At 63.4% G+C, this 57,130-nt stretch carries 52 protein-coding genes, 1 tRNA gene and 1 pseudogene (1 of these 54 running past the window's edge); 36 read left to right on the top strand and 18 right to left on the bottom strand.

The genetic code is table 11. The features are described from left to right. Positions 1 to 1,939 (bottom strand): TOMM precursor leader peptide-binding protein (locus AS156_RS20820; protein ID WP_245312992.1); only part of this gene is annotated, 1,939 nt, incomplete at its 3' end. An 858-nt stretch (positions 1,940 to 2,797) separates the two neighbouring features. On the opposite strand from AS156_RS20820, the gene AS156_RS20825 reads away from it, so the two are divergent. Further along, a complete protein-coding gene (locus AS156_RS20825; protein WP_066508135.1) occupies positions 2,798 to 3,688 on the top strand; it encodes a VOC family protein in 891 nt (296 codons plus the stop codon). Between the two features lie 61 nt (positions 3,689 to 3,749). Here the strand turns inward: AS156_RS20825 and AS156_RS20830 are convergent. Beyond that, a pseudogene (locus tag AS156_RS20830) lies at positions 3,750 to 4,870 on the bottom strand (OpgC domain-containing protein); the annotation flags it as partial. 226 nt (positions 4,871 to 5,096) lie between these two features. On the opposite strand from AS156_RS20830, the gene AS156_RS20835 reads away from it, so the two are divergent. Beyond that, complete coding sequence (locus tag AS156_RS20835; protein ID WP_066508137.1) at positions 5,097 to 5,402, top strand: ETC complex I subunit; 306 nt, start codon at positions 5,097 to 5,099, stop codon at positions 5,400 to 5,402. Positions 5,403 to 5,431: 29 nt separating this feature from the next. On the opposite strand, the gene AS156_RS20840 is transcribed toward AS156_RS20835, so the two are convergent. Both AS156_RS20840 and AS156_RS20845 read right to left on the bottom strand, forming a co-directional pair. Next, complete coding sequence (locus tag AS156_RS20840; RefSeq protein WP_066508139.1) at positions 5,432 to 5,929, bottom strand: Lrp/AsnC family transcriptional regulator; 498 nt, start codon at positions 5,927 to 5,929, stop codon at positions 5,432 to 5,434. Next, entirely contained in the window at positions 5,926 to 6,588 is a 663-nt protein-coding gene (locus tag AS156_RS20845; RefSeq protein ID WP_066508141.1) for a TetR/AcrR family transcriptional regulator, read from the bottom strand. The genes AS156_RS20840 and AS156_RS20845 overlap by 4 nt, the downstream gene beginning before the upstream one ends. A gap of 194 nt (positions 6,589 to 6,782) precedes the next feature. On the opposite strand from AS156_RS20845, the gene AS156_RS20850 reads away from it, so the two are divergent. From AS156_RS20850 to AS156_RS20865, 4 genes are all read left to right on the top strand, one after another. After that, on the top strand, positions 6,783 to 7,955 hold the full coding sequence (locus tag AS156_RS20850) for an isovaleryl-CoA dehydrogenase (protein WP_066508142.1): 1,173 nt from the start codon (positions 6,783 to 6,785) through the stop codon (positions 7,953 to 7,955). Positions 7,956 to 8,039: 84 nt separating this feature from the next. Beyond that, on the top strand, positions 8,040 to 9,644 hold the full coding sequence (locus AS156_RS20855) for a carboxyl transferase domain-containing protein (RefSeq protein WP_066508143.1): 1,605 nt from the start codon (positions 8,040 to 8,042) through the stop codon (positions 9,642 to 9,644). A gap of 2 nt (positions 9,645 to 9,646) precedes the next feature. Beyond that, positions 9,647 to 11,653 (top strand): acetyl/propionyl/methylcrotonyl-CoA carboxylase subunit alpha, encoded by a 2,007-nt coding sequence (locus tag AS156_RS20860; protein WP_066508146.1) that lies wholly within the window; start codon positions 9,647 to 9,649, stop codon positions 11,651 to 11,653. Beyond that, positions 11,650 to 12,555 (top strand): hydroxymethylglutaryl-CoA lyase, encoded by a 906-nt coding sequence (locus AS156_RS20865; protein WP_066508147.1) that lies wholly within the window; start codon positions 11,650 to 11,652, stop codon positions 12,553 to 12,555. Before AS156_RS20860 ends, AS156_RS20865 begins: the two co-directional genes overlap by 4 nt. Before the next feature lie 70 nt (positions 12,556 to 12,625). On the opposite strand, the gene AS156_RS20870 is transcribed toward AS156_RS20865, so the two are convergent. From AS156_RS20870 to AS156_RS20880, 3 genes are read right to left on the bottom strand one after another with little or no spacing between them, the layout of a single operon-like run. Next, positions 12,626 to 13,984 (bottom strand): TRAP transporter large permease, encoded by a 1,359-nt coding sequence (locus tag AS156_RS20870; RefSeq protein ID WP_066508149.1) that lies wholly within the window; start codon positions 13,982 to 13,984, stop codon positions 12,626 to 12,628. Continuing rightward, entirely contained in the window at positions 13,981 to 14,535 is a 555-nt protein-coding gene (locus AS156_RS20875) for a TRAP transporter small permease (protein WP_136626343.1), read from the bottom strand. Before AS156_RS20875 ends, AS156_RS20870 begins: the two co-directional genes overlap by 4 nt. Then, positions 14,532 to 15,554: a TRAP transporter substrate-binding protein gene (locus AS156_RS20880; protein WP_066508151.1), complete on the bottom strand. Its 1,023-nt coding sequence runs from the start codon at positions 15,552 to 15,554 to the stop codon at positions 14,532 to 14,534. Before AS156_RS20880 ends, AS156_RS20875 begins: the two co-directional genes overlap by 4 nt. A gap of 320 nt (positions 15,555 to 15,874) precedes the next feature. On the opposite strand from AS156_RS20880, the gene AS156_RS20885 reads away from it, so the two are divergent. Further along, a complete protein-coding gene (locus tag AS156_RS20885) occupies positions 15,875 to 16,114 on the top strand; it encodes a pentapeptide MXKDX repeat protein (protein ID WP_066508153.1) in 240 nt (79 codons plus the stop codon). Positions 16,115 to 16,212: 98 nt separating this feature from the next. Here the strand turns inward: AS156_RS20885 and AS156_RS20890 are convergent, their stop codons facing one another. Beyond that, positions 16,213 to 16,569, bottom strand: coding sequence for a DUF6481 family protein (locus AS156_RS20890; RefSeq protein WP_066508155.1), 357 nt, complete (start codon positions 16,567 to 16,569; stop codon positions 16,213 to 16,215). 314 nt (positions 16,570 to 16,883) lie between these two features. Then, positions 16,884 to 17,108: a hypothetical protein gene (locus tag AS156_RS20895; protein ID WP_066508160.1), complete on the bottom strand. Its 225-nt coding sequence runs from the start codon at positions 17,106 to 17,108 to the stop codon at positions 16,884 to 16,886. A 187-nt stretch (positions 17,109 to 17,295) separates the two neighbouring features. Between AS156_RS20895 and AS156_RS43410 the strand changes: the two genes are divergently transcribed. Beyond that, positions 17,296 to 17,472: a hypothetical protein gene (locus AS156_RS43410; RefSeq protein WP_201456081.1), complete on the top strand. Its 177-nt coding sequence runs from the start codon at positions 17,296 to 17,298 to the stop codon at positions 17,470 to 17,472. Positions 17,473 to 17,588: 116 nt separating this feature from the next. After that, a complete protein-coding gene (locus tag AS156_RS41025; protein WP_245312993.1) occupies positions 17,589 to 17,858 on the top strand; it encodes a hypothetical protein in 270 nt (89 codons plus the stop codon). 30 nt (positions 17,859 to 17,888) lie between these two features. Here AS156_RS41025 and AS156_RS43415 read toward each other — a convergent pair whose 3' ends face one another. Next, positions 17,889 to 18,062: a hypothetical protein gene (locus AS156_RS43415; protein ID WP_201456082.1), complete on the bottom strand. Its 174-nt coding sequence runs from the start codon at positions 18,060 to 18,062 to the stop codon at positions 17,889 to 17,891. A gap of 195 nt (positions 18,063 to 18,257) precedes the next feature. Between AS156_RS43415 and AS156_RS20905 the strand changes: the two genes are divergently transcribed. The 3 genes from AS156_RS20905 (at position 18,258) to AS156_RS20915 (ending at position 20,452) form a co-directional block, all read left to right on the top strand. After that, positions 18,258 to 18,473 carry a hypothetical protein gene (locus AS156_RS20905; protein ID WP_066508164.1) on the top strand — a complete coding sequence of 72 codons (216 nt, stop codon included), beginning with the start codon at positions 18,258 to 18,260 and terminating at the stop codon, positions 18,471 to 18,473. A 414-nt stretch (positions 18,474 to 18,887) separates the two neighbouring features. Next, positions 18,888 to 19,802: a 2-dehydro-3-deoxygalactonokinase gene (locus tag AS156_RS20910; RefSeq protein WP_066508166.1), complete on the top strand. Its 915-nt coding sequence runs from the start codon at positions 18,888 to 18,890 to the stop codon at positions 19,800 to 19,802. A gap of 11 nt (positions 19,803 to 19,813) precedes the next feature. After that, entirely contained in the window at positions 19,814 to 20,452 is a 639-nt protein-coding gene (locus AS156_RS20915) for a 2-dehydro-3-deoxy-6-phosphogalactonate aldolase (RefSeq protein WP_066508167.1), read from the top strand. Positions 20,453 to 20,497: 45 nt separating this feature from the next. On the opposite strand, the gene plsY is transcribed toward AS156_RS20915, so the two are convergent. Further along, positions 20,498 to 21,184 carry a glycerol-3-phosphate 1-O-acyltransferase PlsY gene (gene plsY, locus AS156_RS20920; RefSeq protein ID WP_066508168.1) on the bottom strand — a complete coding sequence of 229 codons (687 nt, stop codon included), beginning with the start codon at positions 21,182 to 21,184 and terminating at the stop codon, positions 20,498 to 20,500. Positions 21,185 to 21,202: 18 nt separating this feature from the next. Continuing rightward, positions 21,203 to 21,508, bottom strand: coding sequence for a hypothetical protein (locus AS156_RS20925; RefSeq protein ID WP_066508169.1), 306 nt, complete (start codon positions 21,506 to 21,508; stop codon positions 21,203 to 21,205). A gap of 284 nt (positions 21,509 to 21,792) precedes the next feature. Between AS156_RS20925 and AS156_RS20930 the strand changes: the two genes are divergently transcribed. Further along, entirely contained in the window at positions 21,793 to 22,209 is a 417-nt protein-coding gene (locus tag AS156_RS20930; RefSeq protein WP_066508354.1) for an SRPBCC family protein, read from the top strand. Between the two features lie 476 nt (positions 22,210 to 22,685). Next, the gene (locus tag AS156_RS44685) at positions 22,686 to 22,913 is read left to right on the top strand and encodes a hypothetical protein (RefSeq protein ID WP_066508171.1); all 228 of its coding nucleotides are present in this window, start codon (positions 22,686 to 22,688) and stop codon (positions 22,911 to 22,913) included. Between the two features lie 53 nt (positions 22,914 to 22,966). Here the strand turns inward: AS156_RS44685 and AS156_RS20940 are convergent, their stop codons facing one another. Continuing rightward, complete coding sequence (locus AS156_RS20940; RefSeq protein WP_245312994.1) at positions 22,967 to 23,350, bottom strand: DUF992 domain-containing protein; 384 nt, start codon at positions 23,348 to 23,350, stop codon at positions 22,967 to 22,969. A 1,428-nt stretch (positions 23,351 to 24,778) separates the two neighbouring features. Here AS156_RS20940 and AS156_RS43420 point away from each other — a divergent pair. Next, positions 24,779 to 24,919 carry a hypothetical protein gene (locus tag AS156_RS43420; RefSeq protein WP_201456083.1) on the top strand — a complete coding sequence of 47 codons (141 nt, stop codon included), beginning with the start codon at positions 24,779 to 24,781 and terminating at the stop codon, positions 24,917 to 24,919. Between the two features lie 623 nt (positions 24,920 to 25,542). On the opposite strand, the gene AS156_RS20950 is transcribed toward AS156_RS43420, so the two are convergent. Together AS156_RS20950 and AS156_RS20955 are read right to left on the bottom strand one after the other, a co-directional pair. Beyond that, the gene (locus AS156_RS20950) at positions 25,543 to 26,712 is read right to left on the bottom strand and encodes a tyrosine-type recombinase/integrase (RefSeq protein ID WP_066508178.1); all 1,170 of its coding nucleotides are present in this window, start codon (positions 26,710 to 26,712) and stop codon (positions 25,543 to 25,545) included. 9 nt (positions 26,713 to 26,721) lie between these two features. Then, a complete protein-coding gene (locus AS156_RS20955) occupies positions 26,722 to 27,366 on the bottom strand; it encodes a hypothetical protein (protein ID WP_136626344.1) in 645 nt (214 codons plus the stop codon). 112 nt (positions 27,367 to 27,478) lie between these two features. Between AS156_RS20955 and AS156_RS20960 the strand changes: the two genes are divergently transcribed. From AS156_RS20960 to AS156_RS21040, 13 genes are all read left to right on the top strand, one after another. Beyond that, a complete protein-coding gene (locus AS156_RS20960; RefSeq protein WP_066508184.1) occupies positions 27,479 to 27,673 on the top strand; it encodes a hypothetical protein in 195 nt (64 codons plus the stop codon). A 484-nt stretch (positions 27,674 to 28,157) separates the two neighbouring features. Beyond that, positions 28,158 to 31,232, top strand: coding sequence for a DUF5906 domain-containing protein (locus AS156_RS20965; protein WP_066508185.1), 3,075 nt, complete (start codon positions 28,158 to 28,160; stop codon positions 31,230 to 31,232). Positions 31,233 to 31,705: 473 nt separating this feature from the next. Next, on the top strand, positions 31,706 to 32,035 hold the full coding sequence (locus tag AS156_RS20970; RefSeq protein ID WP_136626345.1) for a hypothetical protein: 330 nt from the start codon (positions 31,706 to 31,708) through the stop codon (positions 32,033 to 32,035). 8 nt (positions 32,036 to 32,043) lie between these two features. Next, complete coding sequence (locus AS156_RS20975) at positions 32,044 to 32,475, top strand: hypothetical protein (protein ID WP_136626346.1); 432 nt, start codon at positions 32,044 to 32,046, stop codon at positions 32,473 to 32,475. A 79-nt stretch (positions 32,476 to 32,554) separates the two neighbouring features. Continuing rightward, a complete protein-coding gene (locus AS156_RS20985; RefSeq protein ID WP_136626347.1) occupies positions 32,555 to 33,529 on the top strand; it encodes a hypothetical protein in 975 nt (324 codons plus the stop codon). Positions 33,530 to 33,600: 71 nt separating this feature from the next. Next, positions 33,601 to 34,263, top strand: coding sequence for an HK97 family phage prohead protease (locus tag AS156_RS20990; protein WP_066508196.1), 663 nt, complete (start codon positions 33,601 to 33,603; stop codon positions 34,261 to 34,263). An 11-nt stretch (positions 34,264 to 34,274) separates the two neighbouring features. Then, positions 34,275 to 34,991 carry an ATP-dependent metallopeptidase FtsH/Yme1/Tma family protein gene (locus AS156_RS20995; protein WP_136626348.1) on the top strand — a complete coding sequence of 239 codons (717 nt, stop codon included), beginning with the start codon at positions 34,275 to 34,277 and terminating at the stop codon, positions 34,989 to 34,991. 635 nt (positions 34,992 to 35,626) lie between these two features. Next, on the top strand, positions 35,627 to 35,842 hold the full coding sequence (locus AS156_RS21005; RefSeq protein ID WP_136626349.1) for a hypothetical protein: 216 nt from the start codon (positions 35,627 to 35,629) through the stop codon (positions 35,840 to 35,842). 392 nt (positions 35,843 to 36,234) lie between these two features. Continuing rightward, positions 36,235 to 36,900 carry a hypothetical protein gene (locus AS156_RS21015; protein ID WP_136626350.1) on the top strand — a complete coding sequence of 222 codons (666 nt, stop codon included), beginning with the start codon at positions 36,235 to 36,237 and terminating at the stop codon, positions 36,898 to 36,900. A gap of 27 nt (positions 36,901 to 36,927) precedes the next feature. Next, positions 36,928 to 37,389 (top strand): hypothetical protein, encoded by a 462-nt coding sequence (locus AS156_RS21020; protein WP_066508205.1) that lies wholly within the window; start codon positions 36,928 to 36,930, stop codon positions 37,387 to 37,389. After that, positions 37,389 to 38,135, top strand: coding sequence for a hypothetical protein (locus AS156_RS21025; protein ID WP_066508207.1), 747 nt, complete (start codon positions 37,389 to 37,391; stop codon positions 38,133 to 38,135). The genes AS156_RS21020 and AS156_RS21025 overlap by 1 nt, the downstream gene beginning before the upstream one ends. A gap of 420 nt (positions 38,136 to 38,555) precedes the next feature. After that, positions 38,556 to 39,059: a hypothetical protein gene (locus AS156_RS21035; RefSeq protein WP_136626351.1), complete on the top strand. Its 504-nt coding sequence runs from the start codon at positions 38,556 to 38,558 to the stop codon at positions 39,057 to 39,059. Between the two features lie 528 nt (positions 39,060 to 39,587). Beyond that, positions 39,588 to 40,703, top strand: a complete 1,116-nt coding sequence (locus tag AS156_RS21040; protein ID WP_066508213.1) for a hypothetical protein — start codon at positions 39,588 to 39,590, stop codon at positions 40,701 to 40,703. 467 nt (positions 40,704 to 41,170) lie between these two features. Here the strand turns inward: AS156_RS21040 and AS156_RS21045 are convergent. Then, positions 41,171 to 41,247 (bottom strand) — tRNA-Arg (locus tag AS156_RS21045). Between the two features lie 286 nt (positions 41,248 to 41,533). Here AS156_RS21045 and AS156_RS21050 point away from each other — a divergent pair. From AS156_RS21050 to AS156_RS21075, 6 genes are all read left to right on the top strand, one after another. Then, positions 41,534 to 46,762, top strand: a complete 5,229-nt coding sequence (locus AS156_RS21050) for an alpha-2-macroglobulin family protein (RefSeq protein WP_066508215.1) — start codon at positions 41,534 to 41,536, stop codon at positions 46,760 to 46,762. Then, complete coding sequence (gene pbpC / locus AS156_RS21055; protein ID WP_066508217.1) at positions 46,759 to 48,873, top strand: penicillin-binding protein 1C; 2,115 nt, start codon at positions 46,759 to 46,761, stop codon at positions 48,871 to 48,873. The genes AS156_RS21050 and pbpC overlap by 4 nt, the downstream gene beginning before the upstream one ends. 61 nt (positions 48,874 to 48,934) lie before the next feature. Beyond that, positions 48,935 to 50,680 (top strand): ArnT family glycosyltransferase, encoded by a 1,746-nt coding sequence (locus AS156_RS21060; protein ID WP_066508219.1) that lies wholly within the window; start codon positions 48,935 to 48,937, stop codon positions 50,678 to 50,680. A gap of 1 nt (position 50,681) precedes the next feature. Continuing rightward, positions 50,682 to 51,527, top strand: coding sequence for a phosphatase PAP2 family protein (locus tag AS156_RS21065; RefSeq protein ID WP_066508221.1), 846 nt, complete (start codon positions 50,682 to 50,684; stop codon positions 51,525 to 51,527). Between the two features lie 67 nt (positions 51,528 to 51,594). After that, a complete protein-coding gene (locus tag AS156_RS21070) occupies positions 51,595 to 52,356 on the top strand; it encodes a glycosyltransferase family 2 protein (protein ID WP_066508222.1) in 762 nt (253 codons plus the stop codon). After that, the gene (locus AS156_RS21075; RefSeq protein ID WP_066508227.1) at positions 52,356 to 52,694 is read left to right on the top strand and encodes a lipid-A-disaccharide synthase N-terminal domain-containing protein; all 339 of its coding nucleotides are present in this window, start codon (positions 52,356 to 52,358) and stop codon (positions 52,692 to 52,694) included. Before AS156_RS21070 ends, AS156_RS21075 begins: the two co-directional genes overlap by 1 nt. Here AS156_RS21075 and AS156_RS21080 read toward each other — a convergent pair whose 3' ends face one another. Further along, entirely contained in the window at positions 52,695 to 54,383 is a 1,689-nt protein-coding gene (locus AS156_RS21080) for a Na/Pi cotransporter family protein (RefSeq protein ID WP_066508229.1), read from the bottom strand. Between the two features lie 272 nt (positions 54,384 to 54,655). Here AS156_RS21080 and AS156_RS21085 point away from each other — a divergent pair, with 272 nt between their 5' ends. Together AS156_RS21085 and AS156_RS21090 are read left to right on the top strand one after the other, a co-directional pair. Further along, positions 54,656 to 54,901, top strand: coding sequence for a PilZ domain-containing protein (locus tag AS156_RS21085; RefSeq protein WP_066508231.1), 246 nt, complete (start codon positions 54,656 to 54,658; stop codon positions 54,899 to 54,901). A gap of 126 nt (positions 54,902 to 55,027) precedes the next feature. Beyond that, complete coding sequence (locus AS156_RS21090) at positions 55,028 to 55,864, top strand: tetratricopeptide repeat protein (RefSeq protein WP_066508233.1); 837 nt, start codon at positions 55,028 to 55,030, stop codon at positions 55,862 to 55,864. A gap of 85 nt (positions 55,865 to 55,949) precedes the next feature. Here AS156_RS21090 and AS156_RS21095 read toward each other — a convergent pair whose 3' ends face one another. Next, on the bottom strand, positions 55,950 to 57,130 hold the 3' portion of the coding sequence (locus tag AS156_RS21095; protein ID WP_066508235.1) for a CpaE/TadZ family protein. It continues 91 nt past the right edge of the window; 1,181 of the gene's 1,272 nt are visible here — the last part of the coding sequence; its start codon lies beyond the right edge, outside the window; the stop codon is at positions 55,950 to 55,952.

Consider the following 57,130-nt stretch of genomic DNA (forward strand, 5'->3'; position numbering starts at 1 on the left):
CCGCAAGCCGCAGCGGATTGACGCCGTCGAGGCTCGGCTTCTCGCCGCTGCCACCGCCCATCAGGCCGATGGAGAGGAACTGGTTCAACTCCGTCAACGAGCGCAGCAGCGCGATGCGCGGATCGAAGTGGGCGCCGGACCCGAACTCGATATTTTCCTGTCCGTTCTGCATCCAGTGCACGATTGCGACATAGGTGGGGACGCCGAGATCGCTGGTGATGTCGAGCACCCAGAGCCGGCGACCGGACTCCTCGAGCTGGTTCTTGAGATCGCGGACATAGGAGTCGTCGAACTGGTCGAGGTCGACGCCCGCCCGTTGCGATCGGTTGTACCACCAGATCGCGTAGGCATCGCGCTCCATCAGTTCGAGGAAGCCCTGTACGATCGCTTCCTCGCGCGTATTGCCGGCCGCGCAGCCGTTTGAATCGGCGGCGAAGGGGGCGGGGCCCTCGTAGAAGAAATACAACAGGCTGGTCGGAATGTATTTGAACCGCTTGTCGCGCAGCGACCAGACCGGCGACCACTCGATCCGCTCGGACGGATCGAATGGATCGGGCGCCGGTTGAGTATGGTGTGAATCGTTCTCGTTCGGTATCGCCCGCGTCCGATATTGCTCGTCGCTGAATAGCAGGATGTCGTTGGGACGGATGGCGTCATCAGGCGCGAAGTCGGTGAAGCGCTTTCGCACCCGGATCTCGTCGCCCTGGAAGATGCCTGAATAGCGCTCGATCGCTTCCATCAGCGCGCTGGCTTCGCCCTGTTCGGCGGTGCTGCCCTTGCCGAAACTGCCGCCGTTCAAGCCCGCGCGAAGCTGGTCGACGTTTTGCGCCGGCGCGGAGAAATTATGCTGGGCGTAGAAATTGGTGTTCATCGGCAGATCGACGTCGATCCGCTCCAGCCGCGTCACCACGCCGGTGAGCGGGCTGACATGCTTCCTGAATCGCTCCACCGTGCTGCGTGACGACACCGTGCGATAGCCGCCGCTGGTCATCACGAGCTTGGCGCCCGGTCCCAACTCGATCGGCTGCGGTGCCCGCCGCGGATTCTGCAGTTTCTTGCTGCCGCAAGTTGGGCATTGCGGGCGCGCCGCGACGTAGTGCCTGGCGATGGTCGAGCCCAGGAGGTCGAGGCTCAGGATGTGATTGCGCAGATCGGTGCGGAAGCCACTGGCAATCGCCTTGGCGATCTCGATCGCCGCAAACTGGACGGCGCTCTGCCCGACCGTTTGCTGCGCAAGCGGCGACATGGCAACAGGCCGCGCAGCGCTACGATCGAGGAATCCCTTGACCTCGCGGTTGCGGATCATCCGATCGAACAGGCAGGTCCAGCACGCGCGTTCGCCCGCCTTGAACACGGGCCCGACCAGCGGAAATGCGCCGGACGGCTGCACCAGCAACCAGGGCGACTTGCCGGACGCGCGCTCCAGGTTGGGTTCGGCGAGCCGACGATCGAGATAATCGTTGACCAGTGTGACCGTGAGGTCGGGCGACGTCTTGACGATGCGGACGCCCAGATACTGCAGCGCCTTGCTCAATTCGGCGCCGCCCTTGACGTCGATTGCTTCAAGCCGAACGCGGCAATTTTGAAGATTCTGCTCGACGACCGCGGCGGGCAGCCCGAGGCTCGCCCAAAACCCCGCCACGGCGTTGCCGGGAGCCGACGGCTTCGGAATCACATAGCGGCGATCAAGCAGGCGCTTGATGGCCTCATTGACCTTGTCGGGCGGAAACTTGCGTCCGAGATCGACGACGAGTTTGGTGGCGCTGCAACCGTTTGTGCCGATCATCGACGCCAGCGCGCAATAGAGCTCGCCGTGAAGAAAGAATTTTCGGTCTTCGGAATAGAGGCAGACGACGTCGGGAGGCAGCAGGTAGGCGGTGAAATTCGGAGCGAACTGCAGGACGTCCTTGTTGGCCTGCTGCGTGGATTTTCTGGGCAAGGAATCGTTCCTGTGGAGCTGGCGGGCCGAGTATTCGAGCCGAGTATCTGTGCCAAGAATTTGACGGTGCGCGGCGCTGATCTCACCATTCATGTGCCGCGCCGCGAGACGACATCGAGACGGCATGAATTTGGACAACATGAATTGGCCGGGTCGACGTGTGTCGAACCCGGCCATGACGAACGATGTGTGTCAACGCAATGCCGTCTGGATCAGCAGAGGCGGCACGCGCCCCACGACAGGCAGCAGCCGCCACCGCATCCCCAACAACCGCCGCAGCGGCAACCACGGCAACCGCGGCATCCGCGGCAGCCACCACATCCGCGGCAGCCGCCGCATCCGCGCGCGACCTGAACGCCGCTCCCGAGATCTTCCTTGTCGAAGAGGTGGAACGTTGCCAAGCTGACGTCAGCGATTTCTTCGTCGTTCAGCGTGATGGCATGCGTCGGCGTGTAGCTTGAGGTCTTCGGCGCGTCCGCTGTCGGTACTGCTGATGCGGATGCACTTCCCACCAGTGAGAGAGTCAATCCGGCCGCACCCAACGCGGGCACGGCGGCCTTAGTCACGCGCTGCCGCTTGGGGGCTTGCTTCACCCGTGGCATGATCGCATCCTCCATTCCTAACGAAACTGTTCTCGAGTCCACCCCGGACATTTGTACGCTTCACGATCTGAGCATGCAAGATGTGCTGCGCATGCGCGCGATGCAGCAGCGCGCGCGATTCATTTCCGGTTCATGTTGATGAACGTGATCAGTAACTTGTGTTATCACACACGCCGCATCGTCCAGCACAATTCCAGGGCACGCAAGCAGCCCGTGTTGCACTGCGATTGCCCCGGAGACGGAACGAGGAATCGGAATGGAGGATGATGGGACGAGCTTCGCCTGGTACGAGCTTCTGACCACGGACGTGGCAGGCGCGAGCACGTTTTACGGGAGCGTGTTGCATTGGGAAACAAAGGACGTTTCCACACCCGAACTCTCCTACAAACTGTTCATCTCGAACGAGGCCTCGCGAAGCGGTCTGATGGAGCTGCCGGAAGAGGGCAGACGCCATGGCGCGACGCCGAGATGGATCGGTTACGTCCATGTCCGAGACGTCGACGCTGCCGTCCACCGGCTTCAAGAACTTGGCGGTGCCATCTATGTGCCGCCGACCAGCACCAATATCGGCCGTGTCTCGATCGTCGCCGATCCGCAGCGGGCGACGTTTGGACTGGTGAGCGGCTTGACGATTGCTCCGCCGCCGGTCGCTGACCTTGATGCGCTTGGGCAAGTCGGCTGGCACGAACTGCTCGCGGCCGACTGGCGCAGGGCCTTCGGTTTCTACAGCACGGTGTTCGGCTGGCAACCGGTTGACGGCGGCTTCCTGGCCGGCGATCCCTATCAACAATTCTCAACTGGTGGTCGGGCTGCCGGCGGAATCTTCAACAAGCGTCCGCTCGAGCCGATCGCGTTCTGGCTCTATTATTTCAACGTCGACGATCTCGACGCGGCGATGGCTCGAGTGAAGGCCGGCGGCGGACGAGTCTACGAGGGGCCGCTTGAGTTGCCGGACGGGAGCTGGATCGCCCGTTGCCTCGATCCGCAGGGCGCGACGTTCGCGATCGAGGGATTGCGAACGCCCGACAATATCGCGAAGGCGCCGGCCGCCGAATTTCGCTGGACCGCCAACTGGGACGAGTTCTCGTCACAGGGCAGGTGGCGGAGTGACAAGCCGGGCGGCAAGCGGCGGCCGCCGGGCAAGTGAGGCTGACAAGTCAGTCGGTCGTGATCAGCCGGCCTTGGCAGGCGCCGGCGGCTTGGCCGNNTTGAGCGGCTTGTCCTGCCGTTTCGACCAGGAGATGTAGTAGGCCACGATCGTCATGATCGCGATGCCGGAGATGCTGACGAAGATCTGCGCGAACAGCGAGCCGGAGCTCATCGAGAGCTCGAAGTGTCCAACGAAGGACAGGAACACACCGACGCAAAACACCGCGAGCGATTGCTGGCCGCACACGATGAGCGGGTCGAACACCTTCCACTCGAGCGCCGACCAGTCCTTCGGGATGAAGCGGATCACCAGCACCACGATCACCGCGAAGTGGATGAAGCGATAGGGCGCGAGGTTGGTCTTGTCGTTCGGGTTGAAGGCCGAATAGAGCCAGTCCGGGAACATCGCGCCGAATTCGGGGAAGCGACCGGCCATGGTCATGATCAGCCCGAAGATCAGATAGGCGACGCAGAACCACAGTGTATAGGGCGAGTTGATGATGTGCATGTTCTTGCGTGCGCCGCCGAGCGCGCACCATGATCCGAACACGAACAGCACCTGCCAGCAGAACGGATTGAAGTACCAGGTCCCGGCCGGGTAGGCCGGCAGGTTCCAGCCCATGTGCCGCGACACCAGCCACAGCGCCAGCGAGGCCAGCATGGTCCAGTTCGGCTGCCGCAGCATGAACCACAACACCGGTGGGAACAGGCCCATCAGCACGATGTAGAGCGGCAGCACGTCGAGGTTGACCGGCTTGAACTTCAGGAACAGGCCCTGCCGCAGCGTCTCGGTCGCATTGTCGACGAGGCCCGCGACGTTGAACTCGTTGATCATCTCGGAATCGCCGAAGCGCAGCGCGAGATAGCTGATCGAGGCGATGTAGATCACGAACAGGATGATGTGGGCGACATAGAGCTGCCAGACGCGCTTGGTCAGCCGCGTGGCGCCGACGATGAAGCCCCGCTCCAGCATCATGCGGGCATAGACGAAGGATGCCGTATAGCCGGAGATGAACACGAAGAGATCGGCGGCGTCGCTGAACCCGTAGTTCCGCGTCGTGATCCAGTTCACGACGTTGTCGGGGATGTGATCGAGATAGATCGCCCAGTTCGCGATTCCGCGGAACAGGTCGAGCCGGAGGTCACGTCCTTTTTCGGGGAGACTGGCGTGGATTTCCATGGGCCGCTTCTTCGAGGTGATGCGTTCGGGAAGACCGCGCCGCGGGCCGCGGGAAGCCCCCGAAGCCCAGATTGTCACAGCGCGGTAGAATGACTATACCGGTCCGGCGAAGGTAACATCCGAGGTAGGGAATCACCGATCACATCGCTGAACGGTGCCACTATACTATCACGGCGGTTTCCTCCAATCGCTTCCATGTCGCTTATCCCACGGGGCCGGACGATCCATGACCGCACGCATTTTTAAGCCCGCCAAAAACGCGATGCAATCGGGACGTGCCAAGGCCCAGGAATGGCAACTGGACTACGAGCCGGAGCAGCCGCGCACCGTGGAGCCGCTGATGGGCTGGACCTCGTCCGGCGACATGAAGCAGCAGCTCACGCTCCGGTTCGAGACCAAGGAGGAGGCGGTGGCCTATTGCGAACGCAAGGGCATCGCCTATCAGGTGATCGAACCGCAGGCTTCGGCGCATCGCCAGATCGCGTACGCCGACAATTTCGCGTTTCGCCGCTGGGAGCCCTGGACCCACTAGGGTGGGCACCCGCCGAGCGGGCCCGGTGATCAGGTCGCCGGGCTTGGCACCGGCAGGCTGCCGAGAATCGGCAGCGGCGCGTCCTTGGAGACACCGAGCACCGGAAAGCTTCTGATTTTGCGAACATTCGGCAGGCCTGCGAACTGCAGGAGCTGCTGGCGCATGTCATTGACGTCAAGCGCGACGCATTTGAGCATGAAATCGGCGTCGCCTGAGATCCGCCAGCACTGCAGGAACCGCGGCACCGCCGCGACCGCGGCCTCAAACGCCTCGATCGCCGAAAGCATCTGGTTGTCGAGCTGGATCAGGACGAAGGTCGTCACCTCGTAGCCCAGCATCCGCTCGTTGAGGGTCGCGCGGACCGCTTGGATCACACCCCGGCTGCGCAGCGCCCTGACCCGGCGCAGGCAGGGTGGGCCGGTGATACCGACGCGCGCGGCGAGCTCGTTGATCCTGATCCGGCCGTCCTGCTGCAGTTCGGACAGAATCCTGAGGTCGATGTCATCGAACTGTTGGCGTTCCGTCACGGGCGCTCACCGGCCAGGGCGCTGTGGGGGCGGTTGCTGGCCTCGCGCACCTCGCCCGTTGCGGTCTGTGCCGCGCCGACGCCCGACAGCACCAGCTTCTCATGGGCCGCGAGGATCGCCTCCTTGGTCAACCGGCCTCCGGGGCGGTACCAGCTGCACGGCCCGGTCAGCAGCGCGAGGATTGCAAAGGTTGCGATCTGGATGTCGACGACCTCGAAGGCGCCTTCGGCCACCCCGTCGGCGAGGATCTGGGTCAGCCGCCCCTCATAGGCGCCGCGGAGCGCCACGACGACCTCGTAGTTCTTGGGCTCGAGGCTGCGCAGTTCGGAGTTGGCGATGAAGGTCTCGCGTTTCCGCGTCATGTGATAGCTGACGTGAAAGCCGACGAAGATGCGCAGCTTCTCGACTGGATCGGTCTTGCCCTCGAGCGCGAGGTCGAGCTGGCGCAGCAAATCGTTGATATGGTCCTGCACCAGATCGAACAGCAGATCCTGCTTGGTGCTGATATGATTGTAGAGCGAGCCGGCCTGGATACCGACCTCGGCGGCGAGCTGGCGCAGGCTCATCGCCTCGTAGCCATGCTCGTAGATCAGGCGTACGCCGGCCTTGCGGATCGCCTCCAGCGTCTTCGGGCCGTGTGAGCCGATCGTGCGTGCCATCGGAGCCTCGGATGGGTGTTGGCTTGCGGCAGATAACTCGGAAACAAGCGAACGACCGTATGTTTATTGCACAAAATCCTAGCAGATTCAATGCGCTGCCGGGATCATTCGGAAACCATAGCATGACAGCTTGCGAAGCCAATAAAAAAACGTATGATCGTTTAATTGCAAGATGAATCTCTAAGGGAGGGATCATGGCCTCGAACCAGGCGGCAGTGTTCAATTTCGACCTCGGTGAGACCGCGGATGCGATCCGCGAGACGGTGCATGATTTCGCGACCAACGAGATCGCGCCGCGCGCAGCCGAGATCGATCGCTCCAACCAGTTTCCGCGCGACCTCTGGCCGAAGATCGGCGCGCTCGGCCTGCACGGCATCACCGTCGAGGAGGAGTTCGGCGGGTCGGGCCTCGGCTATCTCGAGCATTGCGTCGCGCTGGAGGAGATCTCGCGGGCGTCAGCCTCGGTCGGGCTGTCCTACGGCGCGCATTCCAATCTCTGCGTCAACCAGATCCGCCGCAACGGCAACGAAGCCCAGAAACGCAAATATCTGCCGAAGCTGATCTCGGGCGAGCATGTCGGATCGCTCGCGATGTCGGAGCCCGGCGCCGGCTCCGACGTGGTCTCGATGAAGACCCGCGCCGAGAAGAAGGGCGACCGCTTCGTGCTGAACGGCAACAAGATGTGGATCACCAACGGCCCGGTCGCCGATACGCTGGTGGTCTACGCCAAGACCGATCCGAATGCCGGGCCGCGCGGCATGACCGCCTTCATCATCGAAAAGGGCATGAAGGGATTTTCCACCGCACAGAAGCTCGACAAGCTCGGGATGCGCGGCTCCGACACCTGCGAACTGGTGTTCGAGGATTGCGAGGTGCCGGAGGAGAACGTGCTCAGCGAGGTCGGCCGCGGCGTCCATGTGTTGATGTCCGGGCTCGACTATGAGCGCGCGGTGCTGGCGGCAGGTCCGATCGGCATCATGCAGGCCTGCATGGACGTGGTGCTGCCCTACGTCCACGAGCGCAAGCAGTTCGGCGAACCGATCGGCAGCTTCCAACTGGTGCAGGGCAAGATCGCCGACATGTACACCACGATGAACGCCTCGCGGGCCTATGTCTATGCGGTGGCCAAGGCCTGCGATCGCGGCGAGACCACGCGCGAAGATGCGGCCGGCGCGATCCTCTACGCCGCCGAGAAGGCGACCCAATGCGCGCTGGATGCGATCCAGCTGCTCGGGGGCAACGGCTACATCAACGACTATCCGACCGGCCGGCTGCTGCGGGACGCCAAGCTCTATGAGATCGGCGCCGGCACCAGCGAGATCCGCCGCATGCTGATCGGTCGCGAGCTGTTCGCGAAGACGGTGTAAGCTCGCAGGCCCCATCGCACCGATTGGCGCGATGATCCGGCTTGCGCAAAGTCCTGACGATATCACCAACGAAACGTGCAACACATGCCGCTTCATTCGACGATCGATCCAACGTCTTCCGAATTTGCCCGTAACGCCGAGGTGATGCGGGGCCTCGTCGCGGAGCTCCGCGACAAGCTCAATCAAGTTGCCGGAGGCGGGGGCGAGGCCTCGCGCAAGCGTCACACCTCGCGCGGCAAGATGCTGGCGCGCGATCGCGTCGACCTCCTGATCGACCCCGGCACGGCGTTCCTCGAGCTGTCGCCTTTGGCCGCTAATGGCCTCTATGGTGGCGACGTGCATTCGGCGAGCGTCATCACCGGCGTCGGACGTATTTCAGGGCGCGAATGCATCATCGTCGCCAACGACGCCACCATCAAGGGCGGCACTTACTACCCGATGACGGTGAAGAAGCACCTCCGCGCCCAGGACATCGCGCGGCAGAACAATCTGCCCTGCGTCTACCTGGTGGATTCCGGCGGCGCGTTCCTGCCGCTGCAGGACGAGATCTTTCCCGACGAGCGGCATTTCGGCCGCATCTTCTACAATCAGGCGCAGATGTCGGCGCAGGGCATTCCTCAGATCGCGATCGTGATGGGCTCCTGCACCGCGGGAGGTGCCTATGTGCCGGCGATGTCGGACGAGAGCATCATCGTGCGCAACCAGGGCACGATCTTCCTCGGCGGCCCGCCGCTGGTGAAGGCGGCGACCGGAGAGGTCGTTACCGCCGAAGAGCTTGGCGGCGCTGACGTCCATTCGCGGCAATCGGGCGTGACGGACCACTACGCCCAGAACGATGCCCATGCGATCGGCATCGCTCGCCGAATCGTGGCGACGCTGAAGCAGCCGACGCCCGCGACGCTCAACATGCGTGCGCCGCGCGAGCCGCTGTTTCCGGCGGAGGAAATCTACGGCGTGGTCTCCGCCGACGGCCGCAAGCCGTTCGATGTGCACGACATCATTGCACGGATCGTCGACGGCTCCGAATTCGACGAGTTCAAGAAGCTCTACGGCACCACGCTGATCTGCGGCTTCGCCCATATCTGGGGTTATCCGGTCGGCATCATCGCCAACAACGGCATCCTGTTCAGCGAGAGCTCGCTGAAGGGCGCGCATTTCATCGAGCTGTGCTGCCAGCGTGGCATTCCGCTGGTGTTCCTGCAGAACATCACCGGCTTCATGGTCGGCAGGAAGTACGAGGCCGGCGGCATCGCGCGCGACGGCGCCAAGCTGGTGACTGCGGTGGCGACCGCCGGCGTGCCGAAATTCACCGTCGTGATCGGCGGCTCCTACGGCGCCGGCAATTACGGCATGTGCGGCCGCGCCTACAGCCCGCGCTTCCTCTGGCTCTGGCCCAATGCCCGCATCTCCGTGATGGGCGGCGAGCAGGCCTCGATGGTGCTGAGCCAGGTGCGGCGGGACGGCATCGAGGCCAAGGGCGAGACTTGGTCGGCTGAAGAGGAAGACAAATTCCGTGAGCCGATACGTGCGCAATACGAGAAGCAGGGCAATCCCTATTACGCCACGGCGCGGCTGTGGGACGACGGCGTGATCGATCCCGCCGACACGCGGCTGGTGTTGGGGCTAGGGCTGTCGGCCGCCGCCAATGCGCCGATCAAGCCGACCAAGTTTGGCCTGTTCAGGATGTGACCATGGACCGCTCAAAACTCTACCGGCGCTTCCGCACGCTTCTGATCGCCAACCGTGGCGAGATCGCCTGCCGCGTCATCCGCTCCGCGCGCGCCATGGGGCTGCGCACCGTTGCCGTCTATTCGGAGGCCGACCGCGACGCGACGCATGTCGCGCTGGCTGACGAGGCCGTGCTGCTCGGTCCCGCACGGGCCCGCGACAGCTATCTCAACATCGAACGCGTGATTGCCGCCGCTCGCGAGACCGGCGCTGAGGCGGTTCATCCGGGTTACGGATTCCTCTCGGAGAATGCCGAGTTCGCCCAGGCTTGCCTCGAGGCCGGATTGGTGTTCGTCGGCCCCACCGCCGAGATGATGACGGCGATGGGCTCGAAATCGGGGTCGAAAGCCCTGATGGAGAAGGCGGGCGTGCCGCTGGTGCCGGGCTATCACGGCGAGGTGCAGGACGAGGCGACGCTTGCGGACGCAGCCAACCGGATCGGCTTCCCGGTGCTGGTGAAGGCGTCGGCCGGCGGTGGCGGCCGTGGCATGCGCGTTGTCAATTCAGCGGCCGAGTTGTCGGCTGCAATCGTCAGCGCCAAGCGCGAGGCCAAGGCGGCGTTCGGCGACGACCGCATGCTGATCGAGAAGTACGTCCAGAATCCCCGCCATATCGAGGTGCAGATCATCGGCGACAGCCACGGCAATCTGCTCTCGCTGTGGGAGCGCGAATGCACGCTGCAGCGGCGGCATCAGAAGGTGATCGAGGAGGCGCCGTCGCCGACCTTGAACGACGCACAACGCGATACAGTTTGCGAGGCCGCGCGCAAGGCGGCCGGTGCGGTCAACTATGTCGGTGCCGGCACGATCGAGTTCGTCTCCGACGGCAAGGATGTGTTCTTCATCGAGATGAACACCCGTTTGCAGGTGGAGCATCCCGTCACCGAACTGATCACGGGGGTCGATCTTGTCGAATGGCAACTCCGCGTCGCGTTCGGCGAGGCGCTGCCATTGAAGCAGAACGAGATCAGGCTGAACGGCCATGCCATCGAGGCGCGTGTCTACGCGGAAAATCCGCAGAAGAACTTCATGCCCTCGGTCGGCCGCATCAAGACCTGGCGGACACCGCCGGAAGGCGATGGCCTGCGCATCGATGCCGGGTATCGCAGCGGCGACAGCGTATCGCCGTACTACGACGCCATGCTCGCCAAGGTCATCGCCTGGGCGCCGACGCGGCAGGCCGCGATCGAGAAGCTCAACCGCGGGCTGGAAGAGACCGACGTCCGTGGCATCGTCACCAACATCCCGTTCCTGTCGGCGCTGGTAACGCATCCAGATACGCGGGCCAATGCGATCGATACCGGCTTCATCGAGCGCCAGTTGAAGAACCTGACGGCCGAAAAGGGCGCGGCCGGTGAGTTCGAGCTGTGCGCGGCGGTCGCCGCGATCGTGAACGCGGAGCAGAAGGTCGCGCGCAGCGAGGCGAATTCACCTTGGCAGGCTTTTGGCTGGATGCCGGTTGGTCGCCGCCAGCGCGTGTTCTCGTTCCGGCAAAGCCACGGTCCCGAGCTGCCCATCACGCTGCACTACGGCAGCGGACCCTCGACGCTTTCCGTCGGTGGGCGTGAGCTGACCTTCTCCATCTCATCACCTGACGACGCCGGCTTCGACCTGACGCTCAATGGCGTGAAGTCGCGCATCGCCTCGGTCATCGAGGGCCACGAGCTCTACTTGCGCACCCGCAACGGCCGTTTCGACCTGCACTGGGTTGATCCGTTCGGCGGCGAGAGTGAGGAGCAGGTCGGCGAGGACAAGATCGTCGCTCCCTTGCCGGGCACCGTGGTGGCGCTGCTGGCGGAGGAAGGCGCCATGCTCGAGAAGGGCGCGCCGATCCTGACCTTGGAAGTGATGAAGATGGAGCAGACCCTGCGGGCGCCGTACGCCGGCATCTTGACGAAGCTCAAATGCAAGGTCGGCGATATCGTCGGCGAAGGTGTCGAGCTTGCCGAGGTCGAGGCGGCGGCGTCATGAGCGATCGCGTCAGCATCATCGAGGTCGGCCCACGCGACGGGCTGCAGAACGAGAAGACGCCGATCAGCGTCGCTGACCGTATCGCCTTCGTCGAGCGTCTGATCGACGCCGGCCTGCCGAAGGTCGAGGTCGGCGCGTTCGTGTCACCCAAGGCGGTCCCGCAGATGATGGGATCGGCGGAAGTGCTGCGCGGCGTCAGCCATCTCAGGGGCGAGTTCCATGTGCTGGTGCCGAACGAGAAGGGCTATGAGGCCTCGCAAGCCGCCGGCGCCAAGGTGATCGCAGTGTTCGCGTCGGCCTCCGAAGGCTTCTCTCGCGCCAATATCAACTGCTCGGTCGCTGAATCGATTGAGCGCTTCAAGCCGGTGCTGGCGCGTGCCAAAGCCGACGGCATCAAGGTGCGCGGCTATATCTCCTGCGTGCTCGGCTGCCCCTTCGACGGTGAGGTCGAGCCGCAAGCAGTGGTCAATGTCGCGAGGACGCTGTTCGATCTCGGCTGCTACGAGATCTCGCTCGGCGACACCATCGGCGTCGGCACACCGGTCAAGGCCCGCGAGCTGATGCGGGCGGTCGGCGGTAGCGTTCCCGCTGCCAACCTCGCGATGCATTTCCACGACACCTACGGCCAGGCGCTCGCCAATCTCTATGCCGGCATGGAGGAGGGCGTCCGCGTCATCGATTCCGCGGCTGGCGGCCTCGGCGGCTGCCCCTACGCCCCTGGCGCCACCGGCAACGTCGCGACCGAGGACGTGGTCTATATGCTCGAGGGCATGGGGATCAGGACCGGCGTCGATATGGAGAAGCTGCTGGCTGCGACGAACGAGGTCGCGGCGTTGCTTGGCCGACCGCCGGTGAGCCGTGTCGCCTCAGCACTGAACGCGAAGAAGAAGCGCGCTTCGTAGCGTGGGTCGAGCGCGGCGAAACCCACGGAGGCGATGGGTTTCACTTCGCTCTACCCATCCTGCACGAACCTCATTTGCTCCCGTCCGGCCCCATCACCATATCCGGCAACCAGGTCGAGATCTCCGGGAAGAAGCACAGCAGCAGCACCGCGAACATCATCAGCAGCACGAACGGCAGCGTGCCCCAGATCACCTCGCTCAGGGGGACGTCGGGCGCGACATTGCGGATGACGAAGATGTTCAGGCCGACCGGCGGGTGGATCAGGCCCATCTCCATCACGATGGTCATCACGATGCCGAACCAGATGATGTCGAAATTGGCGGCGCGGAGCGGCGGCAGGATGATCGGCGCGGTCATCAGGATGATCGAGACCGGCGGCAGGAAGAAGCCGAGCACGATCACCATCACCAGGATCGCGAACAACAGCTCCCAGCGCGGCAGATGCATGGCGACGATCGCTTCCGCTGCTGATTGCGAGATGTGCAGGTAGCTCATCACGTAGGAATAGAGCAGCGACATGCCGATGATCAGCATCAGCATGGTGGATTCGCGTATCGTCGATTTCATGATCGGCGACAGGTCGCTCGGCCGCCAGACGCTGTAGATCACCGCGATCAGCGCGAGCGCAAGCAGGCCGCCGAGACCAGCGGTTTCCGACGGCGTCGCATAGCCGCCATAGAGCGCGATCATCACGCCGGTCAGCAGCAGCACAAACGGCATCACGCGGGGCAGCGCGCTGAAGCGTTCGGCCATGGTGAACTCGTCGTGCTGCAGGATCGGAGAGTCCTTGCCGGTGGCGTCATAGGCGGCGCGGGCGGCGGCATATTCTTTCCGGAAGCGAAACACCGCATAGAGGCCGAACAGCGTCACCAGCAAAAGGCCAGGACCGATGCCGGCGAGGAACAGCCGGCCAAGTGATTTTTCGGCAGCGACCGCGAACAGGATCATCGTGATCGAGGGCGGCAGCAGGATGCCGAGCGTGCCACCGGCGGCGATGATGCCCGCCGCGAAGCCGCCGGAATATCCGCGCTTGCGCATCTCCGGGATGCCGGCCGAGCCGATCGCCGAGCAGGTCGCGGGCGAGGAGCCCGCCATCGCCGCGAACAGCGCGCAGGCGAACACGTTGGCGACGCCGAGCCCGCCGGGCACGCGATGCAGCCAGGCATGCAGCGCTGAATAGAGATCCTGGCCGGCGCGCGATTTACCGATCGCCGCGCCCTTCAGGATGAACAGCGGAATCGACAGCAGCGTGATCGAGGCCATCTCCTCGTAGACGTTCTGCGTCACGGTATCGAGCGAGGCCGCCGGCATGTAGATCGCCATGAACACGACCGCGACCGCGCCAAGCGCAAATGCGATGGGCATGCCGGAGAACATCGCAAACAGGGTGGCGAGCCCGTAGGAGACACCAATTCCAAATACGGTCATCGACGAGTGCCAGAGGTCAGCGGGACGATGATCTGCAGCAGGATCTGCACGCAGAGAAGGGTCATGCCCAGCGCCATCAGCCCATAGGGGATTGCGAGCGGCGGCGACCACATCGAATTCGACACCTGGCCGTCGACATAGGCCTCGTGCGCGAGGGTCCAGGACTTCCAGGCGAAGAATGTGCAGAACGCGAAGCTCGCGACATCGACCAGCCACAGCCGGATGCTGTTCGCCCGCGGCGAGAGCAGGCCGACGAATGCCTCGATGCTGACGTGACCGCGCTGGCTCTGCACATGGGCCGACGTCATGAAGGTGGCGCCGACCAGCAGGAACACTGCCGCCTCGTCCTGCCAGTAGTTGGCCATGTGGAACAGGGCGCGCCCGAGCACGCTGTAGCTCAGGATGACGCAGGCCGCGACCAGGGCGATCGCGGCAAACACCACGATGACGGTGTTGCAGATCGACAGCGCGCGCTCCAGCACGGCTACGGGCGAGTTGCCCGCGGCAGCGCTGGTGCTTTCGGCTTGATCCGCGACCGGACCATGCATCATGCGGCGACGTCGCTTGCGAGCTTCAGCAGGTTGGCTGCCGTCGCCGTCTTGGCGCCGTAGTCCTTCCAGGCAGTGTCGCGCGCAATGTCGCGCCACCTGCCGACGACAGCGGCATCGAGCGCGCTGACCTTGGCGCCGGCCTTCTCATAGACCTTGGCGACCTCGGCATCGTCGTCCTGCGCGCCCTTGCGGCCGAACGCTTCGAGCTCGGAGCCGACGGTCAGGATGATGTCCTGCTGGTTCTTCGGCAGCTTGTCGAAGATCGCCTTCGACATCATCAGCGGCTCCAGCATGAACCAGTAGGAGGCGCCGGCGCCCGAGGTCAGCGACTTCGCGACCTCTTCGAGACGGAACGAGATCAGGCTGGTCGAGGAGGTGATGCCGGCATCGCAGGCGCCGGTCTGCATCGCCGCATAGATCTCGTTGGACGGCACCGACAGCACGGCTGCACCAGCGGTCTGCAGCACCATGTCCATCTCGCGCGAACCGCCGCGCACCTTCATGCCCTTGGCGTCTTCCGGCGCCACGATCGCCTTGGAGCGGCTGGCGACGCCGCCGGCCTGCCAGACCCAGGTCAGCAGCAGGATGCCCTTGTCGGCGAGGAAGTCGGTCAGCGCCTTGCCGACCGGCTCCTTCTTCCAGCGCAGCCCCTGATCGTAAGTGGTGACCAGCCCCGGCATCAGGCCGATATTGGTCTCCGGCAACTCGCCGCCGGCATAGGGCATCGGATACAGGCTGATATCCAGCGCGCCCTTGCGCATCGCCGAGAACTGCGCGTTGGTCTTTATCAGCGAGGAGTTCGGATAGACCTCGGCCGCGATCTCGCCGCCCGAGCGCTTCGCCACTTCGGCTGCGAACATCCGGCACAGCCGGTCGCGGAAGTCACCCTTGTCGACAGTACCGCCGGGAAACTGGTGCGAGATCTTCAGCGTGGTCGCAGCATGTGCGGTCCCGATGCCCATCCGCAGGATGGCCGGCGCGGCGATGGCGGATGCGAGGACGTGGCGGCGTGTGAGCATGGTTCTCCCCCTGATGAGCTTCTTGAGTGGCTGGCTAGGCCGATGCCGGGCGCACCATAGCCGGTCTTCTCGTGAATTTTCTCTAGTCTGATAGTTCGAGGCGCCCTGATAGTGCGAGCCGATGTGCGACGGCAAGCGCTGACGTTGCTGCGGCGCACACTGCGGCGCGACGACGCAGCATCGTGGTTCACACCCGTGCGGGTGGTGCTCATTCGGGCGGCACCACGCTCAAGAGTTTGTTATTGAGGTAACGTTTGCCGGTCCGGGTGCGTCGAGCATTGAGCGGCAGTCGTCGCTTTCACAGTCGCTTCACACAAGGGATGACCATCATGACCACCAAGACCTGCATCGGCCTCTCGGCTGCGATCCTCTCGCTCAGCCTCGCCTTCGCGCCCGTCGCGTTCGCCCAGGACAAGATGGGCAAGGACAACGCGATGAAGAAGGAGGACACGATGTCCAAGGATCACATGAAGAAGGAAGGCGGCGCCATGATGAAGAAGGACGACGCCATGAAGAAGGACGGCGGGATGAAGAAAGACGACGGCATGAAGAAGAACTGACCATCGCCGTCACTCCGTCATCGCCAGGCCCGCCGCCGGGGCGGGCCTGCCAACGCGTTTTCTCGCGCGAACCGGCGTCCGCTTCGCGCGAAAGCGCCTTAGCGCTTCTTCTTGCCGCGCTCCTTGCGGGCGGCATAGCGAGCATCGCGCTTGGCCTTCTGCTCGGCGAGCAGCGCCTCCTGCCTGGCCGCTTCCTCTTCCTGCTCGCGCGCGATCCGGGCGGCTTCGGCTGCGGCAGCCTCTTCCTGTTGGCGCTTCTGTTCGGCCTTCTCGGCTTCGCGGGCTTCCTTGGCCTTCTCGCGGCGTTCGGCGATCGCCGCGCGTTCCTCGGCCCGCGCCTTCACGGCGGGATCGTCGGGCCCTGGCTGGGTGCGAAACTTGTTGAGGAGGTTCTGCCGCGCCTGCATCGCCGCCTTTTGGCGGTCGGCAAAACCCGGTTCCTTGAAGCCACTCATAGAGGAAGCCTTGCTGCTTTCTGTTCGGTGATGGGATGGGATTCGGTTCCGGCGTTTCAATAAGTGAACACCGGCAAAAATGCCAGCGTCGAAGGAAGGCAGCAGAGCAGGGGAGATATGAGCGAGCAGCAAATGGCCCGAGGCTGTGTTGATCGGCGCGCCGGCCAGGGACTCGCGGTTCTCGGCAATGCGGTTCTCGGCAATATTGCCTTCCGGCCTGTGCGCTCTTCGCGTTTGCAGGCTCGTCGCGACGGTCACACCCGGCGGGCTGCGGGCGCCGGTGAGTAATCAATCACCGCGACTCGTCGAAAATCCTAACCGCGCTGGAAGAACTCGTGCCGCCCGCCGGTGCCCAAAACCTTGGCAACCGTTTCGGCAGTCATCGCGACCCGATCGGAGGTGCGCTGCGCCTCCAGCCTGTCGCGGGCCTTCTCCCTGATCAGCAGGTCGATCAGCTGCAGCCGGCTGGTCTCGTCGACTGCTTCCAACAGCAGCTGCCTGTAACGGTGAAAGTCGTAGGTGGTTTCCTGTTTGCTCATTGGCACGCCCCGCACACGCGCTCCATTGGGCCTGCAGTCTTTCGCAAGGTGCCGCGGCATGCAACGGAATCAGGGGACTGCTGTTCAGCTAGAGCATTTTTTGCTGTGCGACTGTTGCAGAATTGATCGCACGCAACCGGGCAAAGCGGCCATGATGCTGATAGGATGATTTGGAACCGAAGCGATCATGGGTGATTCCGACGAAGGCGGCAGCCGCCGTGGTGCGCTGATAGGCCTTTTGATCGCGGCGGTGATGCTTGCGGTCGGGCTCTGGCTCGCCCATGACCTGACCGCGGCGAGCAAGATGCAGGACTGCGTGATGTCCGGCCGTACCAACTGCAATGTGATCGAACCGGACCGGTGACGGTTCTTGCGGCAGTGCAGTATCGACCCCAAATCGTCGAGTCAGCGTAACCCGAAATAGCCGGCCTGGATTGTGATCCCGATCACAGGGGAGCCGGGTGAGCCGATCCAAGATGCATGGGATCGACAGGAACCAAAGCGATGATCTCCAAGCTGTGGTCCCGAAAGGGCGCGGCACTGGCCGCGGCGGTCGTAACATGCGCCTGTTTGGCGGCACTGGTGTCGTTCAGCCTCCCAGCCTCCGAGCCGGTCTCCAGCGCGGCGCTGGGTCCGGACTGGGAATGCACCCGGGTCGCCTTCGTGTTCACCTCCTGCGCCCGTACGGCCCAGGCCGGAAACCGGACAATCCGGGTGCGGGCCAAGGAGGACTGCCCGCCGGACATCTAGGCGGCCGGTCCGGTCGACGTAATTTGCGGATTATTTCTTTGCGGCCCGGGGCTTAATCGACAGACCGAGGCGCATCGCCATCTTCTTGATTCGCTCCGGCGACCGTCCGGTGACCTTCACGACTTCCTCGAGCGATTTGGAGGAGCGAGCCAGTTCCATCAGTCGTCGGTCCTCCTTGAACGACCAGCGCGGCTTTCGAGCCATCTTGTTGCTATCCTCGTATTACTGGATCAACAAAGCCGCCAAGCGAGGGCGCCTGACGGCTTTGCCGGTGTGGGCCCGGACCTTGGGGATTTGTCCGGTGGATAAGCAATACTGCTTCCGGATAAGGCCGCAATTGAAACCGGAACTTAACCTAACTTGTAAAGGTTACTCGGATCGAAGGTGGCAGGAGGCCTTATGCTCAAGGTCGCCATTCTGGGTGCCGCAGCACTTTGCCTGTCCGGTTGCTGGTCTGATCCGGAGGTCACGGGATCGACCAACGCTTGCGCGGCCAATCTCTACAGCCAGTACAATCCCAAGATCATGGACCAGTGCGTCAACGCCTGCATCAAGTGTGACCACGGCACCGTAACGACCTGCACGACGTCCTGTACGCTGAAAGGCGCACAATAGCCGGTCCGCACATTCGCCGACGCAAGCATTGACCGCGTGTCTGCTGACGGCGCCGCACGCCGGGCGGCGCTGCGAAGATCCAATTCACGTATCAAACCGCTCGTTTCGCAGCGTCGTCACCCACCACCGGGTCGCGCGAATGCGCGCCCGACGACAGGCTCCGGGGGGTGACCCAGTATTCCAGAGACGTCTGTGAAGCGAGGGGCCGCGGTGTACTGAACGCCCCGCCTGCGCGGGGCATGACAACGGAGAGAGTGTGCGCAACCTGCATGACGATGCAACTTGCCGACCATTCAGCTCGCTGTCCGCTCTACTTGTTGACCGACATGTCATGGCGAATTCGTCAAATCGCGCGTCGTCGTGCTAACCATCGCCCTGGATCATTGCCATGCAAACCTCCGGACCTGAGCCGAAATGACCTCTGCCGCATACGTCGCCGTCGATTGGGGCACCAGCAGCTTGCGCCTTTGGCTGATCGACCGTGCGGGCCTGGTGCTCGGCGAACGCCGCAGCGAAGAGGGCATGATGACGGCCGCCAAGACCGGCTTTGCGCCCGTGCTGCAATCGCATCTGGATGCGCTCGGCGCGGCGGCCGACCTGCCGGTCGTGATCTGCGGCATGGCCGGCGCCCGGCAGGGCTGGGTCGAGGCCGGTTACATCGACACCCCGGCGCATCTCTCCGATATCCTCGATCGCGCCGTCGTGGTCGGCGGGCAGGCGCGCGACATCCGGATCCTGCCGGGAATCGCGCAGCGTGATGCGACTGCGCCCGACGTCATGCGCGGCGAGGAGACCCAACTGCTCGGCGCGCTCGGACTGGATGCGGCGGGCGAGGCCATCGTGTGCATGCCGGGGACGCATTCCAAATGGGTGCGCGTGCGCTCCGGAACGGTCGAACGCTTCGCGACATTCATGACCGGCGAGCTGTTCAGCGCGGTTGCGCGCGACACGATCCTGTCGCACACCGTCAACGGTGCGGAGGAGGCTGCTGACGAAGCAGCCTTCAAATCCGCCGTTGCGGATGCGATTGCTGCGCCGGCGTTCGCCGCCAACCTGCTGTTTCGCGTGCGTTCGCGACAGCTTCTCTTCGGCGGCAGTGCCGCGGCGGCGCGCGAGACGATCTCGGGCACGTTGGTCGGTCTCGAACTGGCGGCCGGGCTCGTCGAACGTTCACCGGAGACCATGGTCACGCTGATTGCATCGGGGCGGCTACAGCGGCTCTATCAACTGGCCCTCGAAACCCTGTCGATTCCGCTCCGCTGCGTCGATGCGGAGGAGGCGGTCCGTCGCGGCCTTTCCGAAGCTGCGGCGGCAATCTGGAAGAGCTGAAGGATCAACGCATGAGCATCCCGTTTCCACCGATGAAGAGTCCGCTGGTCGCGATCCTGCGCGGCGTCAAGCCGGACGAGGCCGATGCCATCGTCAGCGCGCTGATCGAGGCCGGCATGACGGCCATCGAGATTCCGCTCAACTCGCCTGAGCCGTTCCGCTCGATCGAGATCGCGGTGAAGCGTGCGCCTGCCGATGTCCTGATCGGCGCGGGCACCGTGTTGACGGCCGATGACGTCGATCGCCTGCACGGCGTCGGCGGCAGGCTGATGGTGTCTCCGAACGTCGATGTCGATGTGCTGGCGCGCGCCAATGAGCGCGCGATGGTCACCATGCCCGGCGTGTTCTCGCCGACCGAGGCGTTGCTGGCGGCAAAGGCAGGCGCCTCGAGCCTGAAGTTCTTTCCGGCAAGCGTGCTCGGCGCAGCGGGCATCACCGCGATCCGCGCCGTGCTGCCGCCGAAACTGATGATCGCTGCCGTCGGCGGCGTCTCCGACGCTAATTTTGGTGGCTATGTAAAGGCCGGAATCCGCGCGTTTGGCCTCGGCAGCAGCCTCTACAAGCCGGGCATGACGGCGGCAGACATTACCGTTCGGGCCAAGGCGACCATCGCAGCCTACGACAGGGCGGTGCAGGATACGGGGGAGTGAATAAGCGCGCTCCTCGGTGACATAGCAGTCCGAAATGTGCGGACACTAAAGTCGAGATTCCAGCTTCGGTCCTGGGCTGGCGTGCCCAAGGCGTGGCTCTGTCCCGGCCAGTAGTCGCTGAATGTTGGCGCGATGGCGGACGATCACGTAAATACCGCCTGCAATCACCAGCACGCGATAGGGCGATGGTTGCTCAAGGCCGCAGACGAGGGCGATCGCAGTCAACGCCGCGAGCATCGAACTAAGGGAAACGATCCGAAAGACGGCCAGCGTAACGGCAAAGACCGCCGCCGCACCCAAACCTACCGGCCAGGACAATGCGAGCAACACGCCGAGCCCTGTTGCTGCGGATTTGCCGCCTGTGAAATTCAACCAGATCGAACGGCCGTGCCCCAGCAACACGGCAAGTCCAGCCAGGCACACGGCCCAGGCCACCAGGGTTTGCGGATCGATTCCAGCCGGAGGCGTGACTGATGGCAGCGTGCAGACCCAGGGGTAAAACCAGCGGGCAAAGACGATCGCTCCCGCACCCTTCAGCACGTCCACCACGAGCACAGCCAGCGCAGGCCATGTGCCGAGGGTTCGCAACACGTTTGTTGCCCCGGTGGATTTGGAGCCGTGCTCCCGGATATCGATACCCTTGAGTAGTCTCCCTGCCAGATAGCCTGTGGGCGTAGCGCCGATGAGATAGGCGATCGCCAATCCAGCCACGCTCGCGACCCAGAAGATCATCCGAATAACCTCGACGTTCTAATCCATCGACTTGCCGCCTTCGATCACCCTGAACAGCGGTGCTGCCTCGCGGGGCTGCTCGAGCAGCTCATCCACCATAGCGAGTGCGGCCGCAACGTACTTCTGCGTCGCGGTGTCGAGCGGCCGCTCGGCTTCATCGGCGAGGGCCAGCTTGGCGCCCTTGAGCAGCTTGCGGGTTCGCACCGCTGACTCGTCTCCGGCCGTCAGCGAGGCTCTCGCGATCGATCGCAGGACGAACAGCTCGCCCTCGAGCCGCAGCAATCGATCGTTCAGCTTGTTCAGGACGGTATTCAGGTTCCGCATTGCGTTCTCTCGGGAGGGTTCAGGCGGTCGCGCTCGGGCTGTTCCGAGGCTTGTATTGGACCTATCCTTACACGGTCATTCCTGACGAAATTCTTGTGCCGCCGCCGGGATCGGCCGCGCATCGTTTGATGGCGTTTAATGGCCGCGTGCCGGCCGGCTGGTGGAGCGGCACTTGGGCGCATTTGTGGATCGATGGGAAGATCCCTAGATTGGTTGCGGTTCCGGCGTACCGGCCGGGCACGATGCGCGCATCCGACAAATCCGCAGATCACGAGGACAAGCACGTGAAGATCACTGTTGAAACGACCGTTGCCGCACCGGTCGCCGAGGTTTGGCGGGCTTACACGACGCCCGATGACATCAAGCAGTGGAACGCCGCCTCCGACGATTGGCACACCACTGCGGCAACCGTCGACCTGCGCGCCGGCGGGGCCTTCTCGTCCCGGATGGAAGCCAAGGACGGCAGCATGGGCTTCGATTTCGCCGGCATCTACACCAAGGTCGAGGAGCCCCGGCTGATCGAATATTCCTTCGGCGACCGCACTGCGCAGGTCGCGTTCGCGCCGGAGGGGAGCGGCGTCAAGGTGCAGGTCAGTTTCGACAGCGAGGACACCCATTCGGTCGAGCAACAGCGCGGCGGCTGGCAGGCGATTCTGGACAATTTTAAGCGTTACGTCGAAGCAAAGTCGCGGTCCCGATAGGGGGCTGCTGGAGAGGAGGGATCGGCGCATCGGCCGAGGAGGCGGGAAGGTGATAGTCTCGCGACGTCTTCATCACGGGTCGTCAGGAGCAAATGCGATGCGCTCGGTCTTGGCTCTTGGTCTGCTGGTCATCCTGTGTGCTTCTGCGAGCGCCGCTCCGGCGCGTCATTCCCACGCGCGCCAACCGGCGGTCACTCGTCCGCCCGCGGCCGAAGCCCCGCGGGACCGCTTCGCCGTTCCCGGCTGGAGTGACGAGGCGACGCGTCGATGGCTTGACCGGGCCTCGTCCATGGTCGGGATAGGCGGATAATCGGCTCCGTCACGGGCCTGCAGGCGCGAGGGAGCCGGCCGGTCCACGCGTTGCGGCCACTCGGACACGTGCCCGTCCGGTCACTCGGTTCCTCGTTCGATCGCAGGAACTGTGCGACGGTCACCGCTTTATCCCGCGATTGATTTCGAACCTAGGGAGAAGATCGATGCGCCAGCTCTTGCTTGCCGCTGTTGCGTTGCTGATCGGGACGTCATCGTGCTGGGCTCAGGGACATATGGGAACGCCGCAGGAGCAGCAAGAGTGCAGGCGAGACGCAGCGCGATTCTGCCGCAAGCAGCTGGGCGATGATAGCGCGGTGCAGCAGTGCTTGCAGGAACACCGAACGCGGCTGAGCAGGAGCTGCCGGAAAGTCTTCGAGAGCCACGGCATGTAGAGTGGTCTTCGGCCGCGAGGAGACGAGGACAACCCGCTCGACGATGATCAGGATCATCGATCCATGGGTCGAAGCTCCAGGCTCTCGATGTTCGCCGGCGGCGGCGAACCGTCGTTCGGCCGGGTCGGCGGACTCAACGTGATCGGACCGTTCGCGCCGCCGCCGAGAACATTGATGCCGGCGTCCTCGGCGTGGGTGTAGGTGCCGGCGAGGCCGTCGGGCGCGAGCCATGGCACTTCGGCCATCACCTTCCAGTTCAACGCGACGTCCGTGTCGCCGATGAAGACATCGAAGTTCTGGATGGCCGCGATGTAGCGACTGTCCGGCGCGCTATCGACATGCAGCACGCAATTGAGATTGGTCACCGAGCCGACGATGAACCCCGTATCGGGGCCCCCGCGACACTCGAGCGTTCCGGCCTGTACCTGCTGCGCCACGGTCGTTCCAGTGGGCGCAGCGAGGGCGGCTGCGCCACACGCCGCAAGGACGACCAGATGACGCGCGGTCCGCATGGTCCGGTACAACCCGAATGGTGCAGCAATCGGTCCGCTTCCCTCGGGGGCATCCCTCATCTGTGGTTAAGAGAGCCTTAGCTCAGGCGTGGCTGCGGCGGCACGCCATGAGCCGGGGTGTCTGTTCGTCGGGCGCGAAGTTTCCTCACATCATCGTGTCCTGGCCTGGCGCCTCGCGAGGCAAAGTGAGTGCGCCGTTTACTAGGGCGATTGCGATCGTCACGATTTGCTATGCAGCGTATCTCTCATTGTTCGGAGGCTCCTGGTCTGATCGCGGGAATATAGTTTGGGGCCTGGGAATCGCGCTATTGATTTCGAATGCTGTGCGCGGATCGATTCAAATCCGCGCTGCCAATTCCTAGTCGGATAACCGTTTAGGATGGGGTGACATCCGAACTTGCGCGCGGTGCCGTTCGCTTTTTGCGCGCTAACCTTGGCAGGCATGGCTTGTGCTAAATCGCTCGTCAGCTGACTATCGCTCTTCCTTTTCGCGAAGCTGCTCATCGGGCGGTCGCTGAATATTCACCAGGCGTGGCCTTGACCGGCCCTTGGGGCGCCTTGCATCGCGGCGCTCCCCACGAGCACGGCAATGACCGGCCAGAGACTCCTGGCATCCGCGTCTTCCTGGTCTTTCAGTTGAACGGCTGCGCGTGGCGCGACCGATGAAACGAAACCGGGCACAGATGGCTGCGCGCTTTCCAAGTCAGTCATTCCAAAATGCTCCCCGTCCAAAAATAAACTGCGGACCAAGAATCAACGGCGAGCAATGTTCAGAGGAGCGGAAATAATCTCGCAACCATTGGTGGATGGAAGTCGTGATTTTTTACGAGGTCGGCAAGCCCTGGTTTTCGGACTTGGTGTGAACTACTTCACGCGAGCTTATGCCTTCCAGCTTCAAGATACCGGGCCTCGACGCGAACAGAAGGAGTCGCGGACATGAGTGAAAGGCCAGGACGCGGGCTTCCGGATTGGCTCACAACGGATGTGCTGATGATCGCCGTCGCAGTTGCGATTATCGGGCTCGGCCTATGGATCGCTCCGTAGGTGCGGATCATCCAGACGGTTTTCGTCAGATGATCCTATAGCTCTTTGCGAGGTTTCCTTCGCGGGCCCGTAGATTGACGGAATTTACGTAGCCGCAGTCACGATGTTAAAGGACCCTGGAGGGGTCTCCAACATGATTGTGGTGCAGGTCGTCTTTTTCGTCATAGCTGGCGCATCTCTGTTCGGGCTAACCGGGTATCTCTTTCGCGATCAGATCACGGGCAGACACTGATTTTAGGCTTGATGTTGCAGAGGCGATGACGGTGCGGGCAGCACCGCGTCATACATGTTTCTTGCATGAGAGATCGGGTGAAACGCGAAGACCTCGAAGCCCTCAGGCTCTTGCGCGCGTTCTCGAAACTCAGCGATCCTGAAAAGCGGCAGGCGGTCCTCAAATTCGTCGAAGCGATGCTGCCGTCCGAGAAGCCGCAGCAGGAGCCCCGCGAATAACGGCGGCCCACTGCCTGCCAGGCGCGCCCATCAGGGGGCGTCTCCCACTCCGATCAATGCGTGTGCAGAGCGTCGTACGCGTGGGCAAGAAAGACAGCGGCGCTAAACAACGCCAGCGCGGCGATGGTGGCTTCCATCATGACACTTCCCCTTATCGTTGGGGAATCTGTACCGCCCAAATGTTTCCGCGCGGTTTCGTGAGTCGATGAAAATGGTTTCGCGCGAGACTTGAGACGGCTGGCGCCTGGTCTCGCTGGCCTGGCGACTGACCGGCTCGTCCCAAAAAAATACGCCGCCGGGCTCGAAATACCACTGTCCCGGCGGCGCCCTGTTTCAAGCTGGCCCTGCAATCCCCAGCGAGGGGCATAGAGCAGGACGCGTGCCACAGGCGTGTGACATTTGCCAATCCGTGTTCACGCCGATGCACGGCAGTGGTGCTTTACGGTCGTGGCGATCCCGGCAGGATTCGAACCTGCAACCCGCGGAGTAGAAACCTTCGGAGTGCCCAAGCAAATCAATATGTTAGGGCTTTTGTGTACCGTTCGCGTCTCAAAGCGCCTTTGCCCAGTCCGACATTGAGCAGTCAGAAAACGGTGCACAATTGGTACCATTTCTGACGCCGGTTACCCGCCAAGCAGGCGCGCCTGGACGCCCTCGGCCGCCCGCTGGTCGGCATTGGCGTCGGGGAAGAGATGGCCGTACACGTCGAAAGTTACCTTGATGGAGCTGTGGCCCATCAGCGTTTGGATCTGCTTCGGGTTATAACCGCTCTCGATCCACAGGGATGCGCAGGCATGGCGCAGCGAGTGCAGGCCGTACTTCGGAATTTCCCGCATCACGGGCTCGCCGGCGTTGTTTATGACAGGTTTGCCGGCGGCATCAAGGACGGCCACCTTCTCGGTGATCTCCTTGGCCAGGAGGATCGGATGCAGGCCACGATCGAGCATGTTTGACATGCTCTCGACCTTGCCGACGCCGTTCGGGAAGACCAGCCCGAGATCTCCCTTCGGGCAAGCCAGCTTCCACTCACGGAGCGCATTGACGACGATCGGAGGGCAGGGGATCAATCGATAGGCCTTCTTCGATTTGAGCTTGCCAATGCGGTGTGAGGCATCGGCGCGCTGGGTCAAGCTTAACTGCTTCGACTCGAGGTCGACATTCGACCAGGCGAGGCCACGAAGTTCGCTGGATCTTAACCCGCAGAAGATGGCGGTCAGGACGACCGGGCGCCAGCGGCCGGCAGCGCCTGCAATGATCGATTGCAGCTCGGCTTTGGTCGGTATGACCGGTCGAGGGTCATCGCGCTCGGGAAGGTCGAGGTCGACGTCCGCGGTCGGCGCGATGCTGCAGAGGCCGCGGCGCCGCAGATCCTTGAAAATGCTTCCGAGCGAGCCAATGATCTTTTTGATCATCTCGGCCGAGCGGCCGGCATCGCGAAGCTGATCGGCAAATGCGTCGGCCATCGGAACGTTGAACTCGGAAGCTTTCTTCGCTCCGATAAACGGAACGATGTGCAGGTCTACGTGCTCCTCGTAGCCCTTCACGGTCGACGGCTCGAGGCCTTTCTCGTTGCAGCGTTTGATCCACAATGCGGCGCCCTGCTTGATCGTGGGGGAGACGCTTGCCGGCGTGTGAATGCCACGGGCTACGTCGTGCTGAACTTCGACCAGCCAGGCCTCACCGTCGCTCTTGCGCGCGAACTGCTTCGTCCGACGTTTGCCGGCGCCGTCGGTATATGCAGCACGCCACGTCACAAGGCCGGATGGTAGGACGCGCTTGCGTACGGTGCCCATAGCAAACTCCTAGGCCTTTTGGTCCTTGCTTGATCTGGAAGGTCGACTGCGTTTGCGGTCGACTGAACGCGGCGAAATAGCACCATCCTCAACGAGGCTCTTTAGTTTCGTGCTCAAATCGATGAGGAAAGTCCTCGTCACGAAGGCTTTCTTTGCGATTCCATGCAGCTCGCGCCTGCGCGCCGCTGTAAATTCGCGCTGATCGGTAAAGCTGAACCGCGTATATTCCTGTTTCCCAGTTAGCCATAACCAGCTAACCAGTGCATCTGAGCCAGCTAGATCGATTTCTATGCTTTCTACTGAGGCAGCCATCTCTGGATCGGCGAGGATACCTTCGATCGTTTCTTGAAAATTGGCTTTTGTCGGTCGACCTTGAGCGGCTAACAGATTCTCATTGTGCTCCGCTCGAGCCTTTCCATTCGCAGCGCGTTCGACTCGCATCGGAACATCGGCAAGGGCATCCGCCGCCATATAGGCGATCAGGAGCATGGCGACGTTGGCGTATGTGAGTGGCACACCGCTTCCAGGTCCGCGACCGGGGCGCGATTTAATCAGGCCGTGTTTCACGAGCGACCGCTGGCGTTCGTAAAGCACGCCGGGTGACACGCCAACCAGTTCGGAAAGAGCGGGAAGGAATGCATTCAGACTGATCATGGCCGGACCATACAGTGGATAATGTTGTAGGTCTACAATATTGTCGTTGCAATTCGCCTAGAATGTCGTAGCTCTACAACATTCCAATAGGGCGAATGAAGGACCTGGCGCGATGACGAAGCAAGAGATCGATGACCTCTTGGCGAAGCCCACGATTACCCCGGACGAGCTCTTCCGGTCGAAGGTCCTGCCTCTGAGCAGAAATGGCATTTACGAGGCAATTAACCGCGGCGAGATCGCAGTCATGCCGATCGGAAAGAAAAAGGCGATCATCACGGCGCCTCTCCGCAAGCAGCTCGGCCTCTAGGCAGGGCGCTCGCGACATGGTGAAGGTCCGGGGGCGACACGTTCCAGAGCCGAGACGTGGCACGTTGCGTCAGGTTTTGCTCGCGGCCGCACGCGTGCATATGAGTGAGCATCGCATAGCGGGGAGGACAGCGGTCAAAGAGATTCAAGCTGTGGCGGCATCGCTCAGCCCGTCCGATCTTCTTCTAGAGAGGGTATCGGCAAAGAATCCGATCATCCCCGCCTATAAATCAAGGGCGCCAAGTGGCGCGCTGATAATTGAGTTTCGTTGCCCGACCTGCCGAAATATTCACTCGCACGGGCTGCCTGACTCGTCGCCGCTCCAACATCGGGTTTCCCACTGCCCCGAGGATTTCGGCCATGCTCGGGGATACCGCCTGCTCGTCGTTGGCTGGCGGCCATCTGGCGATCTTCCGTTATGCTCGGCATCGGAAATTGATGCGCTAAATGACGTGGTCCGAGCCGCCGCCGGAGAAGGCGGTTGAATGAGCGGACCCGATGACGCTTTCGAAGCATGGCGGCGCAGAGCGCTTGACGCGAAGATTCTGGATGTCGCCACCAGCAGCATCGTGAACGCCAAGCTCCGGAAGAAGTCCCGGGAGCATGTCGGTCCATGCCCGCTGTGCGGCGGCGGATCGGACGTCAAGGGCAAGCGCCGCGTCGCCGACGGCTTCGCGGTCAATCCGGCGAAGGGCGTCTTCAATTGCCGGCGCGGTGGCGTCGGCGGCGACGTCGTCGCGATGGTCATGCACACGCGCGGTGTGCCTTTTGTCGCAGCGTGCGAGCTGATCGTCGGTGAGCCGCCGCCGGCGCGCGGCAGCGCCATCACCGAGGAAACACGCCGAAAGAGTGAGGAGCTGCAGGCCCAGGCGGCCGAGCGCGAGCGCCGACGGATCCAGGACGACAATATCTACCGGGCCCGCGAGATCCGCACCGTGCGCGACATTTATGATCGTGCTCATCCGTTTGCGGGCTCGTCGGCCGAGATCTACGCTGGCATCCGCGGCTTGACGTTCCCGCCGGCGCCGACGGGCCGTGCTGCGCCGATTAAGTCGGTCGAGGCAATGCCTTACCACGTCGACAAGGATACGATCGCGCATCGCGGCCCTGCGATGGTAGCGCCCATCATCAATGCGCGGCGTGAGTTCCAGGGCCTGCATTTCACCTACCTCGATCTGGCGCGCGAAAAGGGCAAGCTGCAGCTGGAATGGGAAGGTGAGATGCTCGACGCCAAGAAATCACGCGGTTCGAAACAGGGCAACTTCGTCGCCTTGACCGGCCCGGTCGAGCCCGAGTTCCTCGTCATCGGCGAGGCGATAGAGAAGACCACCGCGGTCTACATGGCCCTGGCATCGACGGGCAGGGACATGTCGGCCGCCGCATTCTGGTCGGGCTGCGATCTCGGCAACCTCGCCGGCAAGGCCGCCGCCTCGGTGATTCATCCGACACTCAAGAACGAAAAGACGGGCCGAGCCGTGAAGGTGTCTGGTCCGGTGCCCGACCTGACGTCGCCGGCGATTGAGATCCCCGATAGTGTGACGGACCTGGTGCTGCTCGGCGATTCTACGTCTGAGCCGTTCTCTACCCGGCAGGCAATGTCGCGCGCCGCGGCCCGCTACTCGCGACCGGGCCGCACTGTGCGCATTGCCTGGGCGCCTGGCGGCATCGACTTCGACGACCTGCTGCGCGATGCGAAGGGCGACGATGTCGCGACCGCCGCGGCGCTAGCCCGGATTGCCGATATTGTCGATCGAGCGATCGAAGATCCAGGGTCGGCCCTCGACGCCGCCCCACCGGTTCATCTGACCCTGGAAGAGCGCCGCCAGATCGGCTCGGCCGAGCTCGGGCGGCTATTGGCTGACCTGACCGCCGCGCCTGCGGAAACGCGCATGGATTCGCTGCTCGCGATCGCCGAGCAGCTCGGCGAGCTGGTCGCGGCCGACGCGATCGTCGAGACCTTCGCAAAAGCCTCGCTCGAGCAGGCGGCCGCCGGCGCCGGCATGATCGGCGAGCATGGCGCGAAGCCCGTCAAGGCCGCGATCGCCGCCGGCCTGAAGGCGGGCAAGAAGCGGCCGCGGGATCTCGGTCACGCACCAGCGAAGGATAACGCCATACAGATCGCGTTGTCCTCTCCCGCTGCCCCCGGCCGCGGGGGAGATGAACCGCCAGACGACGATCCTTCCAGTTTTGACATAGACGACCTCAACCGAAGCTTCGCGTTGGTCATCTGGGGCGGCAAGGCCGTCGTCGTGAACGAGCAGCCCCACGGCCCCGTCAACGACCGCGTTCGGCTGTTGTCATTCGACGCCATGAGCCAGTGGTTCGCAAACAAGTTTACCGAGGTCCGCGGAGCAGATGGCAAGGTGAAACCCGTTACATGGGCGACGGCGTGGCTACGTCATCGGCGCCGTCGGCAGTATGCTGGCGTTGAGTTTTTCCCCAATCCCGACGGCATCGCTGGCGCGGCAAACTATCTAAATCTATGGCGCGGTTTCAGCGTCGCTCCCTCGTCAAACGGAAGCTGCGAGAAGTTCAAGGACCACCTGCGGGTCAATGTCTGCCAGGAGGATGAAAAACTCTTTCGATATCTGATGGGCTGGCTCGCTCACCTCGTGCAGAGGCCAAGAGTTCGCGCTGGCGTCGCGTTAGTGTTGCGGGGCGCAAAAGGAACCGGAAAAACTAAGGTTGGCGAGGTGATCGGGTCGCTATTCGCTCCGCACTACTTCCTTGTCGATGATGCCCGGTATCTTACAGGACAATTCAACAGCCACATGGCGAGCTGTCTTCTGCTACAGGCGGACGAGGCACTGTGGGCTGGCGACAAGTCGGCCGAGGGAAGACTGAAGGGGCTCATCACCTCGGAAATTCAAATGGTCGAGGCGAAAGGCATCGATCCGGTCCGCATGCGGAACTTCGTTCATGTCGTCATGACAAGCAACGAGAGTTGGGTGGTTCCGGCGACGGGTGACGAACGTCGCTTTTTTGTTCTAGACGTCGGATCGTTATGCCAGCGCAATAACATCTACTTCGCTGAGATAGACGAGGAGCTCGATCGAGGCGGCCGCGAGCGGCTGCTTTTCGAATTGCAAACGCTGGATCTCGACCAGTTTAATATTTGGGACGTGCCACAGACTGAAGCTCTGTTGGATCAGAAGATCGGCTCGCTGGATCCTATCGACGAATTTTGGCACAGCCGGCTTCATGAGGGCTTGTTGATCCATGGCGATGAGGATTGGCGAAACGTCGTCGCAAGGGATGACCTCTACAGTGAGTACCTGCACGAAGTGAAAGCCCGTAATCTTGGCCGCGCACGCGGCAGCGCCGACTTTGGTAAGCGAATTAAGAAGCTCGCTCCAGAGATCCGCGACACACGTCCAGCGATTGAAAAAGAGCCAGGAGTTGTCAGGCGGACGCGTTGCTATGAGATGCCATCCTTACAAGATTGTCGCGAATCATTCGAACGGTACCTCGGCCAGCCGATGAAATGGCCTGCACTGACACCGGACCAGCACAGTCGAGCTGATACGGGAGGGCCAGATGCCGGCGATATCAGCTTCTAGAAGTCCAGTTAAACCGGGCTTCGGTCCACGCTGTCCGGGCTGTCATATTTCCTTGGACCAAAAGAAATCCAATAAAAACGGGCGTTGGTCCACGGTGTCCACGCTGTCCACGTCGCGCGCGCGTATAGAAAAATATGTGGCGAAGCAGCGCTGTGCGAGACGTGAGGTAGGCACAACGAAATTGCCCTGTCTTAAAAATTATCCTGGACAGCATGGACACCGTGGACCAGGGCCTAATTTACAAGGTGCTTCTTGCGGTCCACGCAAAAAGACCAGCATGGACACCGTGGACCGATGCCAACCCTGGGCAACTCCGTCCGGTTCGGCTTCCGCCGAAAAAGACGTACCGATTTGTTCGGTCTTTTTCTCAGCAAACAATGGAGCAGGCGATGAATATTGTTCAATATGACGCTGCCGCGAAGGGGTAGGCCTCACGGGTCCTTCCTGGCCGCGGCCTCATGCGGCACAGCCGAGTGATCGACCTCTCTAGCAAGGTGAAATTTTCAAAAAGGGTAAAATTCAATTTCACCTCAAAACTCAAGTTCTCTACCGGAGAAGATTATTCCATGCGAACGATCCGCACGAAGGGCGAGTACGCAAGGCTCAAGAGCCGTTCGCCGCAGGCGGTCACGAAGTGGATCGCAACGGGCAAGATCAGCAAGGCGGCTATCATCGGTGATGGCCCGCGCGCGCGGATTTGGGTAGAACAAGCGGACGCCGATCTCGCAGCAAATCTCGACCCGTCGCAGCAGTGGTCGCAGGAAGTCCCTGCAAATGATCCTCTGGCCTGGTTGCGACAATGAGGAGGAGGATGAAAGCGGTTGGGGATAGGGCGGTTGACGATGCTCAAGCCCGAGTGGCTAGCATCGAAAGCGCGGTCATCTCTTCGGCGAAGGGCATTGCCGAATGTCTCGCTGCAGCGCTGCCGGCCGAGGAGCATCACTCGACGACAAGCACGCCCTCGTGGATGACCGAATTCCGCTCCGGAGAGATACTCACCACGGTCGACGCTGCGACGATTCTCAACGTCACGTCACAAGCGGTTCGCCTCCGTTGCGAACGTTCGGACGATGACGGATCTCCGATCGGCCTGCGGTTTGCCGGCACCTGGCTTGTGTCGCGGCGGCTGCTGCTCGATCAGATCGAGCGGAATAACGGCCTCCACGCCCGTCGTGTCGTGGAGGGTGAGGCAGAAAAGTTGTCCAAACTTGCGCAAAGCAAAGTCGGAAGCCTGAAAATCTGATCCGAACTTTGCTTTGGCAAAGCCGGGTTTCGCGAATCCGCGCCAAGATGAGCGGGTTCACGAACAGGGTCGGGTCGCCATGGGACTATTCAAGAAATCGCCGTCCGCAACGCTCGAAGCCGATCGCGCGCGGCTCAGCCGACGCCGGGAAGCGCTCGCCGTCAAGGCGAAGTCGGCGGGGGCCGACCTGCAGGCCGCGATCGCTTCGCGCACGGAGATTCTGATCGAGAACGACGACGATGCCGCTGTCGATGCGGCGAAGCGGCGCGTTGAAGATGCCAAGAGCCACGCAGAGGCGTTGGACCTGGCTGTTACTCGACTTGATGAGCAGATCGCAGATGTAGACCGCCGGATTGCGGAAGAACAAGATCGGACGGAGCGCACTCAAGCCTCCGCTGAGATCGACAGGCATCTTGTGTCGTTCGAGAAGGCGCTTCCGGGCGCTCTCGCAGCCCTTCGAACGCTCTCTCAGGCGGCAACGGAGATCGAGCACGTTGCCTTCGATCTCGGTGCGATAGCCAAGTACGCGCATTCGGCCGCGGTTGAACTCGAGCTCGCAGGCGCGGTGGCTCTCGATCAGGCCAAGGGAATTTCGCGTTCAGTGTTCGAGGGACGGGCGCCAATCCCACGTCGTGCGCCGGCGCCGGTCCCGGCTCCTCCAAAGGCCGTCCTGGAACGCGTCTGGACGGTCAAGCCCATCGCATGGACCGAAGGCAGTCTGACTCGGATCGAAGATTGCAACCGGTATATCGACCTGGCGCCGCTCCTGGCCCAACGCGCGATCGACCGCGGCGCTGCGGTTCGGCTCGGTGATCCGCGCGCCGGCAAGAGCGTCGCAAGCTGGCGCCAGTGGCACGGCTTTGGCCAGCCGACCCTGGGCAAATGCGTGCTGCTGGACGGCGAAGCGCAAACATCTCTTCAGCGAGAGCAAGCTGTGCCGGAGGAGAGCAAGATCATGCATTCGAAGGTGCAGCCGCTTTTCGAGCTGCTCGATCGCGGGGAGCCGTACGTGATCAAAACTAGTCCGGGTAATCCGAGCGGAGAGGCTGCGTGAACACCATCACATCTGAGATTGCCTTCCGTGATTGCCCGCGCGGGTGGCGGCCACCGTCGCGAGAGCATCGTTTGGCCAGCGTCGGCAGCTACGACCCTGAATCTCATACGGCTGAGGCGGTGCTCTCGATCGGCGCCGCGGTCAGGCGCTTGTACGGCACGGAAAAGCTCGAGATTACCCCAAAGGCCGTCGATCTCGGACGAGCTCAGAGCGGGCTCGTTCCGCTGATCGATAGCCACAACATCGCCGGCATCGGCAGCGTTCTCGGGCGCGTCTCGCAGGTCAGGATCGAAGCAGGAAAGTTGATCGGGCTTCTCTCGTTCGACGATAGCGACGCCGGACGCAATGCCGAGGGGCTGGTGGCACGCGGCACGCTGAAGGGCATCTCGATCGGCTACCGCGTCGACGAGTGGCAGGTCACCGACGATGACGGCAACGTGGTTGATCCCGACCGCGAGCGGCTCATGTGGGACGAGCAGTACGTTTTCACCGCGGTCCGCTGGGAGCTGCTCGAGGTGTCGCTGGTCAGCGTGCCGGCGGATCCGGACGCGATGATCCGCTCGACGCGGTCCATGTCGTCGTCGGCGCCGATCGGCGCCGAGCGGGCGGCGGAAATCCTTGGCCGCATGCGCACGCGCCACCAGGCGGCGCTCAACCTGCCAGAGACCGGGACCTTGTCGAGTTTTCGCCGCAGGCACTTCTACTTTCCCCACCGTAAGACATGGGGAACGTAATGGAGGGCAATATGATCGCGCGCCGCAGCATCCCGGCACGCGTCGAGCCGAGCCCGCCGTCGGTTCCGGGTGAGACCGGTGGCGCGGCTCGGCTCATCTATCCGGATGCGAAAGCGGTCAGCTCGTATCGCGTTGCAGTCCATGAGGCTGGCCACGCGATCGTTGCTCGCATTCTGGACTGGAAGGTCCATTTTGCCACCGTGATTGCTGACGTCGATCTCGGGTATGGTGGCTGCGTTTGGGCCGGCGGGGGTGAGCCGGATCGTAAGCAATCGTTGCGTGATGGCGAACGCACCGTTTTCGATGTCACTGGCGTCGTCGATCAACATATGCCGCGCCACGGCGAGGACCGCGAGGATGCCGAGTCATGGTTCTTCGGCGCGTTTCACAGGGTCGTCGAGACACTGGCGGGCGCTGCCGCAGAGAACCTCATCTTCGGCGAGTACAACGAGCGCGCTTGTTCTTCGGACTATCTCAAGGCGGCCAGATACGCGCAAACAATCTGCACCTCCGACCGATCTGCATGGCAATTCCTTGAGTTTGCCCGCTCCGAGGCGGAGGAGATGCTGTCGAGATATCGCAGCGTGCTCGTCGCGTTGGCCAGCGCGTTGCAGGAACGGAAGGAGATGGACGGCGCGGCGATCGATCAGGTGATCATGAGCACGCTGGCCCATGAGGATCTCGAACAAGAGCGGCGCCGGCGCGCATATTGGGCTGCCCTCAGATGAGCCTCTCCCCGAAGCAGGCAACTTCAACGACGCCAGGTCGCGAGGAGCTCGAGCAGCTGCTGATTAGGAGTGGTTGGCCGGTTGCACACGAATACATCGAGCTGGTCAGGCGAGCGCTAAGGAATCCGAAGCGCACCGTCGGGGCAGCTTTCGGATTGACGAGAGGCCGCGGCGGCGAGCCAGCGTCCAGGGCAGCCAGTCGCCATGCGCGCGACGCTGCCATCCTCGAACTCTTTAACGCCTGGGGGCAAGAGCGCGGCTCGTACCGGCTAGCGGTCTCGGTCAAGGATCTGCACGCGGCGCTGCGGCGATACGAGGCGACGGGCTATCGACGCGATCTTCGCAGCAAGGGACCGAGTCTCAGCGATTCCCTGCGATGCGCAATGTTTGCAGTGGTGAACTCCGGAGCACCAGTGCCCGGGCCCCGCCAGCTTTACAAAATCTTTGCTAAGTCGCTGGAGCCGCGAGGGAAAGCAGTGCACTCCAAAAAACGAGTTTGAAGTGCACACGCCTCGCGGGACGTTCGATGCCGATCCGGTGTTGCTCCTGGCGCCGGATAGGGGAAATCAGGAAACCCTCGGCGCCAGGCTAGGCTGATCACTAGCCTGGCGCTCGCCCAAACACGAGACGTGAAGATGTTTTTTCGAACACTGCCGCTGCCGGGTTGCGTGATCATCGAGGCGAAGTCGACGCGCCTCGAGCTGTCTCCTCGGGCCAGCATGGCGCTCGCTGAGCGACTGCTCCGCAGCGGCGCGAAAGCGATGGTCCTGCAGGAGATGTTGGGCGACGGCGCTGTCGCGCCGGCGTCGCGCCGACGGCCTGCCGTTACGCGAAAGGCTGAAACGAAATGATCGCCCTCCCATCTGCCTTTTCATACCTGGCCCGCGCCCGGCGATCGGCCCAGCTCAGCCGATCGAAGGCGAGCGCCTCCTCTGGCCTCATGAAGCGCGCGGCCCGGACTGCGGCCAAGACGAAGAGGGAGACGCACGCAGCGAAGCGGAAGTTGATTGAGGCTGTCAGCGGTGCAGGCGCATTCGCTCACCTTGCGTCGGCTGGCGATAGGCATTCCACGGCTGCCCGAACCGCCGCGGCAATTCTCGCCGCGGGTCAGCTCGCCCGCGCCGGTGGCCCTGAGCAGCCGCGGCCGACGGGGCTCGCGAAGAAGATCATCGAGGCCGCCGCAAAGGCGCGATCGTAGGCGGGATCACTACACCCAAAATGCTCATTGGAGATCACCCCCGAGATGTCATCGAAAGCCCAGATCGAACAGCGCCTAGCCGCACTAGAGAGCGAGGCCGCTGAGCTGCGTGCAATGCTCGCTGGCAACGCCGCCCAGGCCCCCGCGCAGCAGCAGCAACGTGATCCCGAGGTGACCGTCACTGAGGTTGCCGAGCCGTTGCGAGCGCTTCCGTCAGACGAGCAATTGCGCCGGCTCTTGGTCGTTGTTCTGACCGAGTATCCCCAACTTGGGCCCGATCGCCGACGGATCCCGCGGGCTCTTGAGATCGAATACCAAGATGCCGCTTTCGTCGAATTCAAAGCGGCCTTCACCGCGTTGTCGATGATGCGCCGGCTCCCACGGCCGGACACCAAGCACACAACCGGCTATTGGATCGACGCTTGCGAAGATCACTTGCGACAAGCCGGCCGACAAGGGGACCTGACCACTTCAGCACTCGTTGCCGCCGCGTTGGCGCATGGCGACATCACGTACCGTCCCCTGGATGAGTTTCCGCACGGCGTCGAACTTGGTCTTGCGATCGGCGGCCAGGGCCGTCTCTACAACGGTGCTTGGCGGCAGGTCCTTGCAATGGGCAGGCTGAACACGGAGATGATGATCGAGACGCGCGCCCGTAGGCCGAAGGTCGCGCAGATCCTCGTCACGGGCGGCAATCGCGTTGTCGGCTAGGATCAGCCGGCGAAAGGACCTCCTTAAATGACGAATAAAACTGCATGGGTGGCCGGCAACGGTGCTGGTCTGACCTGGACGACATCGATCAATTCTGCCGATCTGGCTTCGCTGGCGAACGGCAGCTCGGTCCTGTCGTCCGTCGCCGACATTGCCAACGGCACGAACCTCGATCAGTTCATGGATCTGTCGGTGCGCTGCGCGATCGCGTCCTCAACGATCGCTGCCGGCGCAAACCTTGCGCTGTGGCTCTACGCGCTGCTCGACGACGGCTCGACGTATGGCGACGGGCAATTGGTAGCCGGGACGCAGGCTGTAAAGACGCCGGTCTTTGCGCCTTGCGCAACCATTCCGCTCGTTGCCGCGGCCTCGCAAACGACGCTTGTTGGAGCGGCGGGCGGTGTCTTCAACTCACCCTATAATTCCATTCCGAACTCGGTCGTCGAAACGCCGACGTCATTGGATTACATCACTGGAGGACTGACCTGATGCCGACGAATGTCCAGGCCCTGATGCTGGCGGAAGTGACCGTCAGCGGCGGTCCGACGCCCTCGACAAAGACCCTCGACGGACACGCGTCCAGTCAGGCGTCTACCGTTTCAAGCAGCACGGTCACGCTGTCGACGACGCATGCGAACGATATTCTCGTCCTGCACTTTGGCGCCGAAGGTACGCCAGGCGCGGCAATTGCTGTTTCTTCAGTGTCGTCAACGTCGGGGCTCACCTGGCAAAGACGGTCGCAAATCCAGCTCGGTCCGGCCACGATGCTAGGCCACGGAAGTAACTATCTGACCGTTGAAGTGTGGTGGGCACATGCTCCGAGTGCGGTGACCAACGAAGTAATCACCGTCAACATCAACCATTCGATTGACGAGATGACATTGATCGCGTTTGGGGTCAGTGGGTGTAATACCGCAGCACCATGGGACGCTAACGTGTCGTTGCCGGCTTATAACAGCCAAGCCAGCGGGTCCTCTGTTAATCTGGGGGTGACAGGAGTCAGTACTAACAGCACACTCCCGTTCATGATCGGGTGCACATCGAACGCCAGCGGCGGCCAACCTCCGCCGCCCGCCGGCTGGACAAATATTGATATACAGAACAACGGCGGCGGTACGCTTGTGTGTGAAAGTAGAGCCGATTACGACGCGCTAACATTCAAGCAAAGTGGTGCATCGTTCACATATGGCGGCAGTGCTGCCTCCTATGCACTCATCGTCGATGCGCTGTTCTGAGGCACTGTGGTCGGTCTATAACGCAACATGAGGGACTGAAACTATGGCTGACATCAAGCAGCGGATCTCGTGGCGAAATCGTTTTCAGATCCATATCGAGTAGATCGAAGCTTCAACAATGCTGCGGACCTATCGGCGTACTTGGAAAAGCCGGGCGCACTACCACTGCACGCGAACAAGCTATTCCAGTCGCTGCCTCAATTTGAGCCGCAGGCGCTCTCTGATGCACAATCCGCTCGTGGAGTAGTCGAGGCCTTCGAGGGCTTGGAAGCTGCAGCCAGGCGCCTGGCCGAGGCCATGGGGAACGAGACAACCTGGGGCTTGCCGGGCTGATCGATAAGCTCGCTCATTCGATCGATGATGCCGCTGAACACTTCGACAAGATCGTGCATCCACGGGACTATGACCCGAGCAGCGGAGGTGCTTTACATCGACGGCGCCCTGCATATGCCCGGCGATCCACTCCTGAATGATCCGACGGTCAGGCAGGCCATCGAACGATCGAAGGCCGGAGCGAAACAGGAACCGACGAAGCCGCGGCACAAGAGCCTTTTCAGCTTCGACGACAGGGATTTCGGCACTCAGGTCTTCGCCGATGGCGGTCTCGTTGGCCACTATGCCGGTAGCGGGTCGATCGGACGTCTGATCGCAGGCTTCGCCGATGGCGGGTCCGTCGATTTCGATCCCGTTCGCGACCTGAGCTCGCCGCTGAGCGAGCGGCGTCCGTCGTTCTCGGCGGATGATGTAAGCAGTGCGCCCGCCGGCGCCAGCGGGAAGCACTTCGGCACCGTCGACCTCACGACCGATCACGGCACATACCCAGTGATGGGCGACGAGGAGGTGCTCGAAAAGATGACGCGGGCCAGCCAGAAGCGGGCGATCCGGCGCACTGGCATTTCGCCGAGCTGGCAGGGAGGGACCTGATCGATGGCTTCGGTAGATGCGCGAAAGCCGCCCCGGAGGGGGCTTGGCAATCGGCTGCAAATCAGCGAATCTGTCCCTTGGGCCTGAGAACCCGGACCAGAGCTATAGCCTTACATGCTTGGTCAGCATGACTCCCTATTGGCGTGGGGAGAGGAAGGCTGAATGAACGGACGCGCTTGGCGGCGCGGCTCCGAACCTGGCCATATTGGCCGGGGTTGGGCGTGCTGTCCAGCGGGGTAACCCGTAAAAGCGCTCAGCCTGTCGCTCTGGCAGGTTCTCAGCCCCCGGCTGCCGCGGCTGCCACGCGGCGTTTTTGGCCCTGAGAAGCCCACCACAGAGCATTCTACAATGACAGCATTGAACCGCACTCCGCCGCCCGGCGGCAATCAATTGTCCCCACAGTCATCAGTTCCGACAAGACCGGCCGCCGCATGCCTGGCTGCCGGCGCATCAGGTGAACCAACCGCGGGCTCTTCGAATTGTGAGCCTCGCGCTGAGAGCGCTTTTGTTCTGAGTAGGAGATCTCTGATGAATATGATCACGACGACCGCGATCGCTACTGCCATCCCCACCGCCGCACCCGCAATGCTGAACGATCTGCACCACGACGTCGACCCGATCTTTGCGGCGATCGAGGCGCACAAGGCGGCAAACGCGGAGTGGGATCGTCGGATGGAGGATCAAGAACGATTGGAAAACATGTTGGATCACTACCGCGATGATCCGCGCTGGATCGAGTCCGAGCGAAAGATCCACGATGGGAGAGACCACAACGACGCGGCCGCGCTCAACCTACTGAAAGTGATGCCGACTACATTGGGCGGAGTGATGGCACTGCTCCAGCATGCGATCGACTTTAACGTCGACGGACCGGCGTTTATCGAAGAGCTCAATAGCCGTGAGCTCGATAGTGACGATGAGCGTGATATCGAGCGGACAGGGCAGTTCTTCCTGATCGAGAATGTGGCTCGGGCGTTGCGCGAAATCGCTAGTCGTTTGCCGGTCGCTTCGCCGCCGATTGCAGGCGACACACGGGTGTCGGTTCTCTCGCGCGATCGCAAGCTGGAGAGCTTTTTCCGGCAGCTCGAGCTGGCACATGCGCGCGCTCAAGAGGTAGGGGATCAGGCTAAAAAACTCTATGACGATCCTCGAAGGGCCGCGCACGAAGCTACTCTTCATAGCCTGAGCTGGTCTCGCGAGATTGACACAGTAATCCTTCGGCGGTTTCGGTGGAAGGAAGGTGACAGCACTTTCCTCAACCCTGGTAATGTGAGGAGATTGCAATCAATGCGCTTTAAACGGCCAGATGTCGAAAGTCGGGTCGCCGAACTCGTCGCGGCGCAGGATGCACTCGACGCCGTCGATCTAGAACTGGGTATCGAAACCATGGGCAAGCGATGGGATGATGCCCACGACGTTTGTCACAGGCTCGCTAAGCAGATCAAAGATGTGCCGGCAACAACCATTGGGGGGTTGAGAATCAAGGCGAAGGCGCTTTGCTGGTGTCGAACGAACGACTTCGATAAGGTCGACGGATTGGAAGATGATTGCGTGACGACGGATATGCAGCTCGCCGCGAGCGTCATATCCGACCTGGTGGCGATGAACGCGGGCGCGCCGCATGGAGCGCATCCGCCTGCTTGAAGCCCTGCTCGTGGCGAGGCATAATTCCGCCGGTGAAATTCAGCAGCTGAGCATGCGCCTCCTAAACGAAGCCCGCCGGTCATTCCGGCGGGTTTTGTTTCGGGATCATCTCGGCGGCGCCCCCTCAAATGAATCTTTCGTGATTTGCACGTGGAATCCGCCTCTGAATCAATCAGAGCGCGAGGAGGCGTGTCATGCGTGATGACTTCAATCTGGACACACTGCTTATAGGTTGGGGCGCGGCGTTCTTCGGGTTTGCCGTTTTTCTATGGATGCTTGCGCACATCCATTGAGAGACGCCGTTCGTCCGGTTCGCGCAAAGAACAGAAAACGAATCCGCCGTGTATCGTCCGTGTATCATCGACGGAGCGGGATCAGCCGGGACAGCCTGAAACTAAACGGTTTTTTTCAATACGAAGTGAGACACGTTTTTTGCGCGAACGGAAAGCGCACCACATTGAAATCATTGGCGATCCCGGCAGGATTCGAACCTGCAACCCGCGGAGTAGAAATCCGCTACTCTATCCAGTTGAGCTACGGGACCGTGGCCGTCTTCTAGCACCGCCAATATGAAAAATCCGCTTTTCCGCCAAGTCCGTCCGAACCGATTTTTGTGGTGGGGCGACAAAGGCGAGCAGGGGGCCCGCCCGGACTGCCTGCCCAGCTGGCCGGACCTGCAGGATTCGGCCGCCTGAGCTCGTCAAAGGACGGCTGGCAATGCAATTTGCAACGGTTTTCCTCGGTCATTTCGACGCCTTTACTCCGTCACCTTTTCGCGCACTTTTCAGCCCCATGCGGCACTTGTCCGCGAGCCCTTCAGGAGCTCCATCATGATCGGTTTGGTTCGTGCCGCCGCAATTTGCGCCGCGCTGGCGCTTGGCGTTGGGCTGGGCATCGGCGCTGGGGCTGCCCAGGCCGGGGACAAGGCCTTCACGCGCGACGATCTTGCCGATTCAGCGATCAAGCTGGAGGCCCAGATCAAGAGCGAGGCGGGGCCGGTCAACAAGTCATCGGCGACGCTCCGCACCGACGCGGACGCGGCGTTCAAGCGCAATGATTTCCGCGCCGGCCTGCAGATCCTCGGCCAAATTGCGGCGACCACGCCGGAAGACGGTGCCAACTGGCTGCGGCTGGCCAGGACCATCTTCCAGATCCGCACCGCGAGCTCGAGCGAGCAGACCTTCCTGATGGAGCGCGCTTCGACCGCGGCCTACATCGCCTATCAGCGCGCCGGCAATCCGGGCGAGGAGGCGGATGCGCTGGCCGTGCTCGGCAAGGCATTGTCGGAGCGGAAGCTGTGGCGTCCGTCGCTCGATGCGCTCCGCCTGTCGCTCGATCAGCGCGAGGTCGCCGACATCAGGGGCCAATATGAGAAGATGCGCGACGAACACGGCTTCCGGCTGCTCGATTATAGCGTCGATTCCGACTCGGCCTCGCCGCGGGCCTGCTTTCAGTTCTCGGAGGAATTGGCCAAGCGCGTCGACTTCGCGCCGTTCCTGGCGCTCGCCGGGACCGACAAGCCGGCGCTGTCGGCCGATGGCAAGCAGCTCTGCGTCGACGGGCTGAAGCACGGCGAGCGCTACAATATCAACCTGCGCGCCGGCCTGCCGTCGACGGTCAAGGAGACCCTGCCGAAGTCGGCCGAGTTCAATATCTACGTCCGCGACCGCAAGCCGTTCGTGCGCTTTACCGGACGCGCCTATGTGCTGCCGCGGACCGGACAGCGCGGCATCCCGGTGGTCAGCGTCAACACGCCGGCGGTCAAGATCGACGTGTTCCGGATCGGTGACCGCAATTTGATCAACACGGTGATCGATTCCGACTTCCAGAGCACGCTGAGCCGCTACCAGCTCTCCGATCTCGGCGACCAGCGCGGCGTCAAGGTCTGGTCCGGTGAGCTTGCGACGGCAACCACGCTGAACACCGACGTGATCACCGCATTTCCGGTCGACCAGGCGCTCGGCGACCTGCAGCCGGGCGTCTATGTGATGACGGCCGCAGCCAAGGGGCCGGGCAGCAACGACGATGACGGCACGCTGGCGACACAGTGGTTCATTGTCTCGGATATGGGCGTGTCGGCCTTTTCCGGCAATGACGGTATCCACGTCTTCGTCAACTCGCTGGCCTCCACAGACCCGGTAGCGAATGTCGAGGTGAAGCTGGTCGCGCGCAACAACGAGATCCTGGCGACCCGCAAGACCGATGCGGCTGGCCACGTGCTGTTCGAATCCGGGCTGGCGCGCGGCGAGGGCGGGCTGTCGCCGGCGCTGCTCACCGTCACCAGCGAGAAGGCGGACTATGCCTTCCTGAGCCTGAAGACCAACGCCTTCGACCTCACCGACCGCGGCGTTGCCGGCCGCGCGATTCCCGCCGGTGCGGACGCCTTCGTCTACGCCGAGCGCGGTGTTTACCGCTCCAACGAGACCGTCTATCTGACAGCGCTGTTGCGCGACGGGCAGGGCAATGCGCTGACCGGAACGCCGCTCACCATGGTGATCGAGCGGCCCGACGGTGTCGAATTCCGGCGCGCCGTGCTGCCCGACCAGGGCGCTGGCGGCCGGACCCTGGCGGTGGCGCTGAACTCGGCAGTGCCGTCTGGTACCTGGCGAGCCCGCGTCTTCACCGATCCCAAGGCGAATTCGGTCGGTGAAACCACCTTCATGGTCGAGGATTATATCCCCGAGCGGATCGAATTCGACCTCACGGCCAAGGACAAGATGATCAAGGCTGAAGTTCCAGTGGAACTTCAAGTGAAGGGGCATTTCCTGTACGGCGCTCCGGCCTCGGGCCTGCAGCTCGAGGGCGACATGCTGGTCGCGCCCGCGGCGTCTGGGCTGCCCGGCTATCCCGGCTACCAGTTTGGCGTCGCCGACGAGGAGACCGCCAGCAATGAGCGGACCCCGATCGAGAACCTGCCCGAGGCCGACGTCAATGGCGCGGCGACCTTCCCGGTGAGCCTCGACAAGGCGCCGACCTCGACCCGGCCGCAAGAGGCGCAGATCTTCATCCGCATGGCGGAGACCGGCGGCCGCTCGGTCGAGCGCAAGATCGTGCTGCCGGTGGCGCCCGCGAACTCGCTGATCGGCGTCAAACCGCTGTTCGGCGACAAGAACGTGGCCGAGGGCGACAAGGCCGAGTTCGACGTCGTGTTCGTCGCCCCCGACGGCAAGCAATTGCCGCGCGACGGGTTGCGCTACGAGCTGCTGAAGCTGGAGTCGCGTTACCAGTGGTACCGGCAGAACTCATCCTGGGACTATGAACCGGTCAAGTCGACCCGGCGCGTCGCCGACGGCGACGTCAACCTCGCGGCCGACAAGCCGCAGCGCCTGACCTTCCAGCCGCAGCCCGGCCGTTACCGGCTCGATGTGAAATCGACCGATGCCGATGGTCCGGTGACCTCGGTGCAGTTCGATGTCGGCTGGTATTCCGATGGCAGCGCCGACACGCCTGACCTGCTGGAGACCTCGGTCGACAAGCCCGACTACGCCTCGGGCGACAACATGACGGTGTCGGTGAATGCGCGCACCGCCGGCAAGCTCTCGGTCTATGTGCTCGGCGACCGCCTGCTGACGACGCAAAGTGTCGACGTCAAGGAAGGCATCCAGCAGGTGCATATCCCGATCGGCAAGGACTGGGGCACGGGCGCCTACGTGATGACGACGCTGCGCCGTCCGCTCGATGTCGCCGCCGGGCGCATGCCGGGCCGCGCCATCGGGCTAAAATGGTTCGGCATCGACAAGAAGGCGCGCACGCTCGCGGTCGAGCTTTCGCCGCCCGCGCTGGTGCGGCCGGGTTCGACCTTGAAGATCCCGGTGAAGCTCGGCGGGCTCAACCCGGGTGAGGACGCCAAGGTCGTGATCGCTGCCGTCGATGTCGGCATCCTCAACCTGACCAACTACAAGCCGCCGGCGCCGGACGATTACTATCTCGGACAGCGCCGCCTCACCGCGGAGATCCGCGACCTCTACGGCCAGTTGATCGACGGCATGCAGAGCACGCGCGGTCAGATCAGGACCGGCGGTGACGCCGGCGGCGCCGAGTTGCAGGGCTCGCCGCCGACGCAGAAGCCGCTCGCGCTCTATTCCGGCATCGTCACGATCGGGCCAGACGGCACTGCCGAGGTGAGCTTCGATATCCCCGACTTCGCCGGCACCGCGCGGGTGATGGCGGTGGCGTGGAGCGCGACGAAGCTCGGCCGCGCCACGACCGATGTCACCGTGCGCGATCCCGTGGTGCTGACTGCGACTTTGCCGCGCTTCCTGCTCAATGGCGACAAGGGCACCATGAGCATGGACATCGACAATGTCGAAGGCGCCGCCGGCGATTATGCCGTCAGCGTCAAGGCGAGCGGCCCCGTGAAGGTCTCGGGCAACCCGACCACGACAGTGAAACTCGCGGCCAAGCAGCGCAGCTCGCTGTCGCTCGGGCTTGAGGCCGGCGGCGCCGGACGCGCCGATTTCGACGTCGACATATCCGGGCCGAACGGCCTGACGCTGGCGCGGCACTATGCGCTCGACGTCAAGCCGGCGACGCAAGTGCTGGCGCGGCGCTCCATCCGCACGCTGGCCAAGGGCGAGAGCCTGACGCTCACCGCGGACATGTTCTCCGACCTTGTCCCGGGCACCGGCAGCGTCTCGATTTCGGCGAGCCTCTCCACCGCGCTCGATGCGGCGAGCATCCTGAAGGCGCTCGACCGCTACCCCTATGGCTGCTCCGAGCAAATCACGAGCCGCGCGCTGCCGCTTCTCTACGTCAACGATCTCGCGGCAGGCGCGCATCTTGCGATGGACACCGCCGTCGACCAGCGCATCCGCGACGCGATCGACCGGCTGCTGGCGCGGCAGGGCTCGAACGGCTCGTTCGGCCTGTGGTCGGCCGGCGGCGACGACGCCTGGCTCGACGCCTATGTCACCGACTTCCTGACCCGGGCCCGCGAAAAGGGCTTTGCCGTGCCGGACGCGTTGTTCAAGAGCGCGCTCGATCGCGTCAGGAATTCGGTGGTCAATGCCAGCGAGCCGGAGAAAGACGGCGGGCGCGATCTCGCCTACGGCCTTTACGTGCTCGCGCGCAATGGCGCGGCCCCGATCGGCGACCTGCGTTATCTCGCCGATACCAAGCTGAACAATCTGGCGACGCCGATCTCCAAGGCGCAACTTGCCGCGGCGCTGGCGCTGGTCGGCGACAAGGCCCGTGCCGAGCGCGTCTATGGGGCGGCGCTCGACGCGCTGAATCCGAAGCCGGTGCTTGAGTTCGGCCGCGTCGATTACGGCTCGGCGCTGCGCGATGCCGCCGCACTGGTTTCGCTCGCCGGCGAGGGCAATGCGCCGCGCGCGACGCTGACACAGGCCGTGCTGCGGGTTGAAGCGGCGCGAGGGCTCTCGCCTTACACCTCGACGCAGGAGAATGCGTGGATGGTGCTCGCGGCGCGCGCACTCGCCAAGGAGACGCTGGCGCTCGATATCAACGGCCAGCCGGTCAAGACCGCGGTCTATCGCAGCTACAAGGCCGAGGAGATGACGAGCCAGCCGCTCAAGATCACCAACACCGGCGATGCGCCGGTGCAAACCGTGATTTCGGTGTCGGGCTCGCCGGTCACGCCGGAGCCTGCCGCCTCCAACGGCTTCAAGATCGAGTGCTCTTATTTCACGCTCGACGGCAAGCCGGCCGATGTCACCAAGGCGAAGCAGAACGATCGCTTCGCGGTCGTGTTGAAGGTCACCGAGGCGAAGCCCGAGTTCGGCCATATCATGGTGGCCGATTATCTTCCGGCCGGCCTCGAGATCGACAACCCGCATCTGGTGTCGTCGGGCGACTCCGGCACGCTCGACTGGATCGAGGACGGCGTCGAGGCCAAGAACACCGAGTTCCGCGATGACCGCTTTACCGCGGCGGTCGACCGTGCCGCCAACGACAAGTCGGTGTTCACGGTCGCATATGTCGTGCGCGCGGTGTCGCCGGGCAAATACGTGCTGCCGCAGGCCTATGTCGAGGACATGTACAATCCCTCGCGCTACGGCCGCAGCGGCACAGGGACAGTCGAGGTGAAGTCGGCGAAATGAGCGAAGCAGCGACGATAGCGCCGGCGCGTGGATCGCGTTGGCGATGGGTGAGGACGGCGACAGCGCTCTCGGTCGCCGCCATCCTTGTCGCGACTGTTGCCTTCGGAGGCTGGGTTGACTCGCTCGGGCCTTTGCCGCTTGCGCAGGCTGAGAAGGTCTCGACCACGGTCGTCGATCGCAACGGCAAGCTGCTCCGCGCCTATGCGATGGCGGATGGCCGCTGGCGTCTGCCGGTCGACGCGAAGACTGACGTCGATCCCGGCTATCTGAAGCTGCTGTTCGCCTATGAGGACAAGCGGTTCTACGAGCATCACGGCATCGATCCGCTGGCGCTCTCGCGCGCCGCGTTCCAGCTCGTGACGCGTGGCCAGATCGTATCGGGCGGCTCGACCATCACGATGCAGCTCGCGCGGCTGATGGAGCCGCGGCATCAGCGGTCCGTCTACGCCAAGCTGCGGCAGATGGTGCGCGCGGTGGAACTGGAGCGGCAGCTCTCCAAGGACCAGATCCTCAACCTTTACCTCGCGCTGGCGCCGTTCGGCGGCAACCTCGAAGGCGTGCGCGCCGCCTCGATCGCCTATTTCGGCAAGGAGCCGAAGCGGCTTTCGCTCGCGGAGGCTGCGCTGCTGGTGGCGCTGCCGCAATCGCCCGAACGGCGGCGGCTCGACCGCTATCCGCAAGCCGCCCACATCGCGCGCGACCGCGTGCTCGATCGCATGGTCGAGGAGGGCGCGGTGTCGAAGGAGGACGCTGCGCAGGCCAAGGCCGTCCCGGTGTCGAAGATGCGCAAGCAGATTCCGATCCTGGCGCCGCATTCCGCCGATCAGGCCATCGCAACGATGAAGGACGCCCCCGTCATCAAGCTGACGCTGGATGCGACGCTGCAGAAAAACCTCGAGGCGCTGGCGCGCGACCGCGCGATCGCGCAGGGGCCTGATGTCTCGGTCGCGATCATCGCGGTCGACAATGCGACCGGCGACGTGCTCGCACGCGTCGGCTCGCCGGACTATTTCGATGTGCGGCGGGCAGGGCAGGTCGACATGACCCGCGCGGTACGCTCGCCAGGCTCGACGCTGAAGCCGTTCATCTACGGTCTCGCTTTCGAGGATGGCTTCGTGCATCCGGAAAGCCTGATCGAGGATCGTCCGATCCGGTTCGGCACCTATGCGCCGGAAAATTTCGACCTGACGTTCCAGGGCACGGTGCCGGTGCGCCGGGCGCTGCAATTTTCGCTGAACGTGCCGGCGATCGCATTGCTCGACCGCGTCGGTGCCAGCCGGCTGTCGTCGCGGCTGAAGCAGGCCGGAATCAGTCTGGTGCTGCCCAAGGACGAAGCGCCGGGGCTCGCGATGGGCCTCGGCGGCGTCGGTGTGACGCTGCAGGATCTTGTGCAGCTCTATTCCGGATTGGCGCGGCTCGGCGCGACAAGGCCGCTCCGCGAGATCATGCAGGCCAATGACCAGCGCGACACGATGCGGCTGATGGATCAGCCTGCGGCCTGGCAGGTCGGCAACGTCCTGCTCGGCACGCCGCCGCCGGAGAATGGCGTGCCCAACAGGATCGCGTTCAAGACCGGCACCAGCTACGGCTATCGCGACGCCTGGTCGGTCGGCTTCGACGGCCGCATCACGATCGGCGTCTGGGTCGGCCGCCCCGACGGTTCACCGGTGCCCGGCCTGGTCGGCCGCTCCGCCGCGGCGCCGATCCTGTTCGATGCGTTCGCGCGCACCGGCAGAATTCCAATGGCACTACCGAAGCCGCCGCGGGGCGTGCTGATCGCCAGCAATGCCAAGCTGCCGCTGCCGCTGCGACGTTTCCGGCCGCTCGGCGAACTAGTTCGCCGCGGCAACGACCAGGCGCCGCACATCCAGTTCCCGCTGAACGGCTCGCGCATAGACGTCGATCATTCCGACGGCAACCGCTATGCGGCCATGCCGGTCAAGGTGGCTGGCGGCGTGCTGCCGCTGACGGTGCTGGTGAATGGTGTCTCAGCCGGGGACATCGACAGCCGGCGCCAGCGCCTGATCGATCCGCCCGGGCCGGGCTTCGCGCGCCTGACGGTGATCGACGCCACGGGTGCCGCCGATACCGTTGTGATCCGCGTGCAATAGCGGCGCGGGAAAGCGGAACTGCACAGTTGTTTGCGCTGCGGTTTCATCGTATGCGAAACTCATGGTGGATAGCCTCCAACCCCGGCGCTTCGGAGCAGGGCAACAGTCTGTAAGGCCTGCGCATTCGAGCCGCAGGTTGTTCATGGCGTTCGAGTTCGCAACGGCCAGCAATTGGCGTTCGGTCCTGTTCCTGACGCTGACCTGTCTGGTGCTGTTCCTGCCGGGCTTCTTCACCATCCCGCCGATCGACCGCGACGAGGTGCGCTTTGCCCAGGCCACCAAGCAGATGGTCGAAAGCGGCGACTATGTCGATATCCGCTTCCAGGATGACGTCCGCTACAAGAAGCCTGTCGGCATCTACTGGCTGCAGGCCGGCGTATTAAAGACCGCATCCGCACTCGGGCTGCAACGCGCTCAGGTCCGCATCTGGATTTATCGTGTGCCGTCGCTGCTTGGCGCGATCGGCGCTGTGCTTCTGACTTACTGGACGGCGCTCGCCTTCGTGACGCGGCAAGGCGCTGTGCTCGCCGCATTGATGATGGCGAGTTGCGTGCTGCTCGGAGTCGAGGCGCGGCTCGCCAAGACCGACGCGATGCTGCTGTTCACAGCCACCGCAGCGATGGGTGCGATGGCGAGGGTCTATCTGTCGTGGCAGCGCGGCGAGGACCCGACGCATCCGTCGTGGGGACCGCCCGCGATCTTCTGGACGGCGCTGGCGGGCGGTATCCTGCTGAAGGGACCGCTGATCCTGATGTTCGTCGCGCTTGCGATGGCGGTGCTCGCGCTCTTCGACAAGTCGGTGGCCTGGTTTGGGCGCATGCGCCCGGTCTGGGGGCTGATGTGGATGCTGGTGCTGGTGCTGCCGTGGTTCGTGCTGATCTTCCTGCGCGCCGGCGACACCTTCTTTGCCGACTCCGTCGGCGGCGACATGCTCAGCAAGCTCGGCGCGCAGGAATCCCACGGCGCGCCGCCCGGGCTCTATCTTCTCTTGTTCTGGATCACGTTCTGGCCCGGCGCGCCGCTCGCCGCGATGGCCGCGCCTGCGGTCTGGCGCGCGCGGCGGGAGCCCGGTGCGCAGTTTCTGCTGGCCTGGCTGGTCCCATCCTGGATCGTGTTCGAGGCCGTGCTGACCAAGCTGCCGCATTACGTGCTGCCGCTCTATCCGGCGATCGCGATCCTGACCGCAGGCGCGCTGGAACGGCGCGTGCTTTCGCGCTCGACCTGGCTCACGCGCGGCTCGGCGTGGTGGTTTGCGATCCCGGCGGCCGGTTCGGTGCTCGTGATCATCGGCGCCATCAAGGCCATCCATCAGCCGGTGTTTCCGGCGTGGCCGCTGTTTGCGGTTGCGATGGTATTCGGGTTGATTGCTTGGCGTCTGTTCGAGGACAGCCGCGCCGAACGCTCGCTGCTCAACGCCGTGATCGCCGCGGCCCTGATGGCCGCGGGCACCTATGGCGTGGTGTTGCCGCGACTCACGACGGTGTTTCCGAGCCAGGAGGTGGCGCGCGCCCTGCGCACCGTGACGTGCGTCGGACCGAAGGCCGCAGCGGCCGGGTTCCTCGAGCCGAGCCTCGTGTTCATGACCGACACCTCGACGATCCTGACCGACGGCTCGGGGGCGGCCGATTTCCTGTCGCAGGGCGCCTGCCGCTTCGCGCTGGTCGAACAGCGTTCCGAGCGCTCCTTCGTCCAACGCGCCGAGGCGATCGGGCTGCGCTACAACGCGATGGTACGGATCGAGGGTTACAACATCTCGCAGGGCAAGGCGGTCTCGATTGCGATCTTCCGCTCCGAAGGAACGGAATGAGATGGCGTTGCCGACCGTGCCGCAGGACACCGGAAACTATTTCGGACGATTGCTGACGCTGGTCTGGCTGTCCCTCGCGCAACTCGTTCGCGCGCCGTCGCATTCGCGCCGGGCCGAGGCGGCGCGGCGCTCGGCCCGTCATGTGCTGCTGCTCGTCGTCTTCACCGGCGCCGCGATCATCACGCTGATGTATCTTGTCGACGCGCAGGAGATCACTCTGATGCCGCCGCGCGGCACGCCGAGCCTGTGGTGGGTGCGAAGCCTGACGGATTTCGGGAAAGACGTGCACGTGCTGTGGGCGCTTGGCATTCTGCTGATTGTGGTTGCGCTCGCGGCTCCCGCGCTACACGGCGTGTCGCGCGGGACCCTGCTAGGCCTTGGGACGCGGCTGCAATATCTGTTTCTGTCGGTCGCGTTCTCCGTGGCCGTGGGTGAAGTAATCAAATGGGTCGTCGGCCGCGGCCGGCCGTTTGTCGGCGGCAAGGCCAATGCCTTCAACTTCCAGCACTTCGCCGGGACCGAGGCCTATTCGAGCTTCCCGTCGGGTCACGCGATCACGGCATTCGCGCTGGCGTTCGCCGTATCGGCGGTCTGGCCGCGGGCACGCTTCATCATGCTGTTCTACGCGCTGATGATCGCCGCGACGCGGCTGGTGCTGCTGGCTCATCACCCGAGCGACGTGGTGGCCGGCGCGCTGGTCGGCGTGATCGGCGCGATGACCGTGCGGTACTGGTTCGCCGCCCGCCGCCTTGGTTTCGCCATTGATCGCGACGGCACCGTTCTGGCGTTGTCCGGACCGTCGAAAGGGCGCCTCAAAAGGGTTGCGGGGAACGCCTTCGCCCCATAAAAGCGGTCGCCCGACGGCCGGATCGGGTCGGTTCCAGCCGGAAACAACACCAACCACGAGTGCCGATTTGCCTCCTCCCGACCAGACGCCGGTCGCCGTCTCCATCGTCGTGCCCGTGCGCAATGAGGCGGACAACATTGCGCCGCTGATCGCCGAGATCGCGGCAGCGCTCGACGGCCGCTGGGCCTACGAGATCATCTACGTCAATGACGGCTCGACCGATGCCACGGGTGACCGGCTGGCCGCGATCATGGCGCATCGGCCCAATCTCAGGCAGCTCCGGCATGCCGTGTCGTCAGGCCAGTCGGCTGCGGTGCGCAGCGGCGTGCGCGCCGCGCGCGGCGCCATCGTCGCGACGCTCGATGGTGATGGGCAGAACGATCCGGGGTTCCTGCCGGACCTGATCGCGGCGGTCGAGAGCGGCAACGGCCGCGTCGGCCTCGCCGCAGGCCAGCGCGTCGGGCGCAAGGACACCGGCTTCAAGAAGATGCAGTCGCGGATGGCGAACGCGGTGCGTGGCGCAATCCTGCGCGACGGCACCCGCGATACCGGTTGCGGACTGAAGGCGTTTCCGCGCGAGGTGTTCCTGTCGATGCCCTATTTCGACGGGCTGCATCGCTTCCTGCCGGCGCTGGTCCGCCGCGAGGGGTTCGCGATCGCCTATGTCGACGTGATCGACCGTCCGCGTCATGCCGGCGTGTCGAACTACGGATTTTTCGACCGGCTCTGGATCGGGATCATGGATCTCGCGGGCGTGTGGTGGCTGATCCGCCGCAAGAAGCCGACGCCGGTCGTCACTGAAGTGACGGGCGTGACCGAGGTGAGGTAATGCTGATTCAATACAGCCAGGCCCTGAACGCCTATTTCTATGACGTGTTTATCGCCAAGTTCGACTTCTGGCTGGCGTTCGGCCTCGTCGCGCAGCTGCTGTTCACCGCGCGCTTCCTGGTGCAGTGGATCTCCAGCGAGCGCGCCGGCCAGAGCGTGGTGCCGATGGCGTTCTGGTTCTTCTCGATGGGCGGCGGTTTCATGACCCTGGTCTATGGCCTCGCCAAGCGCGAGCCGGTGATCATCATCGGGCAGGGCCTCGCCACGCTGATCTATGTCCGCAACATCATGCTGATCGTGAAGAATCGCGGCAAGGCGTCGAGAACGCTGGACCGCTGATCACGGCCGGCCGGCGGCCGGCGCCGGCAGGTCTGCGGTCTTTGCCGCGCGCTCGCGATAGGCTGCGGTCTCTCCGGCAGCGTCGAGCACCGGATAGGCGACCGAGCAGATATGCGAATGGATGCGGCGGAGATCGCGCAGCACGTCCAGATGCAGCGACGTGGTCTCGATGGTCTCGGGCCGGCCCTCGCGCAGCCGATCAAGATGACGTTCGACGGCGGCAAGCTCGGCCGCGCGTAGCGCGGTCTTCTCGGTCAGGAGCTTGCGCGCCTCGTTGACATCGCCCGACATGAATACGCCGAACGCGATCCGCAGCGAGTCGATCGTGCGCTTGTGGAACGCGGACAATTCCTCAGCGCCTTCGGCCGAGAATTGCAGTCGGCGCTTGATCTTCTTGGTCGCGAGCTCGCTCAAATTCTTGTCGATGATGTCGCCGATATGCTCGAGATTGATCGCGAAGGCCACGATCTCCATGGCGCGCTGGCCCTCGCGCTCGTCGAGGCTGCCGCGGGTGAGCTTGGTCACGTAGAGCTTGATCGCCTCGTTCAGGCTGTCGACGCTGTTGTCCATGCGCGAGACCTGGTCGACCAAAGCGCGATCGTTGGTCATCATCGCCGCCATCACCTTGCGGAGCATGGCCTCGACATGATCGCCCATGTATAGGACCTCACGCGCGGCGTCGGCCAGCGCGAGCGAGGGCGTCTCCAGCGCGCTCTCGTCGAGATAGCGCGGCCGCGACGGATCGGTTTCCTGAACGCGCTTGGGCAACAGCCGCTTGAGCACCCGCGCCATGGTGTCGAGCACGCCGATGAACAAGATCGCGGTCGCGACGTTGAAAGCGATGTGGAACGCGGCGGTCGCCTTGGCGAGATCAGGCTGCCAGGCCTGGATGTGCTCGGTGATCGGACGAAGGAACGGCGCCACCAGCAGGATGCCGACGACGCGGTTGACGAGATTGCCGACCGGCAGGCGATAGCTCGCCGGATTGTCGCGGCGCGCACCTTCCATCAACGGGTTGATGGCGCTGCCGAGATTGGCGCCGAGCACCAGCGCAAATGCTGCGTAGGGTGATATGAACTGGGAATAGGCCAGCGACATCACCAGCAGCACGCTCGCGACGCTGGAGTGGACCAGCCAGGTGACGATGGCGCCGATGAAGATGCAGAGCATGGGATCGCCGGTGATCGCGTTCATGAAGACGCGCACGCCGGGGGCGTTCTCGGCCGGCGCCAGCGTATCGAGCAGGATATGCAACGCGAGCAGCATCAGACCGAGGCCGATCGCGACTCGGCCGAGGTCCTTGATCCGGGAACGCGGCCCGGTGCGAAACGCGACGAGGCCGAGAATGAACAACACCGGCGCGACGGCTGAGACGTTGAACGACAATACCTGCACGATCAGCGTGGTGCCGACATTGGCGCCCAGCATGATGGCGAGCGCCGGCACCAGGCTGACGAGGCCCTCGGCGGTGAAGGAACTGGTGATCAGCGCGGTCGCGGTCGAGCTCTGGAGCAGGGCGGTGAGACCGAGGCCGGCGGCAAAGGCGCTGAAGCGGTTGTTCAGCGCCTTTGCCAGGAGCAGGCGCAAGTCTGGGCCGAAGGCGCGCAGGATCCCGCTGTGGACCATATGAAGGCCCCACAGCAGCAGTGCTACGCCTCCCATCAGATCGAGCAGAACCATGCTTCCCATGCTGTTGACGTCCCGGCGAATTCGAGTCGAAGGGGTCACGCTATCGCCAATCGACCGCGGATCAACCCCTTTTTGTTCTCATGGAACCCGGCCCGCTGGCGGTGCGGCGGCAAGGCGAATTAAGATCTCGTTAACCTTCGGCGTGGGGCTGAAGGTAAATCAATCCGGAATACATCCGCTCAATTGCGAGAGGTTCCGCTAGGCGGTTCCCAATCTTTCCCCGCTATGACTGGCGGAACCAGAAACTTGTCCAGCCATGCTTGGGGATCAGGATGTTTGTGAATCGCCGCAAGAGCGAGCGTCGCGTCTGCAGAAGCGTCGCCAAGATTCAGATCGGGACCGGCTCGCTGCCGCGCGATTGCATGATTACCGATATCTCGTCCGGGGGCGTCAAGGTGATCGCCGAATACCTGGAAATTCCGCCGGAATTCACCATCATCTTCTCGACCGGCAGCCCGCGCCAATGCCGCTTGGCCTGGCGGATCGGGCACGAATTCGGCGCCCAATTCGTCGACTAGCGGCTCCAGCCGCGCGCGGCAGGGCCTGTGGGCGCTTGGTGTGACGGCGGCATAATGCCAGCCTTAACCCGAACTTAGGGTTAAGCTGTGAGCATCCGGGAACCTTCGCTCTCCCGAGTCCCGTTGATGTTCCAGAAATCTCCCCGACAGATAAGCCGCGTGAACCGTGTCGCCGGCGCCATATCGGCTACGGTTCTGCTGGTCGGGCTGTCAGCCTGCCAGACGTCGGGGCCAGATATCGCCGGAGATATTACTGGGTCACTGGGCGACACCGCAAAGCCGAGCGAGGCGTCGGCCGATCCGCGGCGCGACATCGAAACCTACCGCGAGCGCGTCCGCGCCAATCCCAAGGACGTCGATGCCGCGCTCAAATACGCCAAGGCGCTGCGCGCCACCGGCCAGCGCGAGCAGGCGGTCGCGGTCATGGAGCAGGCGGTGCTGGCCCAGCCCAGCAACAGGCGGCTGCTCGCGGGCTACGGCCGGGCGCTTGCCGACAACGGCAATTTCCAGCAGGCATTCGAGGTGCTCGGGCGCGCGCACACTCCCGAAGACCCGGACTGGCGAATCCTGTCCGCGCAGGGCGCCGTGCTCGATCAGCTCGATCGCCATGACGAGGCGCGCGAGTACTATGGAAACGCCTTGAAAATCCGACCCGACGATCCGTCGGTGCTCTCCAATCTCGGATTGTCCTATCTGCTCTCCAAGGATCTGCCGAAGGCGGAGGAGACACTGCGCCGGGCCCGGAAGCGTGCGCCCGACGACATGCGTGTGCGAACCAATCTTGCAGTCGTGGTGGGTCTTCAGGACCGGCAGTCCGAGGCCGAAAACATCATGAAGGCGGATTTGCCGCCGGACCAGGCCGCCGCCAACGTCGCCACGCTGAAGAAGCTCCTGGCGCGCAAGGACGCAAGCCGGACCGATAAGGACAGAATCCCGGTCGCAGCCAACCGTAATACCGACTAGCCAGCGATCCCATAACGAAAGACCGGATCATCATGATCCGGTTTTTTTTCCGTTGTGCTCTGGTTCAGGCAACGACCTCGGTCGATCAGCCCGCGGCCTTGCGCTTGGCGTCGCGGTTCCCTTGCAGCTTCCTGAGAATCGGCGATAGCAGCGACTCGCGCTGCTCTGCGAGGTCGGGGCGGCCGGTCAGCCGTTGCGCAATCTGCAGGAAGGTCCGCGTGGTGCGATGACGCGCGGAGACCTCCGAGATCATCTGGCCGTTGTTGGCGGCTTCACCGAACAGCCGGCAGTCGAACGGGATCGTCGCGATCGGCTGGCTCTCGATGGTCTTGGCGAACTCCTTGACCTCGATCTCGGGACGCTTCGGCATGCCGACCTGGTTCAGGCAGTAGAGCGGCGGCCGGTCGTTGGGGCGCGACGTCTTCAGCAAGCTCATCATGTTCTTGGTATTGCGCATGTTGGCAAGATCGGGCTCCGCGACGATCAGGATGTCGTCGGCGCCGACCAGCGCGCGCTTGGTCCATGCCGTCCATTGATGCGGCACGTCGAGCACGATGCAGGACGTGGTCATGCGCATCGTATCGAAGATCGCATCGAACGCATCGGCACCGAAATCATAGACCTGATCGAGCGTGGCCGGCGCCGCCAGTAGGCTGAGATGGTCGCCGCATTTGGCGAGCAGGCGGTCCATATAGGCGGTGTCGGGACGTTCGGGCGAGAACACGGCGTTGGCGATGCCCTGCACCGGATCCTGGTTGTAGTCGAGTCCGGCGGTGCCGAAGGCGAGGTCGAGATCGATCACGACGGAATCGAGCCCGAGGTCCTGTGCGATGGTCCAGGCGACGTTGTGAGCAATGGTCGAGGCTCCGACCCCACCTTTGGCGCCGCAGACCGCGATCAGGCGGCCGACCGAGACGGCTTCCGATGCAGAGAACAGGCTGCAGATCGAACGCACGATGTCGAGCACCTTGACGGGACCGACGACGTAATCGTTGACGCCTCGGCGCACCAGCTCGCGATAGGGCGCGACATCGCTGGCGTTGCCGAGCATGACGACGCGCGTGCCGGGGTCGCAGACCGAGGCGAGTTCGTCGAGACCGGCGAGGAAATCGTTGCCCGGCTCGGTCTCGATGATGATCACGTTCGGCGTCGGCGCCTTGTGATAGGCGTCGATCGCAGCGGCGATGCCGCCCATATGGACCGAGAGGTGCGCCTTGGCGAGGCGGCGATCCTCGGCGGCGGCGCGCGCGGTGGTGGCGGTCGCAA

Source organism: Bradyrhizobium macuxiense, assembly GCF_001542415.1.
GTDB lineage: Bacteria > Pseudomonadota > Alphaproteobacteria > Rhizobiales > Xanthobacteraceae > Bradyrhizobium > Bradyrhizobium macuxiense.

Bases quoted from the DNA above. Each gene is read 5' to 3' on its own strand.
- AS156_RS21040 (WP_066508213.1), top strand. From the start codon at position 39,588: ATGAATATGATCACGACGACCGCGATCGCTACTGCCATCCCCACCGCC.
- AS156_RS20895 (WP_066508160.1), bottom strand. From the start codon at position 17,108: ATGAGCAAACAGGAAACCACCTACGACTTTCACCGTTACAGGCAGCTG.
- AS156_RS20910 (WP_066508166.1), top strand. From the start codon at position 18,888: ATGACCTCTGCCGCATACGTCGCCGTCGATTGGGGCACCAGCAGCTTG.
- AS156_RS20960 (WP_066508184.1), top strand. From the start codon at position 27,479: ATGACGAAGCAAGAGATCGATGACCTCTTGGCGAAGCCCACGATTACC.
- AS156_RS20905 (WP_066508164.1), top strand. From the start codon at position 18,258: ATGCTCAAGGTCGCCATTCTGGGTGCCGCAGCACTTTGCCTGTCCGGT.
- AS156_RS20885 (WP_066508153.1), top strand. From the start codon at position 15,875: ATGACCATCATGACCACCAAGACCTGCATCGGCCTCTCGGCTGCGATC.
- AS156_RS21090 (WP_066508233.1), top strand. From the start codon at position 55,028: ATGTTCCAGAAATCTCCCCGACAGATAAGCCGCGTGAACCGTGTCGCC.
- AS156_RS41025 (WP_245312993.1), top strand. From the start codon at position 17,589: ATGGGATCGACAGGAACCAAAGCGATGATCTCCAAGCTGTGGTCCCGA.
- AS156_RS20850 (WP_066508142.1), top strand. From the start codon at position 6,783: ATGGCCTCGAACCAGGCGGCAGTGTTCAATTTCGACCTCGGTGAGACC.
- AS156_RS43415 (WP_201456082.1), bottom strand. From the start codon at position 18,062: ATGGCTCGAAAGCCGCGCTGGTCGTTCAAGGAGGACCGACGACTGATG.
- AS156_RS21060 (WP_066508219.1), top strand. From the start codon at position 48,935: ATGGTGGATAGCCTCCAACCCCGGCGCTTCGGAGCAGGGCAACAGTCT.
- AS156_RS21065 (WP_066508221.1), top strand. From the start codon at position 50,682: ATGGCGTTGCCGACCGTGCCGCAGGACACCGGAAACTATTTCGGACGA.
- AS156_RS21025 (WP_066508207.1), top strand. From the start codon at position 37,389: ATGCCGACGAATGTCCAGGCCCTGATGCTGGCGGAAGTGACCGTCAGC.
- plsY (WP_066508168.1), bottom strand. From the start codon at position 21,184: ATGATCTTCTGGGTCGCGAGCGTGGCTGGATTGGCGATCGCCTATCTC.
- AS156_RS20865 (WP_066508147.1), top strand. From the start codon at position 11,650: ATGAGCGATCGCGTCAGCATCATCGAGGTCGGCCCACGCGACGGGCTG.
- AS156_RS20890 (WP_066508155.1), bottom strand. From the start codon at position 16,569: ATGAGTGGCTTCAAGGAACCGGGTTTTGCCGACCGCCAAAAGGCGGCG.
- AS156_RS20855 (WP_066508143.1), top strand. From the start codon at position 8,040: ATGCCGCTTCATTCGACGATCGATCCAACGTCTTCCGAATTTGCCCGT.
- AS156_RS21085 (WP_066508231.1), top strand. From the start codon at position 54,656: ATGTTTGTGAATCGCCGCAAGAGCGAGCGTCGCGTCTGCAGAAGCGTC.
- AS156_RS20860 (WP_066508146.1), top strand. From the start codon at position 9,647: ATGGACCGCTCAAAACTCTACCGGCGCTTCCGCACGCTTCTGATCGCC.
- AS156_RS20880 (WP_066508151.1), bottom strand. From the start codon at position 15,554: ATGCTCACACGCCGCCACGTCCTCGCATCCGCCATCGCCGCGCCGGCC.
- AS156_RS20870 (WP_066508149.1), bottom strand. From the start codon at position 13,984: ATGACCGTATTTGGAATTGGTGTCTCCTACGGGCTCGCCACCCTGTTT.
- AS156_RS20950 (WP_066508178.1), bottom strand. From the start codon at position 26,712: ATGGGCACCGTACGCAAGCGCGTCCTACCATCCGGCCTTGTGACGTGG.
- AS156_RS20825 (WP_066508135.1), top strand. From the start codon at position 2,798: ATGGAGGATGATGGGACGAGCTTCGCCTGGTACGAGCTTCTGACCACG.
- AS156_RS20985 (WP_136626347.1), top strand. From the start codon at position 32,555: ATGGGACTATTCAAGAAATCGCCGTCCGCAACGCTCGAAGCCGATCGC.
- AS156_RS21020 (WP_066508205.1), top strand. From the start codon at position 36,928: ATGACGAATAAAACTGCATGGGTGGCCGGCAACGGTGCTGGTCTGACC.
- pbpC (WP_066508217.1), top strand. From the start codon at position 46,759: ATGAGCGAAGCAGCGACGATAGCGCCGGCGCGTGGATCGCGTTGGCGA.
- AS156_RS21075 (WP_066508227.1), top strand. From the start codon at position 52,356: ATGCTGATTCAATACAGCCAGGCCCTGAACGCCTATTTCTATGACGTG.
- AS156_RS21050 (WP_066508215.1), top strand. From the start codon at position 41,534: ATGATCGGTTTGGTTCGTGCCGCCGCAATTTGCGCCGCGCTGGCGCTT.
- AS156_RS21005 (WP_136626349.1), top strand. From the start codon at position 35,627: ATGTTTTTTCGAACACTGCCGCTGCCGGGTTGCGTGATCATCGAGGCG.
- AS156_RS20845 (WP_066508141.1), bottom strand. From the start codon at position 6,588: ATGGCACGCACGATCGGCTCACACGGCCCGAAGACGCTGGAGGCGATC.
- AS156_RS43410 (WP_201456081.1), top strand. From the start codon at position 17,296: ATGGGTGATTCCGACGAAGGCGGCAGCCGCCGTGGTGCGCTGATAGGC.
- AS156_RS20925 (WP_066508169.1), bottom strand. From the start codon at position 21,508: ATGCGGAACCTGAATACCGTCCTGAACAAGCTGAACGATCGATTGCTG.
- AS156_RS21080 (WP_066508229.1), bottom strand. From the start codon at position 54,383: ATGGGAAGCATGGTTCTGCTCGATCTGATGGGAGGCGTAGCACTGCTG.
- AS156_RS20915 (WP_066508167.1), top strand. From the start codon at position 19,814: ATGAGCATCCCGTTTCCACCGATGAAGAGTCCGCTGGTCGCGATCCTG.
- AS156_RS20995 (WP_136626348.1), top strand. From the start codon at position 34,275: ATGATCGCGCGCCGCAGCATCCCGGCACGCGTCGAGCCGAGCCCGCCG.
- AS156_RS20835 (WP_066508137.1), top strand. From the start codon at position 5,097: ATGACCGCACGCATTTTTAAGCCCGCCAAAAACGCGATGCAATCGGGA.
- AS156_RS20955 (WP_136626344.1), bottom strand. From the start codon at position 27,366: ATGATCAGTCTGAATGCATTCCTTCCCGCTCTTTCCGAACTGGTTGGC.
- AS156_RS20975 (WP_136626346.1), top strand. From the start codon at position 32,044: ATGAAAGCGGTTGGGGATAGGGCGGTTGACGATGCTCAAGCCCGAGTG.
- AS156_RS21015 (WP_136626350.1), top strand. From the start codon at position 36,235: ATGTCATCGAAAGCCCAGATCGAACAGCGCCTAGCCGCACTAGAGAGC.
- AS156_RS44685 (WP_066508171.1), top strand. From the start codon at position 22,686: ATGCGCCAGCTCTTGCTTGCCGCTGTTGCGTTGCTGATCGGGACGTCA.
- AS156_RS20875 (WP_136626343.1), bottom strand. From the start codon at position 14,535: ATGATGCATGGTCCGGTCGCGGATCAAGCCGAAAGCACCAGCGCTGCC.
- AS156_RS20965 (WP_066508185.1), top strand. From the start codon at position 28,158: ATGAGCGGACCCGATGACGCTTTCGAAGCATGGCGGCGCAGAGCGCTT.